The sequence below is a fragment of the Gillisia mitskevichiae genome (assembly GCF_003634585.1).
Classification (GTDB): domain Bacteria; phylum Bacteroidota; class Bacteroidia; order Flavobacteriales; family Flavobacteriaceae; genus Gillisia; species Gillisia mitskevichiae.
In genome coordinates this window covers 1-57,671 of sequence record NZ_RBLG01000006.1, presented here as the reverse complement: position 1 = coordinate 57,671, position 57,671 = coordinate 1, and the positions used below count along the sequence as shown (strand labels likewise).

Here is a 57,671-nt window from a genome sequence, read left to right as displayed (position 1 = left end):
ATAATATGAAGCGTTTATTTTCGAATTTACTATTTAAAGTTTTTCTAGCCATAGTATTAGGTATTGTTTTCGGGCAATATTTACCAGAATCTGTAAATCGAATATTTACGACTTTCAATGCTTTTTTTGGACAGTTCTTAAACTTCGCTATTCCCTTAATTATAATGGGATTAATAATGCCAGCCATTGCTGATCTTGGTAAAGGTGCCGGGAAATTATTATTGCTAACAGCTGCTATCGCATACGGCTCAACCTTGTTTTCGGGGTTCATGACCTATTTTACAGCTTCCAACATTTTTCCACAACTTTTAGAAACCCATGTAAATGAAGCAGCCCAAATAGCCGATTCGGGTCGTGAATTATTACCATATTTCAGTATTAACATACCTCCGGTATTAGATGTAATGTCTTCATTGGTGCTTGCGTTTATTATAGGTTTGGGACTTTCCTATCAAGAGAAATCAAGTTTAAAACATGTGGTTAAAGATTTTCAGAAAATTATAATGCAACTAATCGAAAACGTGATCGTACCTCTATTGCCGATATTTATTTTAGGCATCTTTGTGAGTATGTCTTATAGTGGAAAAGTGTTTTCTATCCTCTCCGTTTTCATAAGTATTATAGGAGTTATTTTTGCTTTGCACATTTTACTTTTATTGCTTCAATACACTATTGCAGGGGTGATCACAAAGAAAAACCCTATCAAGCTATTAGCCACTATGATGCCCGCTTACTTTACTGCATTGGGGACACAATCTTCTGCAGCTACCATTCCGGTTACCTTAGAACAGACTCTAAAAAATGGAGTTTCAGAAAAAATTGCAGGCTTCGTTGTTCCCTTATGTGCAACTATACACTTATCTGGTAGTATCATGAAAATTACCGCCTGTGCCATGGCCTTAATGATTTTACACGGAATGCCTTTTAGTTTTACACTCTTTGCCGGATTTATTTTTGTGCTGGGAATCGCAATGATCGCAGCCCCAGGAGTACCTGGAGGCGCAATTATGGCAGCTGTAGGGATCTTGCAGTCTATGTTAGGTTTTAATGAAGAAATGTTAGGATTAATGATCGCCCTTTATATAGCTATGGATAGTTTTGGTACTGCTTGTAATGTTACTGGAGATGGGGCTATTTCAATAGTTGTTAATGAGATAACCAAAGAAAAGTTGGTCGCTTAAATTAAAGATTCTAGTTAAATCCATACTAAATAGCCCAACAGAAATTTCTAGTTAGAAATATCTGTTGGACTCACTCCGAATTTGTTTTTAAAAGCAATACTGAAGTTAGATAGATTGTTGTATCCTATTTCAAGATAAACCTCCGAAGGTTTTAATGTGCCTTCTTGTAAAATGTCTTTTGCCTTTTGAAGACGCTTATCCTGAAGCCATTTGCCAGGAGCTTGCTTATATTCAGCCGTGAAATATCGTTTAAAGGTAGATAAGCTCATATTGCATAGAAAAGCAATTTCCTCCAACTTTAAATTTGAATATACATTGCTTTCAACTACCTTTTTAAAAGGTGAGACTTCTTTAGATATTAATGAATGTAGATATAATTCAAATTTAGTCCCGTATTTATGAAGTAAATACAATAAAATTTCCTCAAATTTCACTAAAAGGAGGGCTTCCATAAAGCCTGCATTATTGGTATTTAAATTAGATAATGAGTTTAAGAAGGAGGTAATATAAGGATCATTCTCAATCACGAAATATGGGATTTCATCCTTAGTAGGTTGTATGTTATTTGTGTACTTGCTTAAAAAATCGGTCAATTTTTTTTCAGAAAAAAAGAAAAGTTTACAATAATAAATAGCTTCCGTATCCAATAATTCTGTCCAGAGCCAATTTCCTTTTTTAAGAAGTAAAGATTGTTGTTTATTAACTGCAACAGAGGTGTCTGCAAAGTGGACTTGTTTTTTCCCAACTTGTAAAAAACTAAACATATTCATGCTTAAATTCACCTTGCTTTTCACGACATCACTGGTCATTTTAAAGTCATAAACAAATAAGTGCGGGTGTGCTTTTGAGTCTTCAATAAATATCTCTGGGATGTTTTCTATTGGCATTATAATGATTTATGTAGCAAATAAGAGAAGGGGATTACCCCTATAGCTGTTTGATTGAACAGTTAAATTTAGAAAAGAAGATTTCTCCTTTAGACATTTTATAAAAAATCCAAAATAATTTAACGATGTTGATCTAATAAAATAACATTTCCATCTGGATCGGTGATTGTAAAACTAGCAGGGCCAGTAGTTGTTGGATCTATTTCAGTTTCTATTTTAACTCCTTTGTTCTTAAGCTTATTTTGAATTTCTCGAATGTCATTAAACCTCTCAATATTGTTAGCATTTTCATCCCAGCCTGGATTAAATGTTAGAATATTTTTCTCAAACATTCCTTGGAATAATCCAATGATAGAATTTTCATTTTTCATAATAAGATATTTATTTTCAATATCTCCTCCAAGAATTGTAAACCCTAGGTTTTCATAAAATTGCTTTGAAGTCTCTATATCTTTAACATTAAGACTAATCGAAAATGCACCTAATTTCATATTTTCTAATTTAAGGATTAATAGTATATCTAATAAAATTAACTATTATTAATGATATCGATAATCTTTTGATTCGGGGTTAAATCTATTGTTAAATTAATACGGTCCTTACTACTGTTATTAAGAACCCGATGAGGATCTGAAAGGCGTAAATACCAACATTCTCCTTCCTTCATAGATACTAATGAGTTATTTAAGAAAAATTCTACTCCATCTTTATTATCAATAGGAATGGTAAGTCTAATCATAGAATTTTCTTCCTCTAAAGCTAATGTTGGATCTGTATGTTCTTTTACTTCAGAATTTGGTGCTAAGAATAATAATCTAACCAAATTTACCGTCGTGTATTGTGAGAACTCATCTATTATACCCTTTAAATATGGAGACTTTTCTAAATTAGGTGTATCCATCCAAGCTGTCCACGAGCCATCTGCATAATCTCCTACAGCTGTAGGAAATGCTAATGATGAGTCTACAAGATGGGCAGGGGCACGTAAAGAAATAACTTTATAATATTCGTAATGTTTTTGTTTAAGTGCGAGTGATTCCTCAAGCATTTTGTTTACATCGAATGTAAAAGGTAATTGTATCCTATCTTTAAATTGTTGAACTGCCATTAATTGTTGATCTATTTAAAGAGATGTATTATTTCACTTAAGCCATAATTAATAACATTTAGTAATACTATTAAAATTACCATTGGGGGCATTAAAGCTTGTCGTCTAAAATATCATTTTTTAAGTAAAAATCTACTATATAGCTTTAGCTGATATGCGTAAAGTTGAAATTCTTATAAATATGAATTATTGCAGATATTACTAAAAATTCGGATATATGCTAACTTTTTGAATAATAATTATAAAATATGTAGGAAAATTCAGTATTTCTTAAATTAATCGTAATTGTATTCCTGAATTCTATAGTTATTTCGCCTCTTAAGTTGTATATTCATAATCAAACCAAAAATTAATGATTATGAAACAATACATTAGACTATTTGGAATATTGCTCTTCAGCCTGGTTACATTTGTTGCTTGTACCTCTACTGAAAAAAAGGAAACAGTTGAAGAACCAGTAGATAAGGAGAAAGTTATGGCTGAGATTCAAGCTATGGAAGATGCATATGCGGCAGGAGAAAAGAATAAAGATGCCGATGCTGTTGCGGCATATTATAGCGACGATGCGATTAGTTATAGCAGAAATAAGAAGCCATTATCTGGTAAAGCAGCTATAAGAGAATCTATTGCAAATAATATTGCGAATGATACCACGGGAAATTATAGCGTTTATAAAATTGTAGACTTATTTATTGAAGGGGATTCGGCAGTTGAAATAGGTTCTTGGACAGATTTCGATTCTTCTGGAAAAGAAGTGGAAAATGGTTACAACATGTCATATTTTGAAAAACGTAATGGCAAATACATCTGTGTAAGAGATATGAGTACTACTACCGGCCCTGTTAAATCTGGAATGGAACTAGAATAGCAACTTAATTAAATGTCTCTAGCCTAATAGGATTGGGTTAGAGGCTTATAATAAATTCGTACTGTTAAATATTGTTCTTCAGTTTATAGGGGAAAGCTTTTAATTAAAAGGTTTTAGGACTTATTAATACCAATTAATCACTCAAATAATTTAAGATCATCCCTTTCTATTAATTTCAGAATAAATTGAAATTCGTAATAGGTTGGCGGTTCCAAAAAGTAACTATAAATAATCAGTATTCTTGGGAAGAGTTAGGTGTTTATTTCTCCAATTCCCATTTGAGAACTTATAAATGGAATTTTTGGTGCTAAGAAATAACCTGTTAAGCTTGCAAATAGTATAGGGATAAAATATGAGAACCCAGTTAAAGTTGCCAGCAAAATAGTAGTGCTCATAGGAGTTCTAGTCACACATACATTTATGGCTGCCATGCAACTTATTATTGCTAACGTGAGATTTGTACCTGGAAATATTTGATGAATGATCAAGCCTAAAGTTGCGCCAACAAAAAACAATGGGATAATAAACCCACCTCTCCAGCCTGAAGTTACGGTAATAGAAATAGCAACAATTTTAAAAAACAAAATCAGTAGTAATAAATTTAAATCAAGATCATTTATAAGTAATTCATTTAATTCGTGGTGACCAAAGTATCTAGTAATAGGTAGGTAATAGGAAATTACCCCTAATAAAATTCCACCAATTAAGGTTTTTATGTAGATTGGTGTTTCCTGTTTTTTAAATAGAAACTTGAAAAACTTTACACAATAAATAAACCCCCAGCCAATTGCAGTAGCTATTATTGCAAAAAGTATTGCACTTCCAAAATCAAATATTCCAGAATATTCATAAGCAGATAAGTTCCAAACGGCGCCAAGCCCTAAGTGAACAACTAGAGCAAATATCACGTAACTAAAACAACTTGCAACTAAAGCAGGTATTATCGCCTTGTAATATTCGAGCGCATGTTTATGATGTAAGATTTCTAATGAAAATAAACTCCCACCCAATGGTGCACCAAATAATGCCGTAAATCCAGATGCCATTCCTGCAATACTTAGAGATCTTAATTCTTCTCCTTTAAGCCTAAATATTTTACCAAGCCAAGTTCCGGTAGAGCCAGTAACTTGTACTAAAGGAGCTTCAGGACCTAAACTGCCGCCAGAGGCTACACATAGTAAAGAAGATAAGATCATGGAGGGATTATTCTTGGGGTCGAGCTTTCCTTTATTGAACTTAATATTATCTACTATTAAATGAATTTCTCCAGGATCCCCAATAAAATGTATAATTAATCCTGCTAATAGACCACAAACAGACATTACAGGGATTACTTGCCAACCTTCAAAAACAGCTATTTGGTGGGTTAAAAACTCCAGGATTATCCAATAGATACCTGCAATTAGGCCACCAATTAAGCCTAATAATGCCCATAATAAGAAAGTGCGACTAAATACAAAGGGGTTGAAACTAATTGGTTGATCTAATATATTTAGATAGCTAATTAATTTTCGCCTTCGGTGCAATTTCATTTCAGATATTTTGTCAAATATAAAATTCTTAGATATGACAAACAATGAATTGCTTTAAAGGAATTTTTTAGGAATTAAAATCTTATTGGTGATTATTAGTCAGGCTTATTTTCTAGCAGCTTTAAATTCACTCCCATCGTACCATTTTGGAAAATAATCTTCGTTAGCTAATTTAAAGCCTACATTAAAAAACAGTTGAAGATCTAATTGAATTCCGCTTAATTCTGTTGTTTCAGCATTGTATTCATCTGAAGGTTGATGATATTTATAAGTATTATAATTGTCATTTAACTTTTTAATTTCTTCGATACTAGTATCAAAGCCTTCGTAAGTTCCACTGGCGTATAAAGCAGGAATTCCAATTTTCGCAAAATTAAAATGATCTGATCTAAAAAAATATCCTTTTTCAGATTCTGGATCAGGAATAATGTATCTATCCTGGGCAATTGCGGCCTCCTCGGCATATTCATCCATTTCGGATTGGCCATAACCAGTAATTGTAAGATCTTTCATCTTTCCTGGACTAGCTAATGCATCCATATTTATATTGGCTACCGTTTTTTTAGGATCAAAAATTGGATTTTCTGCATAATATGCTGAACCTAATAATCCTTGCTCTTCTCCAGTAAGGGCAATGAAAACTATAGAACGTTTTGTAGGCGAACTTTTTTTGTAGGCTTCTGCCAATGCCAATAAACCTGCTGTTCCAGACGCATTGTCTACCGCTCCATTGTAAATGGAATCCCCATCAATTGCTTTTCCCACACCTAAATGATCCCAATGTGCAGAATACACGATCACTTCATCTTTCCTGTCTGTGCCAAGTATCATTGCTACTACATTCTTTGAAATGTCTTTTTTGATCTTATTTTGAATGGAAACAGAAACTTTTAAATCTAAAGGAATTGGTTTAAAGTTTTTATCTCTGGATAGAGCTTTATAATCTTGATCTTTCATTGCTGAAACTTCGAACATTTTTTTTGCACTTTCGCTACTTATCCATGATTCAATATTTAATAGAGGAGAATCACTTTCAATAGTTAATTGAGCTCCGCTCCAACTAGATTCTATTACATTCCAGCCATATGAGGCTGGCTCGGTATCATGTATAATGATCAATCCGGAAGCGCCTTGTCTAGCAGCTTCTTCATATTTATAGGTCCATCTTCCATAATAGGTCATTTCATTTCCTTTAAATAAAGTAGAATCTGCAGATTTAAATCCAGGATCATTAATTAATACAACAGCAGTTTTTCCTTCCCAATCAATTCCTTTATAATCATTCCATCCATATTCAGGAGCAACTATTCCATAGCCTGCAAAAACTAGTTCGGAGTTTTTTAGGTTTACATTCTCTACTGCTTTGTTAGTGGTTGCAACAAAATCTTTTAAATATTTTAAATTGAAGCTATCATTTTTTCCGGAAATAAGCATATTTTCAGAAGGGGTTCCTGTAATTTCCACCATGGGAACATCTTGAAAAAAACTATCAGCATTTCCAGGCTCAAGCCCTAATTTTTCGAATTCAGCTTTTAAATAGTTCACTGTTTTCTCTTCGCCTTCGGTAAATGGTTTTCTTCCTAAAAACTCATTTGAAGCCAGCCTCTCGATATGATTAGCTATAGTGGTTTGATTTACTTCTACTAAATTAGAAGCTTCTTTTTTGTTGTTCTCACAACCTATAAAAAGTATTATTACTAAAAACTTTAAACAATTTCTCATAAACGATTTTTCTAAGTAAATTATCTCCAAGAGCCTTGAGTTATCCAAGAAGCGTGGAGTAGAGGAACAGTCTTATAGGTAATTCGAATGTTGGCCTAATTAATTGTTACGGAGTCCCTAAAATATCACTTTTTACCGGAATATCAGCAATTTGGGACTAACCCATATTGAGAAGTTTATGAATAATCTTTACAATTAAAAGTTAACGAAGGTGACAATATTGATTTGATCGCGACTTCGCGTTTCAAAAAACTGGTTCATATACCCTAACTCCAATCGTATATTTTTGTTAAGATGATAACCTAGTACTCCATAAACTCTATTCCTATCGAAAATTGAAGATTCAGTATTTAAGAATATTTCATTGTAAGCAGATAAGTAGAATTTTTCCTTGACACCTTCTGTGTTTTTAAAAGGAATATTTAAACCGAGGAAATATCTAAATCTCATTTTATAGTCCTCTTCAACAAATCGTTGTTCGAAACGGTATCGATGATTAACTTGAACGATCCCTATGTTTTGTTTGGAAGTTAATTGCTGAAAAATCCGATGTTCATTTATAGATATTTTGTCATCACTATCTAACAGATAGTTCTTAGATAAAATATAGCCATAACCTATTAAGAAATTGATCTTAGCCTCATTAAAAGTATAACCTAATCCGGCTCTTAAAAGTAACATTTCCAAATCCCCCAGTGCATTGTAATTTCTATATTGAACTTCATGATGAAGGTTCCAGCTTTTATTTATCTTCTTATTTCCAATATAGATCATCCAATTTCCTAGACCACTTTCTTGAGCTTGTGTTAAAAAAGGTAGCATCAACCCTAAGGTTAATGCTACAATTTTAATTTTGTTCTTTAATTCTAGTTTAGGTTTCATTTTTATTCATAAAAATTAACTTCTCCAGTATTGATGTCGTACATGGCTCCAACAATTTTAATATCTCCATTGCTTTGCATTTCTGCTAGTACATCACTTTCTTTCAAGATCCTATCTATGGTTAGTTGTACATTTTTTGCTGAAACATTGTCTACAAATTCTGAATTTGAAGAATTACGTAAACTAATATCTTGAGGCTCTTTAACGGCTTCTACTGCTGGTTTAATTTTCGCCAACATATTTGTTAGGTTACCTAATTTAGCATCATCACAAGCGCCTTTTACTGCTCCACAAGCGGTATGACCTAAGACTACAATTAGTTTAGTACCTGCAAGTTTACAGGCAAATTCCATACTACCTAGTATGTCCTCGTTCACAAAATTACCTGCAATACGAACACTAAAAATATCACCGAGTCCTTGATCAAAAACCAACTCCGCCGAAACTCTCGAATCTATGCAACTTAATATTGTTGCAAAAGGGAATTGCCCATCACTGGTATCATTTACCTGCTCCAAAAGATTTCTATTTGCTTTTAAATTATTTTGGAATCTAACATTACCTTCTCTTAAAAAGTTTAATGCCTTATCCGGTGTCATTGTAGCCTGTGTTTCTTTAGTGTGTGCTTTCATAATTTATCTTTTTATATTATTTATTTTATGCTGATTTGGGTCTGAGTTTAAAGAATTGAATATAGCTAGGAGGGTTTTCTACAATGCCACGTTCAGAAATCAATTTTATATCTATGTTTCGTTCTTTTGCCTTGAAAGCAAAGTCTTCTAAAATTTCTATTATATCATTATCCAAATATCTGGTTTTTCTAACATCTAATTCTAATTTGGAATTTTCAGGCAAATTTTCCAGTTCTTTTAAAATGGCTCCTTTATTGAAAAAGGTAACTTCTTCAGCTAAAGTCATTTTAACTATTCCGTTAGCTTCACCTTCCCCTTCTTTGTGTAAGAAGTGTGAATTTTGGTAGCTCTTTATTAATATCACCACAATTCCTACAGCTAATCCTAATCCAATTCCGTAAAGAAGATCAATAAATACAATTCCTAAAACAGTAACTGTAAATGGTATGGATTGTTTCCAGCCTAGATTGTACATGGTTTTAAATAATGCAGGCTTTGCTAATTTATAACCTACGATCAATAAGATAGCAGCTAATACAGAAAGCGGGATCATATTTAATAGGTTAGGAATTACCATAACAGATAGTAACAAAAGGAAACCGTGAAGGATCGCAGATAATTTAGTTCTACCTCCAGACTGAATGTTAGCTGAACTTCTAACGATTACTTGAGTAATTGGTAAACCACCAATCATTCCAGATAAAATGTTACCAGTTCCTTGAGCTAGTAATTCTCTATTGGTTGGAGTTACATTTTTATGCGGATCTAACTTATCTGTTGCTTCTACACATAATAATGTTTCTAAACTTGCAACTAAAGCAATAGTGAATGCAACAACCCATATTTCTGGATTTCCAATTGCTCCAAAGTTCGGAAAACTAAATTGACCTATAAATGAGGAAAGATCTTCTGGTACAGGCACACTAACTAAATGAGATTGAGAAATAGCAAATGCATCGTTAGATTTTGTAACTAAGTAAAAGATAATACCTGCAGCTACTGCTACTAAAGGTCCTTGGATCACTTGGAAAACTTTAGACTTTTTAGACAATACCTTATCCCATAAAAGTAGAATAAATAAACCTATAATACCTATTAAGGCAGAACCAGGTTTAATATAATTCACCATTTTAAATAGTTCAGAAAAGGTGTTTTCCCCATCAATTTGAATAAAAGCAAAATCCCCTTGCGGATCTGCATCGTAACCAAAAAAATGTGGAATTTGTTTTAAAATGATTATAATTCCAATTCCTGTAAGCATCCCTTTAATTACAGAGGAAGGAAAATAATATCCAATAATTCCAGCTTTTAGAACTCCAAAAAGCAGTTGAATAACCCCACCTAATACCACGGCTAGCAGAAAATTTTCGAATCCGCCTAAAGTTCCTATTGCTGTTAATACAATGGCAGCTAATCCAGCAGCAGGACCACTTACTCCAATTTTAGATCCGCTTAATGCACCAACAACAATACCTCCAACTATTCCCGCTATCAAACCAGAAAAGAGTGGAGCTCCACTGGCAAGAGCAATTCCTAAACATAGAGGAAGTGCTACAAAAAACACCACGATACTGGATGGGATGTCATTCTTTAAATGTGAAAAAATATTATTATTCATAGTCTTAATATTATGTAATTATTCAAATTTCAGGCACAAATATAATAATACTTTTTAAAATGATAGTAAAGCTATCATAAAAAATTGTTATCCTTTTGTACCTTTGAATTTTTAATCACAGCTTAACATGAATTAGTTTAATATCTAAATTGGTTTTACATTCATAGAACTATGAGCATACAAATAAGATTTTCTTTAAATGAGGGTTTATATCTTAAGAATCCACAAGATTCAAAACTTGGAAAAAATATTATTCAGCATAGCATTCTATTAATAGATGAATGTGGTTTTGAGTCTTTCACCTTTAAAAAGCTAGCAGAAAGAATTGGTTCTACTGAAGCTTCTATCTACCGTTATTTTGAAAACAAACATTTATTATTGATATTCTTAGTGAACTGGTATTGGGAATGGGTAAGCTATCTTATACAGATAAATACCATGAATGTAAGTGATGCGAAAGTTAAACTTAAGACCATAATACATTCTTTTGTCTTTGCTTCAAAGGATAATCCAGGCGTAGAGTATGTAAATGAAAGCAAACTCCATAATATTGTTATTTCTGAAGGGGTTAAAGCATACCTTACCAAAGATGTAGATAAAGAAAATTCTAAAGGTTTTTTTAAAAGCTATAAAAATTTAGCAACAACGGTATCTAATGTTATATCGGAGATCAATCCACAATTTAAATATCCCTATGCGTTAGCCACTAATCTTTTTGAGATGTCTAACAATCATATATATTTCGCAAAGCATCTTCCTAGATTAACAGACATTTCGGTTAACGGGAATAATGTGGATGAGGTAGAAACAATGCTGAATTATTTTGCCGATAAACTATTGTCTTAATCCGAATCGATTCAATTAATAACAGATTATAATAATTAAAAAATTGATTAGGCTTATTATATTCTTGTAATTATTTGCCAAATAATGATTCAACAATAACTGTTGCTGCAGCTTGACTACCCGATAATGAAGGATGGAAGCCATCTGAACTATAATATTCAAAATTATTAGTGCTTTCAATATACGCTTTCCAAATTTCACCCACCGGAAGTAAAATTGAATTATTTATAGATGCTGCATCCTTATAATTATTTATAACCCCATCAAAAGTATGGTAGTTATCTATAGATGGCCACACCATGAAATAGCAAAGTTTAGTCTTGTTTAATTTAGATAGACGGCTATACTTTTTACCATAGTCAATAAGCATTTTCCTTCCATTATTTTGAGAAGAAGGACCTTGTTGAATAATTACAAAATCATATTTTTTGCTTTTAATCAATTTTTGGACTTTTCCATCACTCCAATGATCTGTTATAGCGTAGTTAGGAAATGCGATCATAGTGGTTTCTACTTCTATTCCTTTAAGCTTAGCGGTTTTCTTTACAAGAGCTGGAAGATCATTCGTATAAGTGAGACTGTTCCCAACGAATAAAATATTGAACTCTTTTTTTGAAGTATTAGCATCAATCTTCTGTTTATTTTCTGAACTAAAATGAATAGTTATTAAGGTGAAGAACAGTATTATGAATTTATTCATATTTAAAATTTTGATCTAAATCTGAGTTAATTTTAGCTAGCATTCAAACACTTAATTTACTGGTTGATCTGGTAATTTATTACTAGTTGTCTAAAATATCACTTTTCACCGAATTGCTCTAAGCTTGAATATTATAACTTACCATATATTTTATTTATGATAATATAAAAATTATAGATAAAAATTATAGAGTTGAATTTTGTAAATTAGAACTTTAGAAACGAATAAATACATATTACAATGGAAAATAATCATTCAGGAAGCAAAGACAACCACAAAGTATGGGAAGTAAATGAATCCAGTAAATGTCCATTTATGGGTGGAGCATTAAAAAATACAGCTGGTGGTGGAACCTCGAATAGAGACTGGTGGCCAAATCAACTCAACTTAGATATTCTTCGTCAGAATTCCTCATTATCCGATCCTATGGGAGAGGATTTTAATTATACGGAGGAATTCAAGAGTTTAGATTTAAATGCCGTTAAACAGGACCTTTATGATCTTATGACGGACTCACAGGAATGGTGGCCTGCAGATTATGGTCATTATGGTCCATTCTTTATTAGAATGGCATGGCATAGTGCAGGAACCTATCGTATTGGTGATGGTCGTGGGGGAGCAGGTGCAGGACAACAGCGTTTCGCGCCACTAAATAGTTGGCCGGATAATGCAAATCTTGATAAGGCAAGACTTTTACTTTGGCCAATTAAAAAAAAATATGGAAAGAAAATATCATGGGCAGATCTAATCGTTCTAGCGGGAAACTGTGCACATGAGTCCATGGGTTTAAAAATGTTCGGATTCGCAGGAGGGAGAAAAGATGTTTGGGAACCAGAAAATGATGTTTACTGGGGAGCCGAAAGTAAATGGCTGGATAATGAGGAACGTTATGCTGGTGGCGAACTTGAAAACCCTTTAGGGGCTGCACATATGGGACTTATATATGTGAATCCGGAAGGGCACAATGGAAACCCCGATCCGGTAGAATCGGCTCAATTCATTCGTGAAACCTTTGGAAGAATGGCAATGAACGATTACGAAACCGTAGCTCTAATAGCCGGAGGACATACTTTCGGAAAAACTCACGGAGCAGCCGATCCTGAAAAATATATTGATGCCGAACCGGCAGCTGCAGGTATAGAATTGCAGGGTTTAGGTTGGAAAAACAGCTTTGGAACAGGGATGGGAGCAGACACAATTACGAGTGGGATTGAAGGAGCATGGACAGATACTCCAACAAAATGGAGTAATACATTTTTTAATAATCTGTTTAAATATGATTGGGAATGTATCAAAGGACCAGGAGGAGCTTATCAATGGCAGCCAAAGAATAACGAAGGAGCAGGAACTGTTCCAGATGCACATGATCCAAATAAGAAACACGCACCTTTCATGTTAACAACAGATCTCTCTCTTAAAATGGATCCTGAATATGAAAAGATCTCAAGACATTTTCATGAAAACCCAGAAGAATTTGCAGACGCTTATTCCCGTGCTTGGTATAAACTGACGCATCGTGATATGGGGCCAATAGAACGTTATCTTGGACCAGAAGTACCGCAGGAAGAATTATTATGGCAAGACCCAATTCCAAAAGTAGATCATGAATTGGTGAATGATAGTGATATTTCAAACTTGAAATCTAAAATTCTAGATTCAGGGCTTACTGTTTCAGAGTTAGTGTCAACAGCATGGGCTTCTGCTTCTACTTTCCGTGGGTCGGACAAACGTGGTGGAGCCAATGGAGGAAGAATACGTTTGGCTCCCCAAAATGGTTGGGAAGTGAACAATCCTAAGCAACTTGGGAAGGTAATCGAAACCTTAGAGGGTATTCAGAATGAATTCAATGAAACTCAAAATGGGAAAAAGATCTCTATAGCAGACCTTATTGTTCTAGCTGGTTGTGCGGGAGTGGAAAAGGCAGCAAAAGATGCTGGTCATGAAATTAGCGTTCCATTTACTCCGGGTCGCGCAGATGCCAGCCAGGAACAAACAGATGTGGAAGCTTTTGAACCTTTGGAACCGAACATGGAAGGATTTAGAAATTACTTCAGAAATCGGGATCATATTTCGGCTTCAGCAGAAGAAATGCTTGTAGACAGAGCTCAATTATTAACGCTTACCGCTCCAGAGATGACGGTACTTGTTGGAGGAATGCGAGCAATTGGAACAAACTATAACGATTCTAAGCTGGGTGCTTTCACAGCTCGTCCAGGGCAATTAACAAACGATTTTTTCAAGAATCTTTTAGATATGAATACTACCTGGAAAGAAAGTTCAAGTTCACAAAATCAATTTGAGGGACGTGATCGGAAGACAGGAGAAGTGAAATGGACAGGAAGCAGAGTAGATCTTATCTTTGGATCTAATTCTGAATTAAGAGCGCTTGCTGAGGTATATGCAACTGATGATGTAGAAGCAAAATTTGTAAAAGATTTTGTGAAAGCTTGGGATAAAGTGATGAACCTTGACAGATATGACTTAAAATAAACTTCTAGGTCGAAGGTTTAGAATTATTAAATTAAAAGGTGGTCTTTAAATAGATCACCTTTTTTGTTTGAGAAAGTAATGGACTGTTTTATAAATACCAATTTAAAGAGTTATTTAAGAATTCTCTCTTCTGAATAGTTATTTCTTAACAGCGTTAAATCCATAATTTTAAATGATTCATTTCTATATATGCAGCATTCTTTACCAGAAAATATAAGTAAGACTTTTGCTCATATTTATAAACTATCAAATGTTCTCTGCTTTTCTATTTTTGTGTTTTTAAAATTTTCAATCGGAATTTTATAAAATCCATTTGAGGGTTTAAGTTTGAATTCAAATTTATTAAATCCTCCTAATATGTAAAGATCACTGCCATAGACCACCATTTTAGGCTCATAAATATCAATATCTATTTTAAACTCTCTTAAAGATCTAGTTAATGTATTGAATGCTAGAATTCTTTTGTTGTCATAAATATATATACGTTCATCTTTTGAAGCAATTGCAGGTCTAGACATAGGATCGAACAATTCTCCGATCCTCTTCCATTTACCATTTCTCAGATTATAAGTTTCAATAGATTTAATTGGTTCCCCTTTGTAACCACCAATAAAATAGAAAACATCATTTACTAGCACTCCTGAAGTTTCTTTAGCCTCTGGCATAGAGCCTAATTCTTTCCAATATCCTGTATTAGAATTGAAAACGTGAACCTTATTTGTATAATGTTTTCTTTTTGTGTTTTCAAATTCTTTAATTGAACCACCCATTAAGAATATTAGAGAGTCGTAAGTAAAACTGGCAAAGTTAATTGCTAAATGTGGGTTAGTTTCGTCAAGTAGTAAAGTATCCCTTTTAACATCATATATTTCAACTTGATTAGGTAAATATTCTTTCCAGTGATTTGTAGAAAGCGTTTTTCCCCCATAGATATAAATTTTATCATTTAGAACTTCGGAATTATGGTAAGCTCTAGGTTTTATTGAGCTTTTAATTTTCCCCCATTTTTTATCGAGGAAATTATAGCTATATATTTCAGAATTGTATTTCGCCCAATCTTTGTTAGGTCTTCTTGCTAAAGCCTTTAAAAAATCATTTAAGGCCATATCAGAATACCTATCCAAAAGCTTTAAGGCTTGTTTTGTTTCCTCAGATTCATTACCTGCAACTAAAAAAAGTTCGCCATCGATAATATTCGCAGAGAAGGCATATAATGCTTTAGGGATATTTTCAAGTTTCTGAAAATTTATTTTATCATTGAGTGTTTTAATGCTCACATCTACTAGATCTAGCCCATCTATTTTTTTCTGAAGTAAAATTAAATTGGATTCCCGCTTAAACTCAGCTATCGTTTTAGTTTCAGTATGATACCCAATGTAACTAAAAATTAAGCTGTCTGTATCATCCTTTACTTTATTCAAATAAAACTCTCCCAAAGAATTTGAGGTGGTTCCGAATCCTGTAGTTTTATTATAAATATTTACATTTTCTATTGGGAATTGAGTTTCGCTATCTAAGATTTTACCTTTTAATATCTGAGCATAGAATGGTGTGGAAATAAAAAACACTCCTAAAACTATAATAATTAAAAGTTTCTTCTTCATATTAAAAATATCCATACTCTAGAGGTTAAAAGTCCATTATAAAAACATTCAAAGTAGAGTAGGGATGCTAGCTTTGTGATTTGGTTGTATGTTAATTATAGTCTAAAATATCACTTTTTAATCTATTATGTTTTTTTGGGTTGCAAACCAATATTCTTAAACCCTATCTGGCCAGTTGTTAGGCAATTCTCCACTAAAACCCATCTCTGGAAGTTTGTTGATTAGATCCATTTCTAATGAATTCAATTCAAAATTAAAAAGATCTATATTCTCTGCAATTCTCTTAGGAGAGGTAGATTTGGGAATTACAATTACATCGTGTTGAATGATCCATCGTAAACAAATTTGTGAAACAGATTTGTTGTGCTTGTTGGCGATTTCTTTTAATACTTCATTTTCGAATACTTTTCCTCTTGCCAAGGGAGACCATGATTCAACTGCAATTTTTTGTTTTTTACAGAATTCAACTAATTCTTGTTGCCAATAACCTGGATGAAATTCTATTTGATTAATTGCTGGAATTACATTGGCAGTTAGAAATAAAGCCTCTAAATGCTCTTGAAAAAAATTACTTACCCCAATAGATTTTATTTTGCCTGCAGCTTGTAATTCTTCCATTGCGCGCCAAGTATCTGCATTGGTTTTTTGCCAGTTATCATAATTTTTAGCATTAGCAGGCCAATGTATTAAGTAAAGATCAAGGTAATCTAGGTTAAGTCTTTTTAAAGATTTTTCGAATTCTATTTTTGTAGATTCATATCCTAAATTCTCACGCCACAATTTCGTAGTTACATAAACATCTTCCCTTAATACCCCGCTTTCTTTGATTCCTTTCCCAATAGCTTCTTCATTACCATATTTCGATGCAGTATCTATTAGAGAATAGCCATTTGAAATAGCAGTTTTAACCGATTCTATTCCTTCTTGTTCTGTAGATTTGTAGGTTCCAAATCCAACTATTGGAATTTTATTTCCATTATTTAAGATTAAGTTTTTCATAATTTTCTATTAACTTCTTAAATCTAATTAAACCAAATAAATTTGGAGACTATTATCACCTCCCAACGAACTTAAATACTTTCAACAAAATCCAAAAAGACTTTTTTATGTAAGTCAAGATCCAGATTAGGAGAAAGTGAGGCGCGAATAATATAATCCTTATCACCTTCTTTTGTTGTTCCTTGAGTAGATGTTGCTGGAATTGTCCAGTAGCATCCATTTAACTGTCCATAACTCACACAATACTTACTTTCATTTGGAATTTCTGTAATCATTAAATTAATTAATTTAAGATTTAAGGCTCTTTTATAGGCTTCTTTTTCCTCTTTTGTAGAACCTTTGGTAGGAAGATCTAATGAAAATACAGATGGAGTAAATCCTTGATCTGCTAGTTCTTCTGAAACAAAATTGATTTTAGCAGCTGGTAAAGTTTCATGGATGAAATTCACAAATTCACGAGTGTTTTTATAAGCATCAATTATCCTTTGATTCATAGAAGGCAATTGTTTGGCTAAGATTTCATATTGCAGAGCTGTTGCCTCGTTATCGCAAAGTTCTAGATGCTTTTCTATTTTTTCCATTAAAGCATCCGTTTTATTATTTCCTACCGCATATCCAGCAGTACATTTTCCACCGCTTGGAAATTTAGATCCGCTAGCATAAGAAATGGCTCTCACTTTTGAAAGTATTTTACCTTCCCCTAGAAAGTGAAAATTCGGGCAAAATGTTTGGTCTAAAATAAAGACTGGGTCTATAGCGATTTCACCAGTTGCAGTTTTACGCTCTTGGCTTAAGACTTCTTTTAATTTTAAAAGGTCTGGAACTTCCACTCTGGGATTGGTGGGGATTTCTGCAATAATGTAAGATACTGCATCTTCTTTAGCGATTTGATCTAAAATAGTATCAATACTTTGCACCATTTCATTATCACCATCTACAAGTAAATCCACCACTTCAACATTATCTAGACAAGCAGCAACACGTCTTGCTTGATCATTAGTTCCTCCATAACAATTTGGAGGTACAATAAATTTAATAGCTTTTCCTTGATGTTTGTCTAGTGCATCATGAATTAATCCCATCATAATGGCATATTGAATAGAAAGTCCACTAGAGGCAACAAGAGGTGTTAAGGTTGTACCAGTGATCTCCTTAATTGAATTTAAAACATTGGCTTTGTTGGTCTCCACATCTTTTTCTTCATTTTTAAAAGAGGATTTATCTGTTATAGCCTTTAAAGCAGTAAGAGAATTAGCTGGCGTCATTGCAATTGTCTCTCTTCTTCTAACATGTTGGATGTCTGAGACGTAATTTTCATTTGCTTCACCATTTATTGCTAAAACGCTTCCAAGAGTTCCATGCAGACTTAGGTAAAAGTCAATATTAGGGTGAAGATTTAAATCTCCAATTTCAGATTGTTGGGAAATATAAATACTACTTCCGTCAAATGCCGGAATCTCTTCAATGTTATTTACTTTCTTTAATTCGAATTTATAAGCATAAACACTTTTCACTATTTCAGCATCAAAGAAACTTGGTAATTCGCCCGTATAGGTAATTTGAGTATTTTTATTCTCCAACAAATTTTTTCTTAGTACAGCTAAAACAGGGATCGTCTTTGATGAAAAACTAATTACATTTTCAGATTTAAGATCATTTAAATTAGCAATTACCCATTCTAACACACTAGATAGCGGATGTCCCAACCGAATATAATCGTATGCTGTGGGTAGTGCATTTAGTGCAGAAGATTTAGAATTATTGTTCTCAAACAACTCTTCAAATTGATCTAAGAATTGAGTTTTAGCTAATTTTTCATCATATATATCTAGCCTATGAGTTGTAAGATTTAACCAACCAGTTGGCATATTTTCTAATACATCTTTAATATAGTTCAGCATTTTATTGTCTTTCATAATTTTCAATTTTCAGAGGTTGTAAATTCAACCTACTTTTTATTAAAATTCTACTTAAAGAACCTGTTTATTAAAGATATCCTCTAATGTTTTTTGAGGATCCTCGCTTAAACCAGGGTGTGTTTTGGAGCTTTGAATGATCGTGCTTCTACACGCAGATAACCATCTAAATCTATCTGATAATTCCATAGCACCTATTTTTCCTCCTGCGGGTGAGCCTTTACAAACAAGTTCCCATGCCTTTAAATAATCTTCAAAAACCTTTAACTCAACATCAGGTGAGAAAGCTGCTAATTTTTCTGGATCTATATAATATTTAATGCCAAGAAATTTCTTTCGTTTACTAAATAAAATAACACCTACGTTAAAGAACTCCTCTCGCTCTACTTTGGGGACGATCCTAATTATAGCGTATTCAAAAGTATATCTATCTTGCATCTCTAGCTTCTTTAATTAAAATATCAATTTTTGAAAGCCTAGTTTTTAAGAACAGGATATAAGCTTCTCTCATTTCATTACTAGTCATAATATCAGACTCACTTAAAAGCCAATCCTCAGGGATACTATAGATTATTTCTTTAATACGATCTTCACCAATGTATTGCAAGATCTCTTTGGATGCCTCTTCTAACTGTGATGCTTTTTGTAAAAGAACATGGTCTTTAATTAGAGGGAAAGTTCTCGTAAGATGGTTTTCCCAAGTTTTCCAATCATGGTGGAAATAAAAACTAGCTCCATTGTCAATTATCCAGAGCTCCTTATTCCAATGCAGTAAATTGGTGTTTTTGGTAGTTCTATCTATGTTGCTAATAATACTATCCAATAAGACTACTTTTGAAGCAGTTAATGGATCTACTTCACTAACTAATGGATCGTAGGTTATGGAACCTGATAAGAAATGTAAGCCAAGATTTAATCCAACACTAAATTTTAATAAATCTTGAATTTCCTCGTCTGGTTCTGTCTTACTAAATGAATCGTCAAGATCCATAAAGACGAGCTCAGGAACATTTAAACCTATAGCGCGTGCTAATTCTCCACCTATGAACTCTGCTATCAAGGCTTTTTTACCCTGGCCTGCACCTCTAAATTTAATAACATAGAGAAAATCATCATCTGCTTTTACAATGGCAGGTAGTGAGCCACCTTCCCGCAAGGCTTGTACATATTGCACCACATTTACCGTGCGAATATCAATTTTATTCATAGGTGCAAAATTACTAAATATTAGTTGGGGCATCTAGGTTTCCATTATCGATATAGGCCGATCTTTCTTAAAATTTAATTAAAGTTTTTTTTGATATTTTCTACACAAAATATAAGCTTGGGATCTAAATTTCTATTTTAAGCTTATTTTTTTAGCTAAGGTCTGTTAATTATAATTGAATTGAAATAATCTAAATCATCACTTTAAGTTTTGATACTAGCTATTTTAAGAAAAGATCGAGTTGGTTTTTTTTCAATAATTTGATCCTAATCAACTAGTATCGTTGGGGAAAGTGTTGATCCATAAAATCTGGTAGAGGGAAATTTTAATTTAGGATTTAATATCAGACAGAATGTATTACACTTAGAATAATTAAAGTGATAATTAGAAATAATAAAAAGACTTACCTGTAAGATTTCCACTTAGTAGGTTCTCTAATCGTTTTATGTCCAAGCCCAAAGAAATATTTGCTAGAATAGTTGCAATTAATAGATCTTACTTAAGTACTTTAATTTTTTAAGATGGTATATCTTATAATTGTATGTATTCGAGACTATTTGGTAAATATTTCATCTAATTTCTTTCTTAGATCATCACCTCTTAATTTGTTTTCAATTAGCTTTCCATCCCTGCCAATTAAAAAACTATCGGGGATAGAAGTAACTCCATATAATTTTGCAGCTTTATTTGGTTTCTGAAGATCACTTACGTGAGTCCATTCTAAATTATCTTGATTAATTGCATTCACCCAATTATCTTTATCTCTATCCAAAGAAACTGCATATATTTCAAAACCTTTAGAATGATATTCATTATAAATTTTCACTAATTCAGGGTTGTCCTTTCTACATGGTAAGCACCAAGCAGCCCAGTATTCAAGAAGTATCACCTTGCCTTTAAGATCTGATAATTTCTTAATTTCTCCATCTGGATTTTCCATAGAAATATCCAAGAAATCTTCACCAATCTCTGGAGCAGTAGAAGTTTTTACATATATCGAGATTTTCTCACCAAAATGAGATATTTTGTTTGTTTCTGGGAAACTTTGAAATAATCTTTTAGTCTCACTTAATCCCCATGTACTTAAATTCCCTGATAGTAAAAACGCACTAATAATACTTTCTGGATGTTGTTCTATAAATTCTTTCTCTTTCTCCTTTAATTCCTTTCGTTTTGTAAAATCGACATTTTCATAAAGTTCTGTGATCAATTTATTGGATTCAGATCCTGTGATCTTAGCCTTGCTAAAAACTGTATTAGTTGCATCTAAGGTCATGGTTTTATCTTCTATCCAGATATCTTTATTAATGGACCTGTCCTTTGTATGAATAATAGCCCAGAATGGATAATTTGGTAATTCTTTATCAAACTGAAATTGGCCATTCTTTACAATGGCAGAATCCAAGGTTTTATTATTTACCAAATCGTGTAAGTATAATGTACTCTGATTTTCTAATTTATCTGTCTTGCCTGTTAAACTAAAGCTTTCCTTTTTTTCTTCTGAACATGAAAAAATTATGAACACTGAAAGGAAAAGTAATTTTTTTATCATAGATACCTGATTTTGTAAAGCCTTTTGAGTTCTTATTAATACAAGTAACGTGAAGTAGGGACGCCTCCCGATAACTATCGGGCTTGTTGGCTTAGTTATTTATAACTAGATGTCTAAAATATCACTTTTCAATGGAATATCTGCAACCTGCCAGAAATTCGTATTTTGAACATTCTTTGAATTGATGTTGTAGGTTTGTTTAAATATGTAGATCTACATACATATTATTTTGAATTAATAGTTTCCGTAGACCGATAGGTTGCTTATGAACAAGAAAGAAAATGAGATAAAAAAAATAAAGAAGCCTTGGCCAACAAAGGCTGCAATGGAGCAGGTCTATGAAATGAATTTATGGGGTGGTAATAATTTTCAGTTTTATTCTGGGGAAGGATCGCATCTTCCGGAGATAGTAAATCCATATATAGATGTGATAACATCTTTTTTAAACTCATTTAAAGCTCCTCTTAATGTATGCGATTTGGGTTGTGGGGATTTTAATGTAGGTAAAGAACTGGTAAAGCATACTAAGAAATATGTCGCGGTAGATATTGTAAAGAAACTGATAGAGCATAACAAGGAAACATTTAAAGAAGAAAATTTAGAATTTCATTGTTTGGATATTGCTACAGATAATTTACCTGTGGGGGATTGTGCTATATTAAGACAAGTGTTACAACATTTATCGAATGCAGAAATACATAGAATAGTAAATAAATTAGCAGATTTTAAATATGTTATTTTAACAGAGCATTTGCCCGATGTAGATTTTACGGCCAATAAAGATATTATTTCAGGACAAGGGAATAGAATTAAAATACAAAGTGGTATTAATTTATTGGAGGCACCATTTAATTTTAAGATAATAGAAGAAAAACAATTATTATCGGTTGCACCAAATAATGGCAAAGGCATTATTGTAACTACTTTATACACGATATTTTGAAAAAAATATAATGATTTCAATCTTGGTGGTTTTAAACTATTTATAAAAACCTCACTTTCGATTATTCTTTTCTTATCTCTTCATCTAGAAGTTCTAATATTTCATGATTTTTTGCTTGCACTTCCATGAGTGCTGGAATCAATTTATTTCTAATAATATTAATTCTGTTTACTGTATTATTTTGATGTTGTGGATCTCTGGCCCAAGCTAGAAAGTCTGATTTATGAGGTTCAGCTATATCTAATAAGGATTCGTCTAATCTTAGGATCGAAGTATATTTTTCGCCCAGTGCTCTATGCTTATTAATCACAATATCTCTATTAACATCCTCAAATTCTTTATAAGTGGCAAAGATGCTTGGGTAGGTAGAAAGTTTCTTTTTTAGAAGTTCGTTTTGAATTATTTCAAATTTGTCTGTATTAATAACAGCTTGCAATGTCCCATTGATTAAATTTAATTTACCATAGTCTGATACATCAAACTTATAAATGGAATCGGTTAAGGCCGGAACATTCGGTCCAAGATGTTTTAAATAGGATTTTAATTCATTCAAATGATATTCATGTACAGCCAGACTTCTATCGATGATCTTTTGATTAGCTAAAAAATCCTCTTTTAAATTTTTAAGAACAATTTGCTCTTTATCTCGTGCTTTACGATCTTCATTAAAGTTGTTTATTTGCAAGGCAATTAAAATTCCAATAACCACAAGTAAAATTTCTCCAACAGCATATAGTAGGTATTTGCTGAACTTATCTTGAGAAAGTAGTTGTTGCCTAATTTTCCTAAAGAATCTTATCATTAGAAATCGCTTTCTATAAATATATGATAATTAATCTATTAGAAATTTTAGTAGATTTATGTGATGGAGAACCTTAATATTTCAAGTTTTCACAGGGTTATTAGTTAGAACTTTCTTGCGCTAAAATTGTTGAGGTATTTTGTATTAGTTGGGTTATGATAGATGGTTTTTACAAATCATTTTTCTTTAGAAACCTTCCTCTTGGCTCATCTCCAACATGGAGTACAACTTCAGAATGCAGGAATTTTGCTGCCTCTGCAGAATCTTTCACTTTTGAAGCGCTGCGTTCTAACATTTCTAATTCAAAATCTTTTAATACAGTTTCCCTAAGACGGGCTTCTCTCCATTGAGATAAGTACTTACAGTTTCTATGAATACTACGAGCAAGAGAAAGTGCATCTAACAGCGCCTGATTTGCTCCCTGTCCTTTAAAAGGGCTCATAGGATGAGCCGCATCTCCTAATAAAGTCACTTGCCCTAGAGTTTGCAACAATTCTGGTGTAAGTAATTCTCTATCATATACGGGATATCCTGAAACCTGTGCTTCCTGAGTTGCTTCTAAGATCTGAGGAATGGGATCATGCCATTTAGTTCTACGAAGTGCTTCTTTCTTAAGTGCTTTAGGTCCTAGAACACTCAAGACCTTAGCTTCTTTTTCTGACATTGGAAAGCTAAGTTGCCACATTATTGATTCGGAAGTATAAGGCATCATGTAGATTCTCTCTGTGCCATTTGCAGTTTGAAATACAGTAGCAGAATCCAATAGAGAACTACTAACACCTTTTAGAGACTCTAATGGGCAAATGCCTAAAATGACAATACATCCAAGATAACGTAAGGGATTTCTATCATCACCAATCAACAATCTACGCACAGAACTACGTATCCCATCGGCTCCAACTACAAGATCTGCTTTGGCACTCCTTATTTCTCCATTCACCTGAAATTCCAACTCAACACCATTAGCTTTACTTTCTCTAAGACCAGTTAATTGATGCCCCCATTGGATTTTATCTTGTCCCCCAAGTTGTTCTAATAAAGCTAAACGTAATGACTGTCGTGCAATATGTATATTTGTGCGTTTTGGAGGCATTTGCGCATCTTTTTGTACCCATTTTCTTATTCCCCATTCTCCAATCACTTCTCCTTCTGTAGTATGCACTACATGTCTTGTTGAAATGACTCCTTCATCTAACACGAAAATACCTAATCCCTCGATCGCTTTACTAGCCTGTTGTAAAGTGAGTCCGTAGCCTTGAGACCTGGAATCAAAATTTTTATCACGCTCATATAGAGTGAAAGGAATACCGCGGTGTAAACAAGCCACAGCAAGTGCCACACCACCTATGCCACCACCAATGATAGCTACATGTGGATAATTTTCTTTATCGACAATGGTATTACTGCTAGAAGAAATTAATCCAGAACCATTACAGTTCAAACATGGATATAGGCTACCCTTAGGGCGAACTGGAGCTATACCCTGATTCTGGTTTTTTTCAAATTCTTCTAATAAATACTGGTATTGGAGTTTTACTTTCTTGCGAAGCCTCCGTCTTTTTTTACCTCTGCCTTGACATTCTTGACAAAGTGTCCAGGTAACCTTTTGATTATCTACCATTTTCACTTCCTGTTTGATCGACTTTATTTTTGACTGCCATGGATATGAAAAATCTGTGGAGGTAGTTTTAAACTAGGTTAGTGATGCTTTGAAAATCAACTTATATTCAGAAACATACAAAGCTGAAACCTTTTTTAGTTTTTTTGTTAAAAGCTAGATCTATTAAGATTCAGCGATTTTGCAAATATAGAAAAATAATGCTGCTAGAGATATTCACAAGATGTTGATAATCTACTTTTAAGCTTGCTCATTTTAGTTTTAAGCTTATTTGATACAGTAATAATCTTAAACTGTTTAAGATATAATCCCTAATAGAATTGACGTCAGATTTTATTGGTAAAAATAGTAGATTTAAAAACTCAACTGTTCTTATGAAAATATAAGATTGCCTTCTGAAGATCTCAATTTCTTCTCTAGAATTCATTTCTATCTTCAACTTTCTATAAACCAAGACACGACTTTATTAACATAGCTAAAATAGATTAGCTATGGTCTGTGGGTACTTAGAAAAATATTAATGGGTGATTTTTATTCAATTTTACCCTGAGATTTATAGTTACTGGAATTGTTGTTTTCAAGAATAAACAAGAGTGTAAATTCTAACTATTTAAAACATATAGAAGTTGCGAAATGTAACAGTTCAATGAAATATTCAGTTGATAGATAATTGTTTTCAAGCAGCTGTTAAATCTATTATTTAGATACTCTGTCCAAATGTTAGCAAATTATTATCTGGATCGAGAAGTGCAAATTCTTTCTGTCCCCAATATTTTAATTCTAATTTTCCGGCGGGGTGTACGGGTATTTTTTTCTCTTGAATTGATTTATAAAGTTGCACGATATTGTCTGTTCTTAAATATACTTGCCCATAATTCTGTTTAGGATCAAGTTCCTTAAATTCAAAAAAGTGTAGCTGAACTTTATCTTTTTGCATCATTAAATATCCATCATAGTCTGCAATACCAAATTCTTCAAATCCTAATTTTAAATAATACTCTTTAGTAATGTGTTTACTACGCATTGGTAATTTCGGACTAATATCTGTAAGCATATGTTCATTTTTATTAAAGATAAGCTGTTTTGATAGATTATCAATTCACTTTTTTAAGATCAATTTGCAAGGTGATTATTGGAGTAATCTGCTATTCTCACCTGGGTTATTTATTAGTGTCTATATATTAATTATTTCACTTAACACTGCGCTAGTTGCTAATACACTGTTTTTGGGTTTCGCTTTTTCTTAAAATATTGCTAGTCTTTTTATAGTCTGATTTAGTAAAAAATAGTTCACTTTTATGCCTTTTTTTTGCGATCCTTTTGTCCATATTGTAACGAGGCGGAGATTATAAATGCCGGTATAACGAAAATGGATACAAGCTCTTTAATTTCAACTAACTCGTAATACCCCACTATTATCGCTGCAAATAATATAATATTGAGTAAAATAAATCCTGTTCTATTAATTTTCATAGTTTGTTCAGTTTTTTGTTTTGAGGCATTTGTTCTTAACACTTCTGGTAAAAGCTAGTAGGGTGGGGCAGTAGCATCTTCATAATTTAATCGGGATTTCGGAATTTTTATTAGTTACAGGGGATCCAAAATATCACTTTTTACAGAATTGTCTACTCCGTAGTATTTTTTACCTTTCTAATTTATGTTTTGAACTTTTTTAAAATCGTTTAAACTTTCAACTAAGAATTGTGCAAATAATTTATAATGCTTTTTGTCTGGAGCGTGAATATAATATGAATATTCAGAGTTATTTTTTACAGTTACTTCCAAATTAATACCGTCAAGGACTACTCGGTTTTTATTCTTTTCAATTTCAGATAAGATATCTTCTTTTGATTGAATAATTGAGTCGCTAATTTTGATAATTGAATCATTTGCTGAATAATCATAACATTCTTTTGTAAAAACTTTTGAATTATTATTTAAGTTCATTAATTCCTTATTATCAGATGCTGTTCGTTTCTTTTTAAGGCGTAATTCTTCAATTCTATTTTTATCAGTTTTACTATATTTTTGGATTCCTGTATATGTTGAAAAATATATCTTAGTATTTTGACTACTTCTATGAATGTCTACGATATATTCAATTGCTGGCATGTTTTCACTCACTTTCACTTTTAACTGATAATTGGTCTGTGAAAAACAACTTATGCCTGTCAACATTATTACTAATAAAGCTATTTTTTTCATATTATAATTTAAGTGAATATTATATCCAATGCTTTTGTTTAAAGCAATGAGCTTGGAGTTATCGGAATTGTCGATTTATTGCTTGTTACCTGGTCTATAAATATAATTTTTTACTGAATTGCCCACAATTTGCGCGCAATAGATATTGCCTAAAGTATATTAATCAGACAATTCTAATTTTAAGGCTAAAAGATTATATTCGTTACTAATTGAACCGATCCAAGTTTCAATCCATTTGCCTTGATTGAATATCCAACTGTAACCAGACTTCAAACTGGAAATCATTCCAATTGCTGGTTCATACGATATATCTGTCAATTCACCACCTTTGCCAAGAGTAATGTATGAATATTCAAATTTATTATCCTCTGTAATTAACCACTAATGTGGAATATGGACACGTCCCGATAGTTATCGCGATTGTCGGTTTAGTTATTTTTTACTTAATCTCTAAAATAGCATGTTTTAATTAATTGCCAGCTATTTGATGATAATCGATGTGGACATTTATTATTTTAAATCATAAGCTATATATGCTTGATTTATTACTTTGAATTCAGCATTCTCATCCAAAACATTTTCAAATGCTTTATAATCAATCCAGATAAACCCATCATTTCCCCAATCACTTCCCCAGGAATTCACAACCTTAAAAGCATTATAAGTGTCTGAATATCCAACAACTAACATGGCATGGCATCTATTTGAGCTATAATCTACTTTATGATCTCTGTACGCAATCACATCAAATTCATCTAATTTCCCAAATTCCGCAGATAAATACGCTCCAATTATTATTGGCGTTTGTTCTGTAATTAAGGTTTTCATTTCTAAAACCATATTGTTACCACTTAAATTCTTATAATCGCTAATTTTAGCATTTTCAGCCAATTTCATAACTGAATCCGCAGGTTGTATAGAACAACTTCCGTCTGAATAAGGAAACTCCTGTATTGAACAAACTCCTTTTTCTTTTATGAAATCAAGAGTTTCCGATATACCTGTTCCTTCACAATTGCCTTGGGTGATTTGGTTATATGTGAAGGAGGGACTCATGATAACAGAGGAAGTATCTTGTAATTCAGTTTTTAAATTTTCTTGAAGCGATTTCATGTAATAACTAACTGCCCAAGAGGTGCATGATCCTTGTTGACCTTGATTTCCAACAGGAGGTAACAAGTTAGATAAATCATAACTTTCAGGTAAACTATCTGAAATAATTAAATCTTCAAGTAAATTATCAGGATTAAAAGAATACTCTCCGCTTCCAGTACAATCCAATCCTGTAAAAAATATTTTGTCATCAATTGGAGAAGGTAATCCTATTGGTTCATCTTGACATGAGGTTGCAAAAAGAATTACGAGCCATAGAAATGTATTTTTCATCTTCATTCTGGTAATTTTTAATCTAATTTGTTTATAACGGTCTCGATTAAGGCAAGTGGCGTGGAGCAGGGACGCTTCCGATAGTTATCGAGCTTTGTCAAATTCGTTTATTTTTAATTGATGTCTAGAATATCACGCTTTAATCAAAAACTGGTTATTTGGGCTTAATAAATGAAAATTAGTATGTGTGTTTAGGAATAATAAATTTATGATTTATAATTCCTGATTAATTAGCTCTTTCATATTCAGTATAGTAATAAGAGGGAAGATTATCTCCATCACACCGGTCATCATCTCCAAAATCATTTCCGCCAATTCGTAAAATATTATTGGTTAACTCAAAGAAAGCTGGAATTTCCGTTTCTCCTTCTATTGTGAGTTTAAGTTGATCGTCACTCAGCATCCAAGTTCCTGTTGCTTGATATATTGTCCTACAGATATCTGTGTGAGCTTCGGTTACAGAAATACGCATTGTACTATCATTAAAAAATATTATTTCACCTCTTTTTTCGCATGGATCTAAATTATAAATATCTTCATTTCCAGTTGAACACACCACAGCCGACTTAATTGGTTTCCAGACTCCGATAATTTCACTTGTAATGAGAATAGGAACAGGCTCTGTGACCGGATCTGGGACTGGCTCTGATTCATCATTGTTGGAACATGCTGAGAATATGAATAGTCCAATAAAAATTGTGTAGATCCATTTAATTATCTTCATATCTATTTTTTGTTTAAAGCGATTCTAAAAAACAAAGAGTAAGTGTAAAATTTGAAAAGGCATCGTTCATAACGGTCTTGATTAAGGCAAGTAGCATAGAGTAGGGATGCATTATTATCCACTTGTTATTATTTAGCTGGTCTCTAATATAGCAAATTTCAATAGACTGTCTGATATTTGTGCTTAAGCAATGTTAAACTGTGGTGGCAATTAGTATACTTTTTGCTTTATAATTAACTTAATTAGTCACATCCAATTGCTTCCACCAGTCTTTGTTTTACTATCGATTTTTGTATGGGAGAATATTCACTTGAATAATAATCATTTCTCATTATAGAATTATTCCATTCTCTCCAATAACCTGTTTGAGAATATCTTGCTCCTTCAAACCAAGTGTTTGGGTTATATGTTAGAACATTTAATTTTGGTGTTATTGGTAGAAACCAAGGTTGTAGTTTTAAAGCACAATTAGATCCGGAATCTTCATACTCATCATCCATGTTTCCAAATGAATGACCGAATTCATGTCTTGTCAGAAATTTAAATATTTCACCACTGTCATTTTTTGAAATTATCATATTGGAAACTTTGGGATTTTCAATCGTATTAAATTCTGTAACCCCTGGAAATTCCGCACTAGCAAAAAATCCTGATGAATTAGCAATAATTATTGTATAAGCATAGTCCCCCGTTGCATAATGTCCATACAAACTTTCAAGTTCATCTCTAGTAGAAGTGTCTAGACCTAATAGACGTTTTAGTCCAATTTTATTACTGAAAACCGACCATGGAGTCTGGGACGTAGTATTTGTTCCTGTTGTTCCATTACAAGTATTGGTGAATTCAATTGTTCTAATTCCTGAAGTTATTGAAGGTGAGTCTACTCTGTAAAAATTTAAGCTATTAATTGATGAAGTAAAAGGTTCCATGTCAAGAATTGCTTGTTTTGCAATATTACACAAGGTTTGAAATTCTGTCATTTCATCTTGTGTAAATCCTTCCGCCAAAAATATAATATTAGCTACACATCCAATGTTTTCTTGTCCAATTATAACTGGGCAAGGAATTATAGAATCTATGCATATGTCTTTAGCTTCTTCTTTTTTATTAGCTAAGTCATCATTTATGCAACTAGAAAAAGCAAAAACAATTAATATAATTAAGTAATATTTCTTCATTTACTAATAGGTTTAAAAATTGCTCTTTGTCTCTGTTTTTCAGATGAGCTTGGACATAACGGTCTTGGTTAAGGCAAAAAGTGTAGAGTAGGGACACGTTCTTTTTGGCTCTGTTGTTTTTTACTTGGTCTCTAAAATAATACTTTTCAATAATATGCCAGATTTTGTTGTTAAACGATGTTTTAAACTGGGGCGACTATCCGAGTGAGCCCATATTTTTAACAGTTTGATCAGATTTTTTGTTTTTAATGCATTTCGATTTTAACGATCTATATCGAGTTTGTGTATGGTTAGTTGGATGTTTCAGCAACTAATTTAGGTTACAAAAACGAATTCGAGAAGATTACAATGGAATTTTTCAAATACGCAAAGACTAAAGAAATTAGTTAAACACAGTATTATGCTTGTTTAAAATCTATATTGGAAGATTATATTTCCAGAATATGTATTTACTAAAGAATTCAAATTCATATTTGGGTTTATGCCAATTCCGAAATGCTTGCCTGTGTAAAAAATCAGTTTTACTCTAAATGGAAAGCCGATAGTTGATTCCTTATTTGTAGTAAAATTAGTTGAGCCATTTTTAACGCTATAATTAAAATACCCTACTCCTAAGTGCCCTTCTAACTTTATCCAATTATTCAATTCTATTTGTCTTCCATAAGTTAAATTTATTTCAGTATAATTTTCCTCCGCATCAAATAAGTTCAATTCAGAGCCACCATTCAAATAGAACGAGAAAATATTTTCATTCAGTTTAGTCGATAAATCCAAACTTATACTTAGTCCACCATCAGAAGTTTCAGATGATGAACCGATTAAGCCAATACCAATACTCGTTGAATTTAAAGTTAACTTGCTCTCTTGTGCAAGAGTGAAATTAGAATTCAAATAAATTAAAATTACGATTACAATATTTGATTTTATTTTGTTCATGATTTTCAGTGTTTTAATTGGATTTAACTCCTAATAAAAGTCCTGTACTACTTTTAAAAAAAATCAATATTTAATGACTCATTCAATTTTTACTTATCTCATACTTGAGTAAAAGTCAGAATAATAAGTCTATATACCTATTTTAATTTTATCAGATCCGATGTAAATTCGGCTCTAAAGTGTATTATACTGAAATAGGTTGACCATTTTTGATTCAATTTTCGACAGTTTAAATGGTCAATAGTTGTAAATTTTGTTTGATTTTTTTATAGGAATGATAGTCTACATTTCTATTCAAATGAACAAAGTTAGGGGTGTTCAATTTGAGACTAAAATGCGGTCTCTTGTTGTTGTAAATTTCAACAGCTCGTTTGACCATCTTCTTCGCTAAGTTAGTATTTTTTATAGTTCGTTTTAAATCATATTCATATTTGAGCGTCCTGTTGATTCTTCTCTCAGCTACGGCGTTTTCAAATGGATCGTACTTCTCTGTCATGCTCTTGAGTATTCCGTGTTTCTCAGCAAAGCTGGTGTATCGCGGGTTGCAATACTGAATTCCACGATCTGAATGATGGATGAGTTTTTGATTCTTGTATTTTCTATTTTTAATAGCTATTCGAAGCGCATCGATGCAAAGTGACGTCTTCATATGGCTTGCTAATTTATAACCCATAATTTGTTTAGAATAGGCGACTGTGACCAATGCCAAGTAACTGTGTCCGTTCTGTGTTTTGATATAGGTGATATCGCTCACCCAAAGTTGTTCAGGCCTGCTGGGAACTTTGTCTTTTACGAGGTTTTTGTATTTAAAGAATCGATGTTTTGAATCGGTTGTGATATGAAACCGCTTTAATTTAGGAACGAGCAGGTTATTCATTCGCATTACTCGATAGAATTTATCCCTTCCTATTTTAATACCGAGTCTGTCCATATCAGCCTTTAATTCCTGATAGAGTTTAATTCCACCGGTAAATTGATTTCGTCTAACACCAAACGTCCACGATTTTTACAAGAGCTATATTAGGGACGCGGTCTTGTCGGCTTTAAACTTGGGTTGTTGGTGAAGTTAAATGTTTTCTATTAAATGTTATTCGCTATTTTGATAACTGTATTTAGTTTAAGTTATTGAAACCGAATGTTAATAAAAATCATTAATCACAACGGTCTTGGTTAAGGCAAGTAGTGGGAATAGGGTCGCAAACTTGTCGGCTTAGTTGATTTTTACTTGAGATCTAAAATACACTTTTTCGACAAAGCCCGCTATTTGCACTTAACCGATGTTGTAGGCAGTTATTGTTCTATAGTTTTTGATTCTATCAGTTGGATCAATTTGTTAAGAGATGACTTTATATTATCAGAATGACTTTTATTAATCATCAATTCAGCCTTCCTTTTCATGCTGTTATAATCAGCATCTGGATAAAGTTCAATCATTTGAGTAAAGTATTGATCAATTCCACTTGCTAAGTCATTTTCACCTTCTTCTGTAAATGCATCTTCTTCATTTATCAAATCTAAATAGATTAGATAATTATTAATCATTGTTTTAACATTGGAATCAATATTACTCTGTACAATAACTGAATTGGGATCGTCAGCCATATTGCGAATTTGATCGTTTCCTAATTTAAAATATTTTAATTGTAATTCTAATCCGAAATGCCAAACAGCTAGCAATTCTTTATCATATAGATATTGATCCTTTCTATCTTTTGCTACATAAATACGGGTCATGGATTGCCAATGTTTAAAAAACTCAGTTGCCACATCGTTTCGGTGTTCTATACCAAGTTCATTATCATTTAGAACAATGTTGAAATTTTGCTCATCTGTCAGTTTTTCTACAACTAGTCTTTTTTCAGGGTCTGCAAAAGTGGGCAGTTTTTCATCTTCTTTATAACCATATCTTAATTCTAAAACTGCGGTATCATAATCATTTGTATCCCAAAATCTTTTATCTAAAGGAAATTCATGTTCTGTTGTATTGCAATTTGTAAGTGTTATGCATGCGAGTGCCAATAAAATAAATCTAATCTTTGTCATTAATTATAATTTGTGGGTTTTTAAAATCGGTAAGTAAATTTAATAAACTATCAACATCTTTCTCATATCTCTTTTGTTCACTTAAAACATAGCTATGAAATGTATTATAATCATATTCCTCCTGAAAAACTTGTTCATTCTTTTTCACTTCTATTAAAATTTCTTCAATTTTATCTTTAGAATAAGAGTTGAGTTTTGAAATTTTTTCTTTTGCTTTTCGAGTGTATAATTCAGTGATTTTAATATGATATTTTTCATGACTTAATAACTCCTTACTGTTTGTATTTTGATTGTAAACGAATGAACGAGAAGGATGAAATAAGGATCTTATAGTTATGCTATTTTCACTTATATCACTGTCGATTGTCGTTACAACATAAGCAAACCTTTTATTACCATACAATGACTTTTTAAAAAGCTCAAGACCCCTAAAGTTTTCAAATGTAATTTTTTTGTAATTATCAAAAGTGATAGGCTTTTCATAATTTAAGTAGTTGGTATGGCTTACGACAGCAAATGATATTAAAATTGGGATCAGAATCAATAAACTAAATTTCGTGAACTTTATAAATTTCTTTAGAGGTATTCGATTTCCTCCCTTACTTTCCTTTATTGCGAGAATTAGTTGGTAAAATACAGGTGAAAAATATATCAACAATATTAAAGATGCTATGAAAGTTTCATTCATTCCTAAAATTTTCCTTAATAATTGCCTACAACGGTCTTGGTTAAGGCAAGTAGCGTGGAGTAGGGACGCGTTCTTGTCGGCTTTGTTGTTTTTAACTTGGTATCTAAAATACACTTTTTCGACTAAGCCCGCTATTTGCGCTTAACCGATGTTACCTTGCGTTTTTATTCCGTTTAAATTCATTTCGTATCAATTTCTCAAGTTCTCCAAAATCATATTTCAGAGTGTTTGATGTAATCGAAAGTGGTGTTTGGTAAATACTCATATTTGCTTTCATAAGTTTAGCTTGTACTCCGTTTTTAGCTTTTCCGATATATTTTTCAGGGTTTAAGATATCGATTAACAAGAATTTGGTCGACATTACTTGCATTACTCTTATATCGGAAATGTCATTCCATTCAATTAGTCCAATACTTGATGCGTTGGAGTTGTCAGTTATTCCGTTTGAGTCGATAATAAGTCCAACTTTTTTGTAGAATAGTTTTTTAACCCCATAAATTACTGCTGCTCCGAAAAACAAAATTCCAATAATTCCAAATAGCATGATAGATTCTGGGTTGAGATAGAAAAATCTTCCATTTATAGGATTAAAAAAATGTCTTGCATTTCCAGGCTCAATTATCATCCAAATTCCTCCAGTTATAAAAACAATTGCAGACACGAGAAGTATAATGATTTTCTTTTTACTTAAAGGAATTTTAATTCTGTTATTCAATTCTACTGTTTTTGAGTGAGTTCAAATGCAAGGTAACGGTCTTGGTTAAGGCAAGTAGCGTGGAGTAGGGACGCGTTCTTGTCGGTTTTGTTGTTTTTTACTTAATGTCTAAAATAGCACTTTTCACCAGAATGCCCGCTATTTGCACTTAACCGATGTTGCCATTTCGTTGTTTTTTTAGTTCAAATTTTCAATCAAATTCCCATTTTTAAATTCAGCTTATCATTGAGTTCGTTCAGCGCGTTATTCCGCAAACTTTTTCAATTCCGATTGAGTAAGCAATTCCGCAACTTGCTGAATAATGATTTAGTGAGATTCCACGTTTTTAATTCAGATTTCGATTGCGCAAACTTGCTAATATTCCTTTGTTATTTTATTCAGATTTATATTCTTTATTTTTCTTGATTTTATATTCCGTACTAAAAATTAATATTAATGACGCTATAATTATGAGCGATGAAATAATCAAATCCCAATATTCTTTTGGTTCCGAAATATTTGAAAATTCAACAGTTAGGATACTCCAAATACAAGAGGCTATTATAAATATTGAAGCTAAATTTCTTTTTATCATTTTTCTAGAGTTTGAGTGAGTACAATGAATGGCAACGGTCTTGGTTAAGGCAAGTAGCGTGGAGTAGGGACGCAAACTTGTCGGCTTAGTTGTTTTTTACTTGGTGTCTAATATACACTTTTTCGACTAAGCCCGCTATTTGCGCTTAACCGATGTTATGCTGCGGTTTTTAGATCTTAATTTTATCTGGATCTTGTCGGTTGGAAAATAGAGATAGTATTTCAACAGTGTCATTTTTAGTCCGATAAAAGAGATTATTATATCGTGCGACAACTGCTCTTCTTACTCCTTTTTTCTTTTTTGAAACTTGGAAAAGTTCAGGATTTTTTGAGATAAGTTCAATTGTATGATCTAGTTCTTCTGAAAAGTTTGACAGTTCCCTTTCTGTCCAATTTTCCTCTAAATATTCAAGTGTGTCTTTTAATTCTGAAATAGCATGGTCAGTCCACAAAATTTTATAGCCACTTTTCATAAATCTTTTTTACATCAGAGTGAGAATTCAAGTTTCCAGCGTCAGCATCCTTGATTCCTTTTTCTAAAGATTTTTTCTCAGAAACAGATATTTCATTCCACCAATCAGATTTTTCTCGTTCTCGAAGTTTAATTATTTTTTCAATAATTGACATATCATTCAGAGTAGATAACCACTGAATTAATTCTATTTTTTTATTTTGAATATTTACGTCCATAATTCAAATTTACAAATTTGTCTTCAAATATGATTCTTTGTTCGGGTTTTTTAACTGCTGCATAACGGTCTTGTTTAACGCAAGTGGCGTGGAGTAGGGACGCGTTCTTGTCGGCTTTGTTGTTTATTACTTGGTGTCTAAAATAACACTTTTCACCAGAATGCCCGCTATTTGCTGTTAAACGATGTTGCCTATAGTGGTTTTTGCGTTCTGGTTATCCGATAGATATTTTATTCCGTTTTGATTCTTAATTTATATAGGGTTCAGAATATCCATTTATCAGATCAAAATTCAAGTCGGCGTTTTATATTAGAAGTATTGAATTTTGACATTTTTCACGCCCGAGTATGAGTCCGTGAACTGATTTTAAGAGCATTCAATTTTTACATTTATCATTCTTGAGTAAAAGTCAGAATAATTACTTTAAATGCCTTTTCACGTTTGAGTAAGAGTCCGCCAACTAATTTTTAAAGATCTCCAATTTTTACATTTTTCGTCTTTTAAATTTTATCCCATTTCTTACTTTTTGTTTTAAGTTTTGATCTTTTTAGATTTTTTTATTCATTTTCGCACGGTGGTTTTTATACCAATTAGATTATCTTAATTTCTTTTAAGTCAAAGTTTAAAATCCACTTTTTCTTAATTCAGTTTTTATATTTGTCAGCTACCGGATTCTTTATTTAGGACGACTAATATTCTTCTTTGCAGAATGCTCCCATTATAGGCAACGGTCTTGGTTAAGGCAAGTAGCGTGGAGTAGGGACGCGTTCTTGTCGGCTTTGTTGTTTTTACTTGGTATCTAAATTACACTTTTTCGACTAAGCCCGCTATTTGCGCTTAACCGATGTTGGCTGTAGTATTATACACGAATCTAATATTTATCGTGATATTGAAATACCTTAAATTCTTTAGAACTCTCATCTACAAATTTTTCAAATAACTTATAATGATCTTTATCTGGAGCGTGAACATGATAAGAATATTCAACTCCATCATTGGTTTCTATTGTTACTTCAATCTGAATGCCATGAATCACAACTCGATTTTTATTCCTTTCAATTTCAGATAGGATATCTGCTTTTGATAGAACGATGGAGTCACTAATTTTGATACTTGAATCCTTCGCTGAATAATTAAAACTTTCTTTTGTAAAGATTTTTGATCTTTCGTGGATACTATTTAGTTCTTTATTTTCAGCTGCTTTTCTATCTTTTTTATTCCATAATTCTTCTATTCTTTCCTTATCAGCTTTATTATATTTTTGTTCGCCTGTATATTTTAAAAAATAGATTTTAGAATTTTTACTACTTCTATAAATGTCCAAGATATATTCATTACCTGTTTCATTGCTACTCACTTTCATTTTTAAATGATAATCGTTTTGAGCAATACAGTTTATATTTGTCAAAAGGAATAAGAGAATTAGGATCTTGTACATTTTTGAATTTATGTGAATATTACAGCCAACGGTCTTGGTTAAGGCAAGTAGCGTGGAGTAGGGACGCGTTCTTGTCGGCTTTGTTGTTTTTTACTTGGTATCTAAAATACACTTTTTCGACTAAGCCCGCTATTTGCGCTTAACCGATGTTGTGAGCTGTTTGTTACACTAATATTTAGTCATATCAATATTATCGAAATCTTGTATTTCAGACAACTTTATCAAGTTTTCAATTTTAATTTTCTCCCAAGTTTCTTTGAAAATTCCCACTTCATCTTGTGAATTCATGTTTTCATTTTCTAAAACTTGTTTTTTCTTTGTTAGAAAATTAATACTTGTTTTGTAATTCACAATTGGTCCACGATTTTCACTTGATTCATAACCAATTAATCGATAGTCAGATTTACCATATCTAAAAATATACTCCCAATTTCCATATCGGCCATGTGCGTAATGAATTTTTAAAATGTTAGTATGAATCTCAATTGAAAGTTCTGGAGGATAATAAACGCCGCCATCTTCATTTTCAGAGGAGAAGCAATCTAAATTCTTAAGAATTGGTTCATAACCATTTTCAGTGTTCAATAGCACAATTATTCCTCTTCTATTACGATCAACTATATCTCCAAATCTATTTTCAACTATATTTTCCTCTTTTGTATTCTTGATAATCAAAATACAATCTTCTAATCCATCCTTATTAACATCTCCACTATGCTCTTCAAGCAATACATATCCATTCGGAATAAATCCAGCTGTTGATTCGGTTTGAGCATTTCCAGGACTGTTATAGAAAAGAAAACTTAGTAAAATTAAAAAATTGAAATTTTGATTCATTTTTGTTCTTCTGATTTTTTCAAATTGCTCACAACGGTCTTGGTTGAGGCAAGTAGTGTGGAGTAGGGACACGTTCTTGTCGGCTTAGTTGTTTTTTACTTGATGTCTAAAATAGCACTTTTCACCAGAATGCCCGCTATTTGCGCTTAACCGATGTTAGCAATTGTTATGGTTGAATTTCACATACACAACGAAACCCTGTAATATCATTAGGAAATTCATTCGGAGTAATATTTTTCCAATTTTCTCCAAAAACGATTTCTGACATTGTAAATTCTGAAATATTATACAGGACGAAATTCTTTTCTATATTCATAGTTTTAAATTTGGTAGGATTTTCACCATCAATTAATTTGAACTTGTTCCCTTTAGAGAAATATTCTTTAGCCAAAATCATTTCACTCTCTTGTGGTAATCTATAATTAATTTTATAATTGACGTTTTCATTTTCATTCGACCATAAATACAAGACCATTTCTGTTCTCCAATTACAATAATCTATTGCTTGTTTTTTTGTCACATTGAGAACTGGAGAATATTTATATTTATAATTTTCAAAGTAATTTTTCCTAGTTAGTAAACTTCCTTTCTTATTTAGATTTTTTAAAAAAGATGGATATAATAATCTTACTCGGTCAAATTTCTTATCCGTACTGTTATGTAAGTCTGCGAATGATTCGAAACCTTTTTTTCTGATAAAATGCTTAGCAGTCAAATATTCTAAAAACATTAAATTATTTACAGGAACTTTATCAATAAACAAATTGTCTTTCAAAAATATTGTTCCAGGTGGAATTTTTAAGTTCTCTTGACTAAATAAATATGTACTAGTCACATTAAAAATTAAGAATAAAATATAAAGTTTCTTCATAATAATTGCTAACGGTCTTGGTTAAGGCAAGTAGCGTGGAGTAGGGACGGCTTCTTGTCGGCTTTGTTGTTTGATACTTGGTCTCTAAAATAATACTTTTCATCAGAATGCCCGCTATTTGCGCTTAACCGATGTTGCCCACAGTTATTTTTTCTGGGTTCTATAATACAAATTCCAACTTCCTGAGTTTGATTCAATGATATCTAGAAGTCCATCGCTGTTCAAATCTCCAATTTCTATGTTGTATGTATCATCATTTAAATCTTCCCTTAATCCGATTTCTTGAAATTTCCCATTCTCTCTGCCCATAAAAACATAATTCCGTTCTTCTGAATTTCCTTCTACTATGTCTAAGTTTCCGTCTTTGTCTAGATCAGCAACTTTTATAGATGAAGTCATACGATCTTCTTTAAATTCGAATGTTCTATCAAATGTCATTTCCTTATCGCCAAAATGAATAATATTTTTTGAGCCTAGATTTCCAGTAACAATATCCAAATATCCATCTTTATCGAAATCACCAACATCAATAGAACGAGTTTCATCTTCCTCGTTACCGAATTCTATTTTCTTTGAGAAATTCTGTTTTCCATCATTGAGATATACTTTGTTCTTAGTTTGTCTTTCTGCTGTAATTAAGTCTAAAAAACCATCTTTATTTATGTCTATTATTTTAGTTTGAATTGTCTGGTCGGATTGACTTCCAAACGATATAATTTTCTCAAAATTTCCTTTTCCGTCGTTTAGACAAATTTCGTTTTCAGCTTTTCTATTTGAAAGTATAAGGTCAAAATCTCCATCATTGTCAATATCTGCTATTTCAAGATTTCTTGAAGGTGATATGGATCCAAAAGAAATTCCTTTGTCAAAGTCATTATCTGAAGAACCAAAAAATAGTTTATTATCAATATTGTCATTAGCAACTGCAATGTCCATAAATCCATCATTATTGAAATCCGCACTTTTTACAGCGTAAGATGCGTCAAGAATGTTTCCTATTGGAATTGCCATTTTAAAGCCTCCTTTACCATCATTATAAAAAAGGTAGTTCTGTTCTGCCCAGTGTCTGCCATTCGCAACAAGGGCGTCTAAATCTCCATCCTGATCTAAATCTGACAAGCTTATTGAAGCAGTTCTATTAGATTGAGTTCCGATTGAAAAGAATCCATCAGCATTAAGAAATGATACATCTTGTGAAAACCCATTTATTGAAAGGAATAGAGAGGCAAAAATTATTATATATACTCGAATTTTTCTCATAATTGTGGCAACGGTCTTGGTTAAGGCAAGTAACGCGGAGTAGGGACGCAAACTTGTCGGCTTTGTTGTTTTTTACTTGGTGTCTAAAATATCACTTTTTCGACTAAGCCCGCTATTTGCGCTTAACCGATGTTAGGCAAAGTATGATCTAGTAATAATCTATTTCCCTTTTTGTAAAAGTTAGCGGTTTATAGTTTTTGAATGAATACTTTTTAATCCAATTATTTTTATCATCCAAAATATAATTAAATTTCCAACTATCTAAAGTGTCGCCATTTTCAATTCTCAAGTTTTCGGTCAGATTTTCTTGATGATTAAATTTTTGAACTGTAATGATTCTATAATCAGATGGAGGAGGTATAATTCTGTATTCTATCAAAATGTTCTTTTTAAAAATATTCTCAATAATTGTGTTTTCTGAATTGTTTTCCAATTCTGTGGGATATTCATCTTGATAGTTTTTATAAGTAACGATATCAATTAAAGTACCCCAGTCATTATAATCCGTAATCTTTTCTTCGATTATGAGGTTATTTCTATTATACAATTTCTCTACAATTTGTATTGGAGTATTTTCATTTTTGTATTTGGTCTTTTTAATGATATTTTGATTTTCATCAAATTTCATGATTAAAATTCCAGTTATAGTATCTTCAACGAAATAGGTCTGTTTGATTGTTCTGTTTCCTTTATTTCTTTCAAAAATTACAGTTCTTTCAAAGTTGTCATTTGAATAAATAATTTTAGAGATACTATCTTTTTGATTATAGAAATATGTAGAAATAGATGTGGATCCACGTCCGTAATAATCGTTTTCTATAAGTTTTTTTAGTTTTCCCTTTTCATATCTATATTCAGATTCATTTTCTATTTTACCATTGCTCAAAAATTCTTTTTTAAAGACCCGATTACCTTCTTTATTAAATACTAGAATTTCATTTCTATCAAAAGATCTTGAATTTACCTGTTGGCCAATTTCAAATGTATCATTAACCTGAACTAATTCATAAAGTTCGGATTTCACTTGTTTTACTTCTCCATTCAAATTGGCCTGAGTCAAGTCATTTTTTGGAATTACCTTTTTTGAACACGAAAATGCAATTGTCAGAATTATTAATATGGAAAAAAATCTTGCTTTCATATTGTGCCTAACGGTCTTGGTTAAGGCAAGTAGCATGGAGTAGGGACACGTTCTTGTCGGCTTTGTTGTTTGATACTTGGTCTCTAAAATAACACTTTTCATCAGAACGCCCGCTATTTGCGCTTAACCGATGTTACCTGCTGGCTTAAAGTAGAATTATTTTCTTCAAGTGATTTTTTAATTTCCTTCTAATTTATAATTAACTTTTATTCGTAAATTACTATTAATTAGATTGTTATGTCTTCCATTCTTTTATGGGTCAATATTTATCTAAAATATTAGGGCAGTTTACCCGAAATAATATTCAAACTATGGATAAGGTTAGAAAAAAATCAAGAAATAAAATTTACTGGATTCTATTAGTTTTATCGATAGTTTTAGGTTTAATATTATATGTTTTTTTGCAACAACAATTTAGTTTTCAATTTCTGGTATTTTTCTCTGGTCTTCCTTTCTTTTTATTTGTTACTGCTAGTTTTGGTTTACTTTGGTCAAAAATTAAACCTTATGGAGAGGAAGTTTATATTAGTCATGCTTTAATAATAGGTTTGCTTTTTGTTATTTTATTTTTTATCCATACTTGGATAATACTGCCTCATCTATGTCCAAATTTAGATCTCTGTTTTTCTAAGTGATTTTTTAGTAAATATTTTTCAGGAAATCTCATTAAAATCAATCTTTTTTTTAGTTCAGATTACGGTGAAGCTTGCAGGTAACGGTCTTGGTTAAGGCAAGTAGCGTGGAGTAGGGTTACGTTCTTGTCGGCTTTGTTGTTTGTTACTTGGTGTCTAAAATAGCACTTTTCACCAGAATGCCCGTTATTTGTGCTTAACCGATGTTACCTGCTGGCTTAAAGCTGAATTATTTTCTTCAAGTGATTTTTTAATTTCCTTCTAATTAATTAGATTGTTATGTCTTCCATTCTTTTATGGGTCAATATTTATCTAAAATAATAGGGCAGTTTACCCGAAATAATATTCAAACTATGGATAAGGTTAGAAAAAAATCAAGAAATAAATTTTACTGGATTCTATTAGTTTTATCGATAGTTTTAGGTTTAATATTATATGTTTTTTTGCAAAAAAAATTTAGTTTTCAATTCCTGGTATTTTTCTCTGGTCTTCCTTTCTTTTTATTTGTTACTGCTAGTTTTGGCTTACTTTGGTCAAAAATAAAACCTTATGGTGAGGAAGTTTATATTAGTCACGCTTTATTAATAGGTTTGCTTTTTGTTATTTTATTTTTTATCCATACTTGGATAATACTGCCTCATCTATGTCCTAATTTAGATCTCTGTTTTACTAAGTGATTTTTTAGTAAATATTATTCAGGAAATCCCATTAAAATCAATCTTTTCTATTAGTTCAGATTACCGTAAAGCTTGCAGGTAACGGTCTTGGTTAAGGCAAGTAGCGTGGAGTAGGGACGCGTTCTTGTCAGCTTAGTTGTTTTATACTTGGTGTCTAAAATAGCACTTTTCACCAGACTGCCCGCTATTTGCGCTTAACCGATGTTGTTGCAAGTTTTTGTAAACTAATTTTGTTTCGGAGGCGGAATCGGTGGAATTATTATTAAAGCTCTATCTCTGAAATATACTTTTAGATATAATGTGTCTGGGGTTTTGTCATTTAAATCGTTAAACCTTGCAGATAGATCCAATAGCAATTTATTTACTTTTTTTGATTCTACATCATCTTTAAAATAAATTTCAATTCCAGCTCGGTCTGGTGAATCCGAATAATTGAAATCTTTTCCTTTATTTAATAAATGTCTTTCCAAAATTATATCTAAACTATCTATAGAATGCCTGATTTCATAATTAGTTAAAATCGAATCATTTTGAATAAATATTCTTGATCTAAATGTAGGACAACTAACTATATTACTTTCCGAACATTCATACCAAGGTAAAAGTTTAAATCTTTCATCTCTATTTGAATAATTAATAATTGGAATTGAGTCTTGACAAGCAATTTTATCAATCTCAGTGAGTAATTCTCCATAATTTTTTATGCTGTCGATAAAAATATTCTTCTGAATTAAATTCTGTTCAAATTTTCCTTTTTCAGGATAGTAGAATTCTTTCTTTTCTAAATCATCATTCTTGCTTATTTGATTGCAAGAAAATAGGAGTAGAATCAGAAAAATTGGTATGTATTTCATTTTCTTCAAAAATTTGCTACAACGGTCTTGGTTAACGCAAGTAGCGTGGAGTAGGGACGCGTTCTTGTCGGCTTAGTTGTTTGTTTCTTGATGACTAAAATAAAACTTTTACTTGAATGCCCGCTATTTGCTGGTAACCGATGTTGTATAACGTTTTATTGCAATTTGCTGATCATAGTTAATATGTCAGATTTTGTGTATTCTCCATTTTTCGATATATAACTTCCATTCTTATGGATTATTAATAATCCGAAACATGTATTCTCTTTATTGAAAAATTTATTTAGAAAGAAATTAGAATAATCTGGAAAATGCTTGTCAAAATCAATTACAGATTTCACTCTTTTCGAGTCCGAGTAAATAAAAACATTGCGGATATTTATTAATTTAATATCAGAATAAAATTCATCCCACCACTTATTTGCCTTTTTTGGACTTTTATAATTGTCATACCAACAATTACTATTGGGTTCTTTAAAATTAATAATTATTAAATCTGATTCATTCCAGCCGTAGTTTTCGCGAATAAATTGCAATTCATCACTATCCAGCTTGTTATCAAATTGATTTGGTTTTGAAGCATTTGATAGAGTTAAAAAAGAAAAAATTATTATAAAAATCTTCATATAAAATGTTTTACAACGGTCTTGGTTACCGCAAGTAGCGTGGAGCAGGGACGGCTTCTTGTCGGCTTAGTTGTTTGTTAGTTGATGTCTAAAATAGTACTTTTCACTCGAATGCCCGCTATTTGCTGGTAACCGATGTTGGCAACTGGCTTTTTGTCCAATTTATATTTGATTTATTACTCTTACCAATATTACAATCAGAGCATAATGTTTGTAAATTATTCATTTCAGTTAATCCTCCTAATGAATAGGGTAAAACATGATCAATATGTAAAATGACTCCATTTTTTTCAGGATTCTTCCCACATAAAACACATTTGCCATTATCTCTTTCTAATATCTTAAATCTAATTCCTAGAGGTATCGTTCTGTTTTTTTGAGAAACGATCATTTTATTTGACATAATTTCTATTTCATAATTCTTACTTTCATATAAATTATAGTCAAATTTATAACTTGGTAATATTTCCAATTCGTAACCTTTATTACCCATAAAATGACCTTTAATTATAGAAATAGCAATGAAGTCATTTATGAAGCGTTGTGCAGTAGTATTTAATAATTTGTTAGTTTTTGTGTCAAAAATCCCAAATATTAAATCGTTATTATCGGTTACATCTAACCCCAATTTCCTAAGATAATTTGTAAATATCAATTGCTTATTACGTCTATATTCGGAAGCTAAATTTTCATTTGTTTTTAATCTCTCAACAAATTTAATTTTCTGTGTTAAAAATATAATTCCTTCTGCATCCTTTTGAGTATCCAAGTTTAGCATAAATAACATGCCCTTTTTTCCATTAAAAGAACTGTTACAAAACAATCTAAATTGATCATTTCTACTTTCACATAATTCTAATGAAATCTCTAAATTCCCTTCCATTATTTGAAAAGTATAATTATGCTTTTTGTCTAATAAATTTTCATGGAGGTTAAATTTTTTAGATAGAATGGTATTTCCTTTAATACCATTTTTGTAATCAATTCGGAAGTTTCCAATTGTCAAATCTTTGGGAAGCTTTGTGTTTCGTAATATCTCTCCGAATAATTTTGCATTTTTATAGGAATCTTTCATTTTTTTGTTTTCAGCTTGTTGCCAACGGTCTTGGTTAAGGCAAGTAGCGTGGAGTAGGGGCACGTTCTTGTCGGCTTTGTTGTTTTTTACTTGATGTCTAAAATATCACTTTTCATTGGAATGCCCGCTATTTGCGCTTAACCGATGTTAGCTGTAGTATTCTAGTTTATAACTGGTTTTTTAGATTCATTTTTATAATGTTTTTCGAGTTCTGAAATCAATTCAAAAATTTCTGGATGGGATTCTTTTGTGGGAGATTTTGCGTAAATATCTTCAGAATTATGTTCATTTTTCATTAAAGATATTTTTACTATATATCCATCTAACATAATTCTCTTATCTGGCTTAGTTTTTAAATTATTTTCTATTTTTTTCCAATTTTTGATTAGATCGTTAACGTAGTTTATAACAGGATTTCCATTGGGAATTATTAATGTATCACTATTATATTCTCTATTATTCTCAATAATTTTGATTGCTTTCTTATTTGAATTCTTTGAATTAATTTTTAGCAACCTCCGGATTTCTATACTGTCATTTTTTGAAATATTAGTAGCATACGGCTTACTAACAATCATTGTTGTATTTTCTTCATGATTCTTTATCTCTATATTATGAGTTTTAGTCCCGGTATAAGATAATTTTAATTCAAAACTTTCTTTTTCTTGACAGAATCCACTTATAAAAATAAGCAGGATAATATATTTTAAAGTCAATTTCATTCTATAGTGTGATTTGTTTGAATATTACAGCTAACGGTCTTGGTTACGGCAAGTGGCGTGGAGTAGGGACGGCTTCTTGTCGGCTTGGTTGTTATTTAATTGGTCTCTAAAATAGCACTTTTCACCTGAATGCCCGCTATTTGCGCGTAACCGATGTTGTACACTGTTTTAAATTTCTCGAATTATCTTTTGTACTTCTTTACCCTCTGAAATTAGTCGGAAATCTATCTTGTCAAAATTTCTATAAGTTGACATCTCCTCTTTTAAGACATTCTGTATTCTTTCGCTTTTCTCGATCAAGTAATTTTTAGGAATAGAATGATTATTCTCGTTTGCTATTATTTTGACATTTAAAGTATTTGTCTGAGATTTTTTTGACAAAAACTTTATAGATTGTGTTGAATATCCGAATTCAATGTTTTCATCGAGATCAATTTTCGATATAATTTTCTGGTTAGAATTTAGTTCCGTTGCTTCACTAAGATTTGGAGCTTTTTCAGATTTTTCAAAACTATTACAGCTTGAAATATTTATTAGTAATAATAGTAGACTTAAAATTTTAAATTTTCTCATTTTCAATTTTTAAAATTGTGTACAACGGTCTTGGTTACGGCAAGTAGCGTGGAGTAGGGACGCTTTCTTGTCGGCTTAGTTGTTTTTTACTTGGTGTCTAAAATAGCACTTTTCACTCGAATGCCCGCTATTTGCGCTTAACCGATGTTGGCTAACGTTTTTTTTTACAATTAAAGTAATTTAGAAGATATCAATGTTTCAAGTTTTGCTTCCAAATCTTTTAAGCTTTTATCTTTCTTGTCAGCACCACGATAGCGGTCAATTATAATTCCATTTTTATCAATCAAAATGTATGCTGGGATGGGCTTTACTCGATATAATGAGTTAATAGAGCCCTTCTCTCGGATATTGTCCGATCCTACATAAATGTGGTGCCAATTTAATTTTTCATCCTTTATGTTTTCTTTCCAACTGGTTTTATCTTTATCAAATGACACACCGATAATTTCCAGCCCCTTTGAATGGTACTTATCAAAAATTCTCTTCACTCCGGGAATTTCTTTTTTACAAGGCACACACCAACCTGCTCCAAAATCTAATAATACAGTTTTTCCTTTAAATTGATTCAAACTTAAAACATTACCATCACTATTTTCTGAAGAAAAACCAGGTGCTACATCTCCTGAATCAACGATAGGTATGAAGGATTCGATTGTCTCCTGAATATCTAAACCATAAAACGACTCTTTTATAATTGGGTCCAGACCAGCATAAAGCATCTTAAGTGAATCAATCGGCATTTCTTCACTATGAAAATTAATCATTTCTGCACTTACATATGAATTGGGATTATTGATAGCATATTTGAGGTGGATATTTTTAACTTCAGCCAATAGTTTTCGCGCCTTTTCCCTTCCAGTTTCTTTTGATTTAAGTTTTTCATAATATGGTTTAATTTCTTTAGCCAGGTGCTCATATTCAATTTGGCTTTTAGAACCAGTAATTAGCGCATCAGGGAATTGATCTTCCTTAAGGTCTATTTCCATTTCATTTGGTTCTAAAAAAAACCGTAATCGATTAGGGTCTTCCATAAATACACCCGTTAAATTGCTTGTCAATACAACCAATTGTGGATGGATAAGAGAACCTTGTTTAAAAAAAGAATTATTTTCTACTACTAATGTGTCGGATATGTAAACATCGCTACTATCAATATAACTTAAGACTACATATTCTGTATTTTGACCATCAACTTTACCTTTTAGTGTAAAAGTCTTACTATTGGATTTAGGTTGATTACAGGATGTTAAAATAAATAATAAAATAGTAAATGTTGTGAGACCTTTAATTTTCATTTCTTAGAATTATGTTGTTCAATATTTAGCGTTTAAAAATGTTTGCCAACGGTCTTGGTTAAGGCAAGTAGCGTGGAGTAGGGACGCGTTCTTGTCGGCTTTGTTGTATTTTACTTAATGTCTAAAATAGCACTTTTCATCAGAATGCCCGCTATTTGCGCTTAACCGATGTTAGCCACAGTTACTTATTAAAACTCTTAATTTTCTTCTTAGATTATCCCAATCGGCAGAATCCCATTCAGACGTTTTTAATGTTTCGGTATAACTGATTAAAACTTTTTTAAGCTGAATCAAGAATCTGGAAGCATTAATTGTTTTATTTGAGTTTTTTAAAAGTTCTCCATCTCTCCTGATTTTCCAACCATTAGTGGTTTCCGATTGATGTAAAATACCACATCTTACATTTTTATAAAAATCAGAAGAACAAGATCTAAAATCAGAAAATTCAGGTTCTGAATTAAAAAAGGATTTAAATGCAGCTTCGCTTCTATTTTTAGAAGTTTCCCAGCCATTTTTAAATGATTCTAAAGACTCGATCATTAGGCAAGAAATAGCCATTATACTAAAGCCATGTTTTTCATTTTTATTTAAATTTTTTATAGGAATAATATACCTTTCAGAGAATCTTTCTAGTATAAAGTCAGCAATTTGGATTTTGTCTGAATTTGTAATCAATAATGTTAACTGGTCATCATTAACTGATGAAGATAATTGGGTCATATTTACTTTTTAATAATTTTGTCAATATCTGTTATCATAAACTTTAGCATATCCCATTCTCTCAACTTTGTATTCTTATTATTAACATCCTTGCGAATGGATAAGATAAATGAAGCAAATTTTTGCATTGCTGTCTTAATGTCATTTTCAGCTTCGTTTTTATAAAAACTTTGCATCATTTCATTGTAAGAAACCACCATTTCATCTGAACCAAATGTAATAAGATTAAAAGCTGCTTTTCGATATTCTACGGAACCCATTTTTGAGGTTGCTAGATCTTTTGTTTTTTTGCTAGCATTTTTAGAAAATAACACTATTAGTGGATGTAAAAGTTCATTGTAAGTTTCTATTCTACGTTCTAAAGCTCTTTCCTCAATGGCTTGTAGGTCTTCTTTTCTTGATTTTAAAAACCAAGTTATTATCCCTCCAAGCGCAATTAATATTGGAGCTCCTAATCCTATAATTAAAGGCATAATTTCCATGTCGGTCATATCTAATTGTGGCTAACGGTCTTGGTTAAGGCAAGTAGCGTGGAGTAGGGACGCGTTCTTGTCGGCTTTGTTGTTTGTTACTTGATGTCTAAAATATATCTTTTCATTGGAATACCCGCTATTTGCGCTTAACCGATGTTGGGCTGCGTTGGTTTTTTACAACTCTTTTTCTAATTTATCGGGATTTTGTCTCGTGTCAAATATTGTAACAATTTTAATCTGGTCGGAGTCAAATCTATAATACAAAGTTGTTTGCTTTGTGATTACACATTTCCGCAAACCTGGATCCTTTTGAGATTCAGGAAAAGTTTCTGGTTCTAGCTTTATAATGTCAATATTATGGTCTAATTTTTTAATAAAATTAGATTTCACCTTTGCAGACCAATTTTCGAGTAGATATTCAAAAAGTGAACTTAATTTCTTTTCAGCTGTTTTTGAAATAATGACCTTTCTATTCATTATCTATGTTTAGACATAAAGGTTTCGTAATCTGTGATTTTTCCTTCCTTTATTTCTAATGAAGCTTTTTTAATTTCAGCTATTTGATCAGAATTTAAGTCATCCAAAAAGTCATTGGATTTTTCTTTTCTGAAAATTTGTTTAATTGATTGAATAATCCTAGGATTGTTAGTGTTTAACAACAATTTTGCTAATTCTATTTTTTCTGCTTGAATATTCATTTCTTAATCATTTATAACAAAAATAAGGATTCTTCCTTAAAATTAAGTTGAATTTTTGCTGTTTTTAATGCTGCCCAACGGTCTTGGTTACGGCAAGTGGCGCGGAATAGGGACGCGTTCTTGTCGGCTTAGTTGGTTTTTACTTGGTGTCTAAAATAGCACATTTCACCGGACTGCCCGCCATTTGCTCGTAACCGATGTTGGCAACAGTATTTTTTATTTCTCAATCGAGAATATTCATAATGTATTCCATTTCTCGTTTTTTATTGACCGTTTTTGTTTTCAATTTTATCTTATTATTTTCGATACTCATTATTTTAAATTCAAAAACATTTCCTAGAATCTGGTTGTATAGAGAATCGTTAACTTTAAAAACAGTCATTTCATATTCACATTCAGATTTCCAGTGGATTTTGCTATGATAAACGAAATTTACAGTTGTACAGCTGTCGACTTGGATCGAATCTATTCTTTTCACTATAAATTCGTTCGATTGAGAATCCAGATATTTAAATTTTCCGTTTTTAATATCAAAACATTCTTTTTCCTGTGCTGTAATTAGCATTTAAAAAAACAATAATATGATTATGCCTATTTTTTTCATATTGTTGTCAAAGGTATTGGTTAACGCAATTAGTGTGAGTAGGGATGCTTTTTTGTCTGATTTATTGTTGGTTACTTGGTATCTAAAATATCACTTTTCACTGAAATACCCGATGTTGGTAACAGTATAAATTCTAAAACTTATATTATTCTTAATGTTATCAATTCAATAAAAAATGATTTCCTTCCTTTTATTATTTAAAATCCTGCCTTTCTAATCAAAGATTCATTTATGATTTGTTGGTTCAATAAAATGCTTGAGTTCTTAGGATTATCGCTTTCGTATTTAACAGTAAAAAATTTATTTTTAGTTTGTAAACGAAAATCTTTAAAAATTTTAGTGTTTCCTTTTGTTTTATTTCCGTCAACATAAAAATAGTAATCGATCACTGTTCCTGGAGTAACTCCTATTTTCTCCACTTGTTTAAAAACTTTACCTACCGTTGTTTTATTTTGTGCTTTATTACTTTTCTCGTAATAAAACTGTATTAAAATAAATATTAATACAATCAGTAGAAAACCTATAATAACATTTCTATTTTGATTTTTCAGATTCATATTGTGAACTTGAGATTACCTTAAATTATCTGTTAAAAGGCATGATTTTTTTAATATTGTTGCCAACGGTCTTGGTTAAGGCAAGTAGCGTGGAGTAGGGACGGCTTCTTGTCGGCTTTGTTGTTTTTTACTAAGTATCTAAAATACACTTTTTCGACTACGCCCGCTATTTGCGCTTAACCGATGTTGCCTTTAGTTTTTTGTTCTAATAATATCGTTTAAAGTTACGGTTCTATTTTTTCCGTATTTATTATTTGTTTCAATTTCAACATGTATGATTTTTTTCTCTTTATCCAGTTTAGTTGAGAAATAATAGCTTCCATATTTCTGGTCAAGTGTATCTGGATTAATTTTTTTTCCAGCTACCAAACTATCATATTTTATGAATTGAGTTTCGGTACCATAGGCTACAATAACCATTTTACTTTTCACCGTGGAATTAAGTCCGTAAGTATTATCTGTGTCAAAGTTGTTTTTATATGAAATACTGTCAAATACATATTTGTTATCTATTTCAGATATGATATTTTTCAGACTGTCATTTTCTTTTTTTAAAAGATGAAATTCGTTTTCATAATTGTCGGTATTTCTTTTGTCACAATTTGTGAAGAATGATATTATAAAAATCAATAAAAGTAGTTTTCTCATTTCAAAAAATTAATGGCAACGGTCTTGGTTAAGGCAAGTAGCGTGGAGTAGGGACACGTTCTTGTCGGCTTTGTTCTTTTTTACTTGGTCACTAAAATAGCACTTTTCACCAGAATGCCCGCTATTTGCGCTTAACCGATGTTAGCCAAAGTTATTTTATCCAAACTTTTTGAATTCTCAATAATTTCTAACGGATAATTATACAACTCTAATATTTTGATAGCATTACCACTTTTCGGTTTTCCTTGTTTAATCTTGTAATCAAAAATTAGTCTGTCATTTTCTATAGTTTCCGAAAAATGATATAAATCAAATTTTTCATTTTTTAATAATTCGGTAAGCTCCAAATCGTGTGTAGAAACCATTACAATGTGGTTCTTTTTATTCAAGTATGATAATATCGATTTTCCCGCGGCGATTCTCTCAACAGTATTGGTTCCCTTAAAAAGCTCATCTAATATAAATAGACTGCAATCTTCTTGTTTTGAAGCATCGATTAATTCTTTAATTCTAATCACTTCTTCTAAATAATAACTAGTGTTATTCAATATATTATCTGAAATTCTAATTGATGAATAAACCTTGAAAAATGGAGTTTCAAATTTTGTAGCGAAACAAAAATTTAATGTTTGTCCTAAAATTGCATTAATACTAAAAGTTCTTATAAATGTTGTTTTACCAGACATATTGGATCCAGTTAGAAGCAAACTTTTATTCTCTAAGCTTAGATCATTAGGAATACAATTTACAATAAGCGGATGATAGATATCTTCTGTAAAAACTTCTTTCTTGCTTATAAATTTTGGCGTGCAACATTTTAAATCACCCTCTTGTATGGATGCACAAGATATCGCAGAGTCAATTTCACCTATGAAGAGAAAGAGGTTTTTAATATCCTCATTTTTATTTTCTAATGATTTCTGAAAACTGTAAAAAAGGATAGGTTCTAAATTGAATGTGATTTTTATGATTTCTGATACGAACCAAATTAAAAGAGCATACTCATTATCCAGTTTTTTCTCCCACTCCATAAATCTAATTTTTGATAAGATAGATTTCACGTTTTTCAAGAAATTAAAGTCTTGATAAAAAGATTTAATTTCTTCAGACGAGCTTAAATTCTTAGCAACTTTATAACTCGTCGCTAGTTGACCAACACCATTTAAATAATATTGTATCGAAGACTTGTTTTTATAATGAAAAACAAGATTAATGAAAAATATAGGGATTAAAAGTAGAAACCAAGTTGGATCAAAAAAGCTTAAAATAATGGATGAAATTGCAGCTATTGATAGTAGACGAAATAGCCAGATATTTCCAAATGTTTCTAAACTTTGTGAGCGAAATATTTCTTCTAAGTAATATGCTTTGTTTGAGGACAGTTTTGATAGTTCTACCTGGCTTTTAATTCTTAATGATGTATTTAACTTGAGGGTTTCGGTCAGTTTTCCAAATCTCCTTAAGTCAGAAATATCTGTTATCGTTCTAAGTTTATAGTAAAGAAATTGCTGCCCTATTTTTGAAGTGGTTCTATCCAAAAACTTGAAAATTGCATTTAGATCTAAATCATCCCAGGTATTGTCAGAAATTGTTTGCAATATTTCTTCTTGAGTTTTATGATTTTTAAAAAACTGTTCAATTAAATCAAAATCGAAATACTTTGCATTTTTAGGTTTTCCCCAATTTTCTATTACAGTTTTTTTTACATTTTTATTTCTGCGTTTTTTTAATTGGATACCAACAAGGTAAATCATAATCAAAATTAGAATAGAGCCTAAAATCCAGTTCATATAAAAACGTAATTCTTCATTAATAATTTGGGCTAACGGTCTTGGTTAAGGCAAGTGGCGTGGAGTAGGGACGCGTCCTTGTCGGTTTTGTTGTTTTTTACTAGGTATCTAAAATACACTTTTTCGACTAAGCCCGCTATTTGCGCTTAACCGATGTTGTGAGCAGTTTCACTTAGTTCCTCCTTTAATAATTTGTCCAATTCTTTTGGTTCAATATTCTTGGCAATAATTTCTTTATTTGGTCCAATTAAAAAGTTGGTGGGTATAACGTGAATGCCATATTGATATTGAACGATACTTTCTCGACCATTTGGATCTCTTAAATTGATCCAAGGTAAATTATCCTTTTCAATTGCATTTAGCCAATTTTCGTCATTTGTATCGCTTGATATACTTATTACAGTAAAATTTCTATCCTTATATTTTTCAAAAACCTTAATCAATTCTGGATGTTCTTTTCTGCAACCAGAACACCAAGAAGCCCAAAATTCTAATAAGGTATAATCATTTAAATTATTAGAAATCCTTATGGTATCCCCTTTAGAATTAGGCAATATAAAATCACTGTATTTATCTGAAATCTCGGGATTTCTATAATATTTAATGTATTCTTGAACAATTTCTCCCTTGTCGGATGACTTTATTGCTGGGCTTAAAGATTTGAAAAGTTTTTTAGTTATATCTTTTCCCCAACTAAACTTAAAACCATTCAAAGTTTCAATTGATACCAAAGAGTTTGGATTTTTCAGGATAAAATCTTTAAAAATTGTTTCCTGTTGTTTCTTGTTATCATTAAATAATCTTTGAAGAGAATCTTCTTGAAATTTATTCAATTCTTTACTTCTCATTTGATTACTTAATGAATCCCAAGTTTTATTGGTTTCAACTAGTTTTTCATCTAGTTTTTTTCGATCAATTTTTTCATTAGAAATTGTTAATTTATCTTTTGGGTCTTCTTGAGTATTACTTTGCTCTTTACACGAAACAAATATCAATGTCAGAATTAGTAATAGGAATATTTGTTTGCGAATCATTTTATTTCTTTAAATCTTGATTGGTGAAATTGCTCACAACGGTCTTGGTTAAGGCAAGTGGCGTGGAGTAGGGACACGTTCTTGTCGGCTTAGTTGTTTTTTACTTGGTGTCTAAAATATCACTTTTTACTCAAATGCCAGCTATTTGCGCTTAACCGTTGTTGCCTAGCGTGGCGATACGACGGAATATGTTATTTTACTGTCTGCCTTTTTTGTCCTTTTTGTTCTTTTCTGAATCTTCAGTTTTTTGAGTCCGAGTGATAATCAGCTTTTAAATTCTAAAGTACAAATGTTCTTTTGTTCTTAGTCAAAATTGTCATTTTTCACATCCGAGTGAAAGTCAGCGCAGTGCTTTTAAAATCATTTGTTCTTAGTTTCTATTTTTCATTTTACTTTTTCCCGTCCGAGTAAAAGTCAGCGTACTGATCGGAAGAGGATTGTTTTTTTACACTTTTCATCTTTCCGAATACTGATGACTTAATCAGAATTTAGTAGTTTTAATTGTATTCCAAAATCTTGAAATAATCAGCGAAACAGTTGCGAAAGAGTGAGTTTTTATCAATTAAAAACTTCAAATATGTTCTTTGATTTTTTTTCCGAGCAATGCTTGGCAACGGTCTTGGTTAAGGCAAGTAGCGTGGAGTAGGGACGGCTTCTTGTCGGCTTTGTTGTTTGTTACTTGATGTCTAAAATATATCTTTTCATTGGAATGCCCGCTATTTGAGCTTAACCGATGTTGCCTAACGTTTTGTTTGTCGACTTCTCAATAATCGTCCTCGCTTTTTGGCGGAGGTGGTGGCGGTGGAGTTTGTCTCAAATAACTAAATAAAAATCGCAATTTTATTGAATCTTCGACTTCATTTTTCACTTCATCAAAGTCCCGTGTCAATTTTGTCAATAATTTTTTTAAATCTGCCCCGGATTTACTTGTGTCAATTGTTATTTCTATTGCAGCTTTATAAGCTGATTCCGAGTAATATGGAATATTATTATTGTTTAAATAGTGCCTTTTTAATATTCTCTTAAGTTCCGAAACAGGATATCCGTTGTCAATTAAAATAGAATCTGATGTTATACTCAGCATATTTCGTTGTTTAATCAGTCCATTTCCGCGTACAGAAGGAATTATTCTTTTAGTTATTTTATTATCTTCAAATTCAATTATTGATAGTATTCCATTATACTGATTATTACCAATCCAATTTGTGATTTTCTTGAAATTCATTTGAGTAGTATCCAAGATCATCTTTTGAATCTTGTCTTTATTTGAAATTTCAAAATTTGGATAATATCGAACTTCACTTGTTTTTTCATTACAAGCTAAATTCATTAGGATTATCGATATGAGCAGAATTTTCTTCAAAATGTTTGGCAACGGTCTTGGTTAACGCAAGTAGCGTGGAGTAGGGACGGCTTCTTGTCGGCTTTGTTGTTTGTTAGTTGATGTCCAAAATAGCACTTTTCACCCGAATGCCCGCTATTTGCTGGTAACCGATGTTGTAGCCAGTAGCTTTTATCCGAGTAAGAACTTTTTTTAGCGTTCTGATTTTAAAAAATATTATTTTAAACCTCTTTAATTTTATCACTTTTCACACTTGAGTGATGTCGGTGATTTCCATTTTAAATCATACTATTTTTTGTAGCTAACAATCCTGAGTAAAAGTCAGAATAAGAACTCAAATCATTTAGGTTCGAGTAAAACGCAAAGTCAAAATATCAAAACATCATTTTAAAATTTGTGGTTGGCAACAGCCACTCTTTGTTTTTTAGGCTTCTAAAAATTCAAAACATTTGTCAATTTTAAAATAACCAATATTAGAAATGTAATTCCGGTAATAATATATATGGCATCTTGCCAATAAAAAGTTCGTGCTCCCCATGTTTTATAAATTTTACCATATTTTGTTTTGATAGTACTACGAGTAAACTTCCAATAAATTAAAGAGATTATTAAAAAAATCGATACTGCTATTACTATTACCCAATTCTTTTCCATTTTTCGATTCTTTAGTTTATTTCCTTTTAATTCTTATTTATAATTAATGGTCAGATATGTTCTTTCCTAAATCATGTTTTCTAGGCTATTGGCTACAACGGTCTTGTTTAACGCAAGTGGCGTGGAGTAGGGACGCGAACTTTTCGGCTTAGTTGTTTTTTACTTGGTGTCTAAAATAATACTTTTCACCAGAATGCCCGCTATTTGCTGTTAAACGATGTTGTATAGCGTTGTTTTTCTTCGGAATATGTTATTTAGTTGCCAGCCTTTTTGAGTCATTTTGTTCTTTTCTGAATCTTGATTTTATTTTTTGAGTTCGAGTAATATTCAGTTTTAAGTTTTTTTGTTCTTAATTAATTTGTCATTTTTCACGTCTGAATGGAAGTCAGAATTATAGAACTAAAGGAATTCAATTTATCCATTTTTCACGCTTGAGTAAAAGTCAGAATAATAAGTTGAATGCATCAAATTTTAGTTTTTTAAGTTCGAGTAAGGATCCGCGATCTGATTTTAAGAGCATCCAATTTTCATACTTTTCATCCTTTTAAACTTTCTCAATAAAACTCAAGTTTGAAAAGTTTATGTTCTTAAATAAAATCTTGAAAAAGTCAGCGCAACAGTTGCGAAATATTGATCTTATGTAATCAGATTTATGATATTTTTTTTGAGTTTTTCTCTCTAAAACAATGCTTTACAACGGTCTTGGTTACGGCAAGTAGCGTGGAGTAGGGACGCGTCCTTGTCGGCTTAGTTGGTTTTTACTTGGTATCTAAAATAGCACTTTTCACCGGACTGCCCGCTATTTGCTCATAACCGATGTTGGCAACTGGCTTTTGTAAGTTAACATAATTAGTAATCCCACTATTAATCATCTGGTCTTTCAGGAATGTAAACAACATCGATTT

General features: G+C 31.7%; 57 protein-coding genes. 7 read left to right on the top strand and 50 right to left on the bottom strand.

Annotation, left to right across the window (positions count from 1 at the left end; genetic code table 11):
* Window positions 1-5 precede the first annotated feature (5 nt).
* The gene (locus tag BC962_RS15155; protein ID WP_121346874.1) at window positions 6-1,181 is read left to right on the top strand and encodes a dicarboxylate/amino acid:cation symporter; all 1,176 of its coding nucleotides are present in this window, start codon (window positions 6-8) and stop codon (window positions 1,179-1,181) included.
* Between the two features lie 47 nt (window positions 1,182-1,228).
* Here the strand turns inward: BC962_RS15155 and BC962_RS15150 are convergent, their stop codons facing one another.
* From BC962_RS15150 to BC962_RS15140, 3 genes are all read right to left on the bottom strand, one after another.
* Complete coding sequence (locus BC962_RS15150) at window positions 1,229-2,068, bottom strand: helix-turn-helix domain-containing protein (protein ID WP_121346873.1); 840 nt, start codon at window positions 2,066-2,068, stop codon at window positions 1,229-1,231.
* Window positions 2,069-2,187: 119 nt separating this feature from the next.
* Window positions 2,188-2,559 (bottom strand): VOC family protein, encoded by a 372-nt coding sequence (locus BC962_RS15145; RefSeq protein WP_121346872.1) that lies wholly within the window; start codon window positions 2,557-2,559, stop codon window positions 2,188-2,190.
* 38 nt (window positions 2,560-2,597) lie between these two features.
* Entirely contained in the window at window positions 2,598-3,176 is a 579-nt protein-coding gene (locus BC962_RS15140) for an aspartyl/asparaginyl beta-hydroxylase domain-containing protein (protein WP_121346871.1), read from the bottom strand.
* Window positions 3,177-3,534: 358 nt separating this feature from the next.
* Between BC962_RS15140 and BC962_RS15135 the strand changes: the two genes are divergently transcribed.
* Window positions 3,535-4,044, top strand: a complete 510-nt coding sequence (locus BC962_RS15135) for a YybH family protein (RefSeq protein ID WP_183075525.1) — start codon at window positions 3,535-3,537, stop codon at window positions 4,042-4,044.
* A 251-nt stretch (window positions 4,045-4,295) separates the two neighbouring features.
* Here the strand turns inward: BC962_RS15135 and BC962_RS15130 are convergent, their stop codons facing one another.
* The 5 genes from BC962_RS15130 to BC962_RS15110 all read right to left on the bottom strand — a co-directional run bounded on the left by BC962_RS15130 (window position 4,296) and on the right by BC962_RS15110 (window position 10,418).
* Window positions 4,296-5,576 (bottom strand): chloride channel protein, encoded by a 1,281-nt coding sequence (locus BC962_RS15130; protein WP_121346869.1) that lies wholly within the window; start codon window positions 5,574-5,576, stop codon window positions 4,296-4,298.
* A 105-nt stretch (window positions 5,577-5,681) separates the two neighbouring features.
* Complete coding sequence (locus BC962_RS15125; RefSeq protein WP_121346868.1) at window positions 5,682-7,298, bottom strand: M28 family metallopeptidase; 1,617 nt, start codon at window positions 7,296-7,298, stop codon at window positions 5,682-5,684.
* 195 nt (window positions 7,299-7,493) lie between these two features.
* Window positions 7,494-8,180, bottom strand: coding sequence for a DUF2490 domain-containing protein (locus BC962_RS15120; RefSeq protein WP_183075524.1), 687 nt, complete (start codon window positions 8,178-8,180; stop codon window positions 7,494-7,496).
* Window positions 8,181-8,182: 2 nt separating this feature from the next.
* A complete protein-coding gene (locus BC962_RS15115) occupies window positions 8,183-8,812 on the bottom strand; it encodes a carbonic anhydrase family protein (RefSeq protein WP_121346867.1) in 630 nt (209 codons plus the stop codon).
* A 25-nt stretch (window positions 8,813-8,837) separates the two neighbouring features.
* A complete protein-coding gene (locus tag BC962_RS15110) occupies window positions 8,838-10,418 on the bottom strand; it encodes a SulP family inorganic anion transporter (RefSeq protein WP_121346903.1) in 1,581 nt (526 codons plus the stop codon).
* A gap of 183 nt (window positions 10,419-10,601) precedes the next feature.
* Between BC962_RS15110 and BC962_RS15105 the strand changes: the two genes are divergently transcribed.
* Complete coding sequence (locus BC962_RS15105) at window positions 10,602-11,276, top strand: TetR/AcrR family transcriptional regulator (RefSeq protein ID WP_121346866.1); 675 nt, start codon at window positions 10,602-10,604, stop codon at window positions 11,274-11,276.
* 70 nt (window positions 11,277-11,346) lie between these two features.
* Here the strand turns inward: BC962_RS15105 and BC962_RS15100 are convergent, their stop codons facing one another.
* Entirely contained in the window at window positions 11,347-11,976 is a 630-nt protein-coding gene (locus BC962_RS15100) for an SGNH/GDSL hydrolase family protein (protein ID WP_121346865.1), read from the bottom strand.
* Between the two features lie 240 nt (window positions 11,977-12,216).
* On the opposite strand from BC962_RS15100, the gene katG reads away from it, so the two are divergent.
* On the top strand, window positions 12,217-14,466 hold the full coding sequence (gene katG / locus BC962_RS15095; protein WP_121346864.1) for a catalase/peroxidase HPI: 2,250 nt from the start codon (window positions 12,217-12,219) through the stop codon (window positions 14,464-14,466).
* A gap of 236 nt (window positions 14,467-14,702) precedes the next feature.
* Here the strand turns inward: katG and BC962_RS15090 are convergent, their stop codons facing one another.
* The 6 genes from BC962_RS15090 to BC962_RS15065 all read right to left on the bottom strand — a co-directional run bounded on the left by BC962_RS15090 (window position 14,703) and on the right by BC962_RS15065 (window position 21,744).
* A complete protein-coding gene (locus BC962_RS15090; RefSeq protein ID WP_183075523.1) occupies window positions 14,703-16,070 on the bottom strand; it encodes a Kelch repeat-containing protein in 1,368 nt (455 codons plus the stop codon).
* Between the two features lie 156 nt (window positions 16,071-16,226).
* The gene (locus BC962_RS15085; protein WP_121346862.1) at window positions 16,227-17,069 is read right to left on the bottom strand and encodes an aldo/keto reductase; all 843 of its coding nucleotides are present in this window, start codon (window positions 17,067-17,069) and stop codon (window positions 16,227-16,229) included.
* A gap of 71 nt (window positions 17,070-17,140) precedes the next feature.
* Entirely contained in the window at window positions 17,141-18,985 is a 1,845-nt protein-coding gene (locus BC962_RS15080; RefSeq protein WP_121346861.1) for a PLP-dependent aminotransferase family protein, read from the bottom strand.
* Between the two features lie 54 nt (window positions 18,986-19,039).
* Window positions 19,040-19,423 (bottom strand): DUF3037 domain-containing protein, encoded by a 384-nt coding sequence (locus BC962_RS15075; RefSeq protein ID WP_121346860.1) that lies wholly within the window; start codon window positions 19,421-19,423, stop codon window positions 19,040-19,042.
* Window positions 19,413-20,192: a HipA family kinase gene (locus BC962_RS15070; RefSeq protein ID WP_121346859.1), complete on the bottom strand. Its 780-nt coding sequence runs from the start codon at window positions 20,190-20,192 to the stop codon at window positions 19,413-19,415. The genes BC962_RS15075 and BC962_RS15070 overlap by 11 nt, the downstream gene beginning before the upstream one ends.
* 553 nt (window positions 20,193-20,745) lie before the next feature.
* On the bottom strand, window positions 20,746-21,744 hold the full coding sequence (locus BC962_RS15065; protein ID WP_121346858.1) for a TlpA disulfide reductase family protein: 999 nt from the start codon (window positions 21,742-21,744) through the stop codon (window positions 20,746-20,748).
* 265 nt (window positions 21,745-22,009) lie between these two features.
* Here BC962_RS15065 and BC962_RS15060 point away from each other — a divergent pair, with 265 nt between their 5' ends.
* Window positions 22,010-22,687 carry a class I SAM-dependent methyltransferase gene (locus BC962_RS15060; protein WP_121346857.1) on the top strand — a complete coding sequence of 226 codons (678 nt, stop codon included), beginning with the start codon at window positions 22,010-22,012 and terminating at the stop codon, window positions 22,685-22,687.
* 61 nt (window positions 22,688-22,748) lie between these two features.
* Here BC962_RS15060 and BC962_RS15055 read toward each other — a convergent pair whose 3' ends face one another.
* The 19 genes from BC962_RS15055 to BC962_RS14955 all read right to left on the bottom strand — a co-directional run bounded on the left by BC962_RS15055 (window position 22,749) and on the right by BC962_RS14955 (window position 41,792).
* On the bottom strand, window positions 22,749-23,489 hold the full coding sequence (locus BC962_RS15055) for a DUF6090 family protein (protein ID WP_121346856.1): 741 nt from the start codon (window positions 23,487-23,489) through the stop codon (window positions 22,749-22,751).
* A 169-nt stretch (window positions 23,490-23,658) separates the two neighbouring features.
* On the bottom strand, window positions 23,659-25,110 hold the full coding sequence (locus BC962_RS15050) for an FAD-dependent oxidoreductase (protein ID WP_121346855.1): 1,452 nt from the start codon (window positions 25,108-25,110) through the stop codon (window positions 23,659-23,661).
* 697 nt (window positions 25,111-25,807) lie between these two features.
* The gene (locus tag BC962_RS15045) at window positions 25,808-26,161 is read right to left on the bottom strand and encodes a bleomycin resistance protein (RefSeq protein WP_121346854.1); all 354 of its coding nucleotides are present in this window, start codon (window positions 26,159-26,161) and stop codon (window positions 25,808-25,810) included.
* Between the two features lie 596 nt (window positions 26,162-26,757).
* Window positions 26,758-27,312 (bottom strand): hypothetical protein, encoded by a 555-nt coding sequence (locus BC962_RS15035; protein ID WP_121346852.1) that lies wholly within the window; start codon window positions 27,310-27,312, stop codon window positions 26,758-26,760.
* A gap of 510 nt (window positions 27,313-27,822) precedes the next feature.
* Window positions 27,823-28,704, bottom strand: coding sequence for a C1 family peptidase (locus tag BC962_RS15030; protein WP_121346851.1), 882 nt, complete (start codon window positions 28,702-28,704; stop codon window positions 27,823-27,825).
* Between the two features lie 220 nt (window positions 28,705-28,924).
* Window positions 28,925-29,422, bottom strand: coding sequence for a lipocalin-like domain-containing protein (locus BC962_RS15025; RefSeq protein ID WP_121346850.1), 498 nt, complete (start codon window positions 29,420-29,422; stop codon window positions 28,925-28,927).
* Between the two features lie 242 nt (window positions 29,423-29,664).
* Window positions 29,665-30,600, bottom strand: a complete 936-nt coding sequence (locus BC962_RS15020) for a M64 family metallopeptidase (protein WP_121346849.1) — start codon at window positions 30,598-30,600, stop codon at window positions 29,665-29,667.
* Between the two features lie 408 nt (window positions 30,601-31,008).
* Window positions 31,009-31,536 (bottom strand): hypothetical protein, encoded by a 528-nt coding sequence (locus tag BC962_RS15015; protein ID WP_121346848.1) that lies wholly within the window; start codon window positions 31,534-31,536, stop codon window positions 31,009-31,011.
* A 229-nt stretch (window positions 31,537-31,765) separates the two neighbouring features.
* Window positions 31,766-32,497, bottom strand: a complete 732-nt coding sequence (locus BC962_RS15010; RefSeq protein WP_262674361.1) for an IS3 family transposase — start codon at window positions 32,495-32,497, stop codon at window positions 31,766-31,768.
* 329 nt (window positions 32,498-32,826) lie between these two features.
* Window positions 32,827-33,579, bottom strand: a complete 753-nt coding sequence (locus BC962_RS15005) for a hypothetical protein (RefSeq protein WP_121346846.1) — start codon at window positions 33,577-33,579, stop codon at window positions 32,827-32,829.
* Entirely contained in the window at window positions 33,566-34,267 is a 702-nt protein-coding gene (locus BC962_RS15000) for a hypothetical protein (protein ID WP_121346845.1), read from the bottom strand. The genes BC962_RS15005 and BC962_RS15000 overlap by 14 nt, the downstream gene beginning before the upstream one ends.
* 151 nt (window positions 34,268-34,418) lie before the next feature.
* A complete protein-coding gene (locus tag BC962_RS14995; protein WP_121346844.1) occupies window positions 34,419-34,982 on the bottom strand; it encodes an STM3941 family protein in 564 nt (187 codons plus the stop codon).
* A 743-nt stretch (window positions 34,983-35,725) separates the two neighbouring features.
* Entirely contained in the window at window positions 35,726-36,028 is a 303-nt protein-coding gene (locus BC962_RS14985) for a type II toxin-antitoxin system RelE/ParE family toxin (protein WP_121346842.1), read from the bottom strand.
* Window positions 36,012-36,245 (bottom strand): hypothetical protein, encoded by a 234-nt coding sequence (locus BC962_RS14980; protein ID WP_121346841.1) that lies wholly within the window; start codon window positions 36,243-36,245, stop codon window positions 36,012-36,014. The genes BC962_RS14985 and BC962_RS14980 overlap by 17 nt, the downstream gene beginning before the upstream one ends.
* Window positions 36,246-37,116: 871 nt before the next feature.
* Window positions 37,117-37,608 (bottom strand): hypothetical protein, encoded by a 492-nt coding sequence (locus tag BC962_RS14975; RefSeq protein ID WP_121346840.1) that lies wholly within the window; start codon window positions 37,606-37,608, stop codon window positions 37,117-37,119.
* 243 nt (window positions 37,609-37,851) lie between these two features.
* Window positions 37,852-38,520, bottom strand: coding sequence for a hypothetical protein (locus BC962_RS14970; protein WP_121346839.1), 669 nt, complete (start codon window positions 38,518-38,520; stop codon window positions 37,852-37,854).
* 166 nt (window positions 38,521-38,686) lie between these two features.
* Window positions 38,687-39,391: an SUMF1/EgtB/PvdO family nonheme iron enzyme gene (locus tag BC962_RS14965; RefSeq protein ID WP_121346838.1), complete on the bottom strand. Its 705-nt coding sequence runs from the start codon at window positions 39,389-39,391 to the stop codon at window positions 38,687-38,689.
* Window positions 39,392-39,535: 144 nt separating this feature from the next.
* A complete protein-coding gene (locus tag BC962_RS14960) occupies window positions 39,536-40,651 on the bottom strand; it encodes an FG-GAP repeat domain-containing protein (protein ID WP_121346837.1) in 1,116 nt (371 codons plus the stop codon).
* Window positions 40,652-40,799: 148 nt separating this feature from the next.
* Entirely contained in the window at window positions 40,800-41,792 is a 993-nt protein-coding gene (locus BC962_RS14955; RefSeq protein WP_121346836.1) for a hypothetical protein, read from the bottom strand.
* 254 nt (window positions 41,793-42,046) lie between these two features.
* Between BC962_RS14955 and BC962_RS14950 the strand changes: the two genes are divergently transcribed.
* Together BC962_RS14950 and BC962_RS14945 are read left to right on the top strand one after the other, a co-directional pair.
* Window positions 42,047-42,427 (top strand): hypothetical protein, encoded by a 381-nt coding sequence (locus BC962_RS14950; protein ID WP_245984240.1) that lies wholly within the window; start codon window positions 42,047-42,049, stop codon window positions 42,425-42,427.
* A gap of 293 nt (window positions 42,428-42,720) precedes the next feature.
* Window positions 42,721-43,101, top strand: a complete 381-nt coding sequence (locus BC962_RS14945; protein WP_245984239.1) for a hypothetical protein — start codon at window positions 42,721-42,723, stop codon at window positions 43,099-43,101.
* A gap of 224 nt (window positions 43,102-43,325) precedes the next feature.
* On the opposite strand, the gene BC962_RS14940 is transcribed toward BC962_RS14945, so the two are convergent.
* The 16 genes from BC962_RS14940 to BC962_RS14865 form a co-directional block, all read right to left on the bottom strand.
* The gene (locus BC962_RS14940; RefSeq protein ID WP_121346835.1) at window positions 43,326-43,955 is read right to left on the bottom strand and encodes a hypothetical protein; all 630 of its coding nucleotides are present in this window, start codon (window positions 43,953-43,955) and stop codon (window positions 43,326-43,328) included.
* Between the two features lie 155 nt (window positions 43,956-44,110).
* Entirely contained in the window at window positions 44,111-44,581 is a 471-nt protein-coding gene (locus tag BC962_RS14935) for a hypothetical protein (RefSeq protein WP_121346834.1), read from the bottom strand.
* Between the two features lie 118 nt (window positions 44,582-44,699).
* Entirely contained in the window at window positions 44,700-45,656 is a 957-nt protein-coding gene (locus BC962_RS14930; protein WP_121346833.1) for an HNH endonuclease, read from the bottom strand.
* Between the two features lie 161 nt (window positions 45,657-45,817).
* Entirely contained in the window at window positions 45,818-46,378 is a 561-nt protein-coding gene (locus tag BC962_RS14925) for a hypothetical protein (RefSeq protein ID WP_121346832.1), read from the bottom strand.
* A gap of 168 nt (window positions 46,379-46,546) precedes the next feature.
* Window positions 46,547-46,951 carry a hypothetical protein gene (locus BC962_RS14920; RefSeq protein ID WP_121346831.1) on the bottom strand — a complete coding sequence of 135 codons (405 nt, stop codon included), beginning with the start codon at window positions 46,949-46,951 and terminating at the stop codon, window positions 46,547-46,549.
* Between the two features lie 170 nt (window positions 46,952-47,121).
* On the bottom strand, window positions 47,122-48,246 hold the full coding sequence (locus tag BC962_RS14915; protein ID WP_121346830.1) for a TlpA disulfide reductase family protein: 1,125 nt from the start codon (window positions 48,244-48,246) through the stop codon (window positions 47,122-47,124).
* Window positions 48,247-48,417: 171 nt separating this feature from the next.
* Entirely contained in the window at window positions 48,418-48,966 is a 549-nt protein-coding gene (locus tag BC962_RS14910) for a hypothetical protein (protein WP_121346829.1), read from the bottom strand.
* Window positions 48,967-48,968: 2 nt separating this feature from the next.
* Window positions 48,969-49,457 (bottom strand): hypothetical protein, encoded by a 489-nt coding sequence (locus BC962_RS14905; RefSeq protein WP_183075522.1) that lies wholly within the window; start codon window positions 49,455-49,457, stop codon window positions 48,969-48,971.
* A 156-nt stretch (window positions 49,458-49,613) separates the two neighbouring features.
* Window positions 49,614-49,916 carry a type II toxin-antitoxin system RelE/ParE family toxin gene (locus tag BC962_RS14900; RefSeq protein ID WP_121346827.1) on the bottom strand — a complete coding sequence of 101 codons (303 nt, stop codon included), beginning with the start codon at window positions 49,914-49,916 and terminating at the stop codon, window positions 49,614-49,616.
* Window positions 49,916-50,137, bottom strand: a complete 222-nt coding sequence (locus BC962_RS14895) for a hypothetical protein (protein ID WP_121346826.1) — start codon at window positions 50,135-50,137, stop codon at window positions 49,916-49,918. Before BC962_RS14895 ends, BC962_RS14900 begins: the two co-directional genes overlap by 1 nt.
* A gap of 223 nt (window positions 50,138-50,360) precedes the next feature.
* The gene (locus tag BC962_RS14890) at window positions 50,361-50,702 is read right to left on the bottom strand and encodes a hypothetical protein (RefSeq protein ID WP_121346825.1); all 342 of its coding nucleotides are present in this window, start codon (window positions 50,700-50,702) and stop codon (window positions 50,361-50,363) included.
* A gap of 236 nt (window positions 50,703-50,938) precedes the next feature.
* A complete protein-coding gene (locus BC962_RS14885) occupies window positions 50,939-51,298 on the bottom strand; it encodes a hypothetical protein (protein ID WP_121346824.1) in 360 nt (119 codons plus the stop codon).
* 192 nt (window positions 51,299-51,490) lie between these two features.
* Complete coding sequence (locus tag BC962_RS14880; RefSeq protein ID WP_121346823.1) at window positions 51,491-51,946, bottom strand: hypothetical protein; 456 nt, start codon at window positions 51,944-51,946, stop codon at window positions 51,491-51,493.
* Between the two features lie 131 nt (window positions 51,947-52,077).
* Window positions 52,078-53,700 carry a MutS-related protein gene (locus tag BC962_RS14875; protein ID WP_245984237.1) on the bottom strand — a complete coding sequence of 541 codons (1,623 nt, stop codon included), beginning with the start codon at window positions 53,698-53,700 and terminating at the stop codon, window positions 52,078-52,080.
* 182 nt (window positions 53,701-53,882) lie between these two features.
* Entirely contained in the window at window positions 53,883-54,770 is an 888-nt protein-coding gene (locus BC962_RS14870) for a peroxiredoxin family protein (protein ID WP_121346821.1), read from the bottom strand.
* A 763-nt stretch (window positions 54,771-55,533) separates the two neighbouring features.
* Complete coding sequence (locus BC962_RS14865; RefSeq protein WP_121346820.1) at window positions 55,534-56,133, bottom strand: hypothetical protein; 600 nt, start codon at window positions 56,131-56,133, stop codon at window positions 55,534-55,536.
* Window positions 56,134-57,671 lie beyond the last annotated feature (1,538 nt).

Excerpts from the sequence above, each read along its gene's own strand:
- BC962_RS15155 (WP_121346874.1), top strand. The coding sequence starts at position 6 with ATGAAGCGTTTATTTTCGAATTTACTATTTAAAGTTTTTCTAGCCATA.
- BC962_RS15150 (WP_121346873.1), bottom strand. The coding sequence starts at position 2,068 with ATGCCAATAGAAAACATCCCAGAGATATTTATTGAAGACTCAAAAGCA.
- BC962_RS15145 (WP_121346872.1), bottom strand. The coding sequence starts at position 2,559 with ATGAAATTAGGTGCATTTTCGATTAGTCTTAATGTTAAAGATATAGAG.
- BC962_RS15140 (WP_121346871.1), bottom strand. The coding sequence starts at position 3,176 with ATGGCAGTTCAACAATTTAAAGATAGGATACAATTACCTTTTACATTC.
- BC962_RS15135 (WP_183075525.1), top strand. The coding sequence starts at position 3,535 with ATGAAACAATACATTAGACTATTTGGAATATTGCTCTTCAGCCTGGTT.
- BC962_RS15130 (WP_121346869.1), bottom strand. The coding sequence starts at position 5,576 with ATGAAATTGCACCGAAGGCGAAAATTAATTAGCTATCTAAATATATTA.
- BC962_RS15125 (WP_121346868.1), bottom strand. The coding sequence starts at position 7,298 with ATGAGAAATTGTTTAAAGTTTTTAGTAATAATACTTTTTATAGGTTGT.
- BC962_RS15120 (WP_183075524.1), bottom strand. The coding sequence starts at position 8,180 with ATGAAACCTAAACTAGAATTAAAGAACAAAATTAAAATTGTAGCATTA.
- BC962_RS15115 (WP_121346867.1), bottom strand. The coding sequence starts at position 8,812 with ATGAAAGCACACACTAAAGAAACACAGGCTACAATGACACCGGATAAG.
- BC962_RS15105 (WP_121346866.1), top strand. The coding sequence starts at position 10,602 with ATGAGCATACAAATAAGATTTTCTTTAAATGAGGGTTTATATCTTAAG.
- BC962_RS15100 (WP_121346865.1), bottom strand. The coding sequence starts at position 11,976 with ATGAATAAATTCATAATACTGTTCTTCACCTTAATAACTATTCATTTT.
- katG (WP_121346864.1), top strand. The coding sequence starts at position 12,217 with ATGGAAAATAATCATTCAGGAAGCAAAGACAACCACAAAGTATGGGAA.
- BC962_RS15090 (WP_183075523.1), bottom strand. The coding sequence starts at position 16,070 with ATGAAGAAGAAACTTTTAATTATTATAGTTTTAGGAGTGTTTTTTATT.
- BC962_RS15085 (WP_121346862.1), bottom strand. The coding sequence starts at position 17,069 with ATGAAAAACTTAATCTTAAATAATGGAAATAAAATTCCAATAGTTGGA.
- BC962_RS15080 (WP_121346861.1), bottom strand. The coding sequence starts at position 18,985 with ATGAAAGACAATAAAATGCTGAACTATATTAAAGATGTATTAGAAAAT.
- BC962_RS15075 (WP_121346860.1), bottom strand. The coding sequence starts at position 19,423 with ATGCAAGATAGATATACTTTTGAATACGCTATAATTAGGATCGTCCCC.
- BC962_RS15070 (WP_121346859.1), bottom strand. The coding sequence starts at position 20,192 with ATGAATAAAATTGATATTCGCACGGTAAATGTGGTGCAATATGTACAA.
- BC962_RS15065 (WP_121346858.1), bottom strand. The coding sequence starts at position 21,744 with ATGATAAAAAAATTACTTTTCCTTTCAGTGTTCATAATTTTTTCATGT.
- BC962_RS15060 (WP_121346857.1), top strand. The coding sequence starts at position 22,010 with ATGAACAAGAAAGAAAATGAGATAAAAAAAATAAAGAAGCCTTGGCCA.
- BC962_RS15055 (WP_121346856.1), bottom strand. The coding sequence starts at position 23,489 with ATGATAAGATTCTTTAGGAAAATTAGGCAACAACTACTTTCTCAAGAT.
- BC962_RS15050 (WP_121346855.1), bottom strand. The coding sequence starts at position 25,110 with ATGGTAGATAATCAAAAGGTTACCTGGACACTTTGTCAAGAATGTCAA.
- BC962_RS15045 (WP_121346854.1), bottom strand. The coding sequence starts at position 26,161 with ATGCTTACAGATATTAGTCCGAAATTACCAATGCGTAGTAAACACATT.
- BC962_RS15035 (WP_121346852.1), bottom strand. The coding sequence starts at position 27,312 with ATGAAAAAAATAGCTTTATTAGTAATAATGTTGACAGGCATAAGTTGT.
- BC962_RS15030 (WP_121346851.1), bottom strand. The coding sequence starts at position 28,704 with ATGAAGATGAAAAATACATTTCTATGGCTCGTAATTCTTTTTGCAACC.
- BC962_RS15025 (WP_121346850.1), bottom strand. The coding sequence starts at position 29,422 with ATGAAGATAATTAAATGGATCTACACAATTTTTATTGGACTATTCATA.
- BC962_RS15020 (WP_121346849.1), bottom strand. The coding sequence starts at position 30,600 with ATGAAGAAATATTACTTAATTATATTAATTGTTTTTGCTTTTTCTAGT.
- BC962_RS15015 (WP_121346848.1), bottom strand. The coding sequence starts at position 31,536 with ATGAACAAAATAAAATCAAATATTGTAATCGTAATTTTAATTTATTTG.
- BC962_RS15005 (WP_121346846.1), bottom strand. The coding sequence starts at position 33,579 with ATGACAAAGATTAGATTTATTTTATTGGCACTCGCATGCATAACACTT.
- BC962_RS15000 (WP_121346845.1), bottom strand. The coding sequence starts at position 34,267 with ATGAATGAAACTTTCATAGCATCTTTAATATTGTTGATATATTTTTCA.
- BC962_RS14985 (WP_121346842.1), bottom strand. The coding sequence starts at position 36,028 with ATGAAAAGTGGCTATAAAATTTTGTGGACTGACCATGCTATTTCAGAA.
- BC962_RS14980 (WP_121346841.1), bottom strand. The coding sequence starts at position 36,245 with ATGGACGTAAATATTCAAAATAAAAAAATAGAATTAATTCAGTGGTTA.
- BC962_RS14975 (WP_121346840.1), bottom strand. The coding sequence starts at position 37,608 with ATGAAAGTGAGTAGCAATGAAACAGGTAATGAATATATCTTGGACATT.
- BC962_RS14970 (WP_121346839.1), bottom strand. The coding sequence starts at position 38,520 with ATGAATCAAAATTTCAATTTTTTAATTTTACTAAGTTTTCTTTTCTAT.
- BC962_RS14965 (WP_121346838.1), bottom strand. The coding sequence starts at position 39,391 with ATGAAGAAACTTTATATTTTATTCTTAATTTTTAATGTGACTAGTACA.
- BC962_RS14960 (WP_121346837.1), bottom strand. The coding sequence starts at position 40,651 with ATGAGAAAAATTCGAGTATATATAATAATTTTTGCCTCTCTATTCCTT.
- BC962_RS14955 (WP_121346836.1), bottom strand. The coding sequence starts at position 41,792 with ATGAAAGCAAGATTTTTTTCCATATTAATAATTCTGACAATTGCATTT.
- BC962_RS14950 (WP_245984240.1), top strand. The coding sequence starts at position 42,047 with ATGGGTCAATATTTATCTAAAATATTAGGGCAGTTTACCCGAAATAAT.
- BC962_RS14945 (WP_245984239.1), top strand. The coding sequence starts at position 42,721 with ATGGGTCAATATTTATCTAAAATAATAGGGCAGTTTACCCGAAATAAT.
- BC962_RS14940 (WP_121346835.1), bottom strand. The coding sequence starts at position 43,955 with ATGAAATACATACCAATTTTTCTGATTCTACTCCTATTTTCTTGCAAT.
- BC962_RS14935 (WP_121346834.1), bottom strand. The coding sequence starts at position 44,581 with ATGAAGATTTTTATAATAATTTTTTCTTTTTTAACTCTATCAAATGCT.
- BC962_RS14930 (WP_121346833.1), bottom strand. The coding sequence starts at position 45,656 with ATGAAAGATTCCTATAAAAATGCAAAATTATTCGGAGAGATATTACGA.
- BC962_RS14925 (WP_121346832.1), bottom strand. The coding sequence starts at position 46,378 with ATGAAATTGACTTTAAAATATATTATCCTGCTTATTTTTATAAGTGGA.
- BC962_RS14920 (WP_121346831.1), bottom strand. The coding sequence starts at position 46,951 with ATGAGAAAATTTAAAATTTTAAGTCTACTATTATTACTAATAAATATT.
- BC962_RS14915 (WP_121346830.1), bottom strand. The coding sequence starts at position 48,246 with ATGAAAATTAAAGGTCTCACAACATTTACTATTTTATTATTTATTTTA.
- BC962_RS14910 (WP_121346829.1), bottom strand. The coding sequence starts at position 48,966 with ATGACCCAATTATCTTCATCAGTTAATGATGACCAGTTAACATTATTG.
- BC962_RS14905 (WP_183075522.1), bottom strand. The coding sequence starts at position 49,457 with ATGACCGACATGGAAATTATGCCTTTAATTATAGGATTAGGAGCTCCA.
- BC962_RS14900 (WP_121346827.1), bottom strand. The coding sequence starts at position 49,916 with ATGAATAGAAAGGTCATTATTTCAAAAACAGCTGAAAAGAAATTAAGT.
- BC962_RS14895 (WP_121346826.1), bottom strand. The coding sequence starts at position 50,137 with ATGAATATTCAAGCAGAAAAAATAGAATTAGCAAAATTGTTGTTAAAC.
- BC962_RS14890 (WP_121346825.1), bottom strand. The coding sequence starts at position 50,702 with ATGCTAATTACAGCACAGGAAAAAGAATGTTTTGATATTAAAAACGGA.
- BC962_RS14885 (WP_121346824.1), bottom strand. The coding sequence starts at position 51,298 with ATGAATCTGAAAAATCAAAATAGAAATGTTATTATAGGTTTTCTACTG.
- BC962_RS14880 (WP_121346823.1), bottom strand. The coding sequence starts at position 51,946 with ATGAGAAAACTACTTTTATTGATTTTTATAATATCATTCTTCACAAAT.
- BC962_RS14875 (WP_245984237.1), bottom strand. The coding sequence starts at position 53,700 with ATGATTTACCTTGTTGGTATCCAATTAAAAAAACGCAGAAATAAAAAT.
- BC962_RS14870 (WP_121346821.1), bottom strand. The coding sequence starts at position 54,770 with ATGATTCGCAAACAAATATTCCTATTACTAATTCTGACATTGATATTT.